The sequence below is a fragment of the Shinella sp. S4-D37 genome (genome assembly GCF_040812195.1).
In the GTDB taxonomy this organism is placed as follows: domain Bacteria; phylum Pseudomonadota; class Alphaproteobacteria; order Rhizobiales; family Rhizobiaceae; genus Shinella.
The window spans coordinates 2,598,405-2,654,661 of the sequence record NZ_JBFNXL010000005.1 but is presented as its reverse complement, the minus strand read 5'-3'; the positions used below and the strand labels follow the sequence as shown (position 1 = coordinate 2,654,661).

Genomic DNA, 56,257 nt, shown 5'->3' with positions numbered 1-56,257 from the left:
GACCGTCCCGCGCTGCCCGAAGAGGGTGAGGTCCGGGCCGAGGCTCGCGGTTCCCGCCACGCCGCGCAGGCCATGGCAGCCCGCGCAGCCGTGGCGGGTGAAAAGCCGTTCGCCTTCGCTCTCCGTTGCCGGCGTCCCGCGCGCCTGCGCCCGGCGCCATTCAGCATAGGCTTCCGGCTCCATCACCACGACGGAAAAGGCCATCAGCGTGTGGGAGGCGCCGCAGAATTCCGCGCAGGGCGCGCGGAAGACGCCGGTCCGTGTGGGCAGCAGCGAGAGCGTGTTGGTGCGGCCGGGGATCATGTCCATCTTGCCGCCGAGCGCCGGTATCCAGAAGGAATGGATGACGTCCCGCGCCGTGAGCGTGAAGACGGCGCGCGCGCCGACGGGAAGGCGCAGTTCATTGGCGGTCTCGAAGGCGGGCATGTCCTTTTCGGCGGGATAGCGGATGCGCCACCAGAATTGCTCGCCCGTCACCGCGATCGGCCCGGCCCCCGGCGCCGAATGCGCCATCCAAGGCCTGATCGCCGGCATCAGCCAGACCGCGTAGGAGAGCAGCGCCAGCAGCACGGCGACGGGAAAGGCGACCCCGCCCCAGACGATCAGCCGCCCGGCGGCCGCCTCGCTCCAGGGCGCCTCCCGCCGCCGCGCGGCGTAAAGGAGAAGGCCGACGACGGCAAGCCAGACGAGCGCGCCGCCGGCGACCATGACGAGGAAGAGCGCGTAGATGTCCGCCGCCTCCGCGCCCGCAGGGTCGAGCGCCGACTGTATGCCGGAACAGCCGCTCAGCGGGATCGGCAGGAAGGGCAGGGCGCGTCGAAGAATGGCGGTGCTCCAGACGAGGTTTCCTCAGGGGCGATATGGCTCGCCGCGCGGGGTCGGCAAGGGTCAATCAAGCGTCAATGCAGGGTGATGGCGATATTCGCGTCGTGCGCGGCCGCCAGAAACGCGTCGCGCACGTCCGCGTCGGCCACCTCGCCGTCGAGCGCGTCCGCGCAAAGACGAATGGCCTGGTAGAAGGCGGAGCCGTGCTGCTTGGGCCAGAAATCCAAAAGATAGGCGGCCGCCTCGAGAGAGTTGCGCACCACCACGAACGCTTCCGCCTCCGGATTGGCCAGAACGACGGGCATCGGCCAGTCATGAGCGCTTTCCATGTCGAAACCCCGCGCGATTGCCTTCCTCCCTCCCACAATCAGGAATGGCGAAAATTGTTCCATCCGCTTTGGGGAGCCGGCTGGACAGGCGGACACCGCCGACGGGATCGGCGGTGCCTGTCGCGCGCAGGATCGGGGCTTTCGAGCAGGGCCGCGCCAGAGGTGGTCCGCTACGCAACCCTCTCACACGATCGAACGACCTGCTTGCGGGGCAGAGGCTGGCTTTTGCAGTGGCGCTGCAGGTTCAGGCCGGGGACAAGAAGAACTTGTCTAAGCGTGTCAATTTCTTCGTTTAAGCCGATGGTTTCCGCGGGCATGCTCCAAGGTGCCTCATGGGGATCGTGTAATGACGAAAGCACTTGTCACGGGGGCGACGCGGGCTCCCGGGCGTGCGGTCGCCACGATGCTTGCAAAAGAAGGCTGGGAAGTGCACGCGCTAGGTCGTGACCGCATCGCGCTCGACGAGATGCGCGGTGAACACGGGATCGTGCCTCTGGCGATGGACCTGACGGATCGCGAATATGTGCGCGCCGTCGCGGAGGGGCTGGAACCCGATGTCCTCATCCATGCGGCGCTTCGCTGGCCAGAGGAGACCAGATTTCTGGGCCTGGCCGAGGCCGATATCGATATGGCTCTCGAAGTGAACCTGTCGGCCACGCTGCATGTCACCCGTGCCATCCTGCCTTCGATGATCGAACGGGGCCGCGGGACGCTCGTGATGCTATCCCTTGACGATGCGGACGCGAAAAGCGCGATCGAGCGGGCCGCTGCAGGAGCGATCGACGGCTTTGCGCGCGCTCTTGCCGAGGAGATCCGTGGCAGCGGGGTTTTCGTCCACCGTCTCTCTTCGGGAAAGCCGCCATTCCGGCATATGGGTTTGCAGGTCCTCTCGTTGCTATCGGCATCCGGTTTTCAATCTCACATCATCGAACGACAGGAACATGGATATGGAACGTAATGGGGGGCAGTTGCTCGTCGAGTGCCTTTTGGCGCTCGGGGCGACGAAAAGCTTCGGCGTGCCAGGGGAAAGCTATCTCGCGGTCCTCGATGCGCTGCACGATACCGGCGGACGCCTCGACTATGTCCTGTGCCGCAATGAAGGCGGTGCCGCGTTCATGGCGGCGGCCTACGGCAAGCTGACCCGCCAGCCGGGTATCTGCTTCGTGACCCGCGGCCCCGGCGCCACCAATGCCTCGATCGGCGTACACACCGCCATGCAGGATTCCGCGCCGATGATCCTGTTCGTCGGGCAGGTCGGAACCGATATGAAGGGCCGGGAAGCGTTTCAGGAGGTGGACTACAAGGCCGTTTTCGGCACCATGGCCAAATGGGCGGTCGAGATCGATCACGTCGCGCGCATCCCGGAAATCCTTTCCCGTGCCTGGACGCTTGCGGTTTCGGGCCGTCCCGGCCCGATCGTGATCGCGCTGCCCGAGGACATGCTGACGTCGCTCACCGGGGCTGCGCCGCTTTCCGGCCCTGTCGAGATCGCCGAGCCCGCGCCGTCGGCTGCAGCCATGCAGCGCCTGCGCGGGATTCTGGAGGGTGCGAGACGTCCCGTTGTTCTCTATGGCGGCTGCAACTGGGCCGAGGGTTCGATGGACGCCGTCCGGCATTTCGCCGAGGCGTCCGACATTCCGGTCGTCTCCGTCTTCCGCTACCAGGACCAGTATGACAACGCGTCGCCGACCTTTTGCGGCGAGGCCGGCGTCGGCATGGTCGCCTCCGTCAAGGAATTGTTGCGCGAGGCCGATGTCATCCTTGCGGTCAACAACCGCTTCGGGGAGAATTCCACGGACGGTTACACGCTGTTCGACGTGCCGCAGCCCCGCCAGCAGATCGTTCATGTCCATGGTTCGGATCTGGAGATCGGCAAGGTCTACCGGCCGGCGCTCGGCATCCATGCCGGCCCGAATGCGTTTGCGCAGGCGCTGGGCGCGCTCGAACCGGTCAGGGGAGAGTGGGGACAGTGGCGGGCCAAGGGGCGCGCGGCTTACGAAAAGGGCTTCGATCTCCCGGACCTGCCGTCCCCGGTGGACATGGGCAAGGTCACGGCGCTCCTGAACGACGTGTTGCCTGACGATGTGATCCTGACCAATGGCGCAGGCAATTTCACGGTCTGGCCCAACAAGTTCTTCAAATTCGGGCCGAAGGCCCGGCTTCTCGCCCCGCAATCGGGCGCGATGGGCTATGGGGTTCCGGCGGCCGTGGCCGCCAAGGTGGCCCATCCCGAGCGCACCGTCGTCTGCTTTGCCGGCGACGGCGACTTCCAGATGAACTGCCAGGAGCTGGCGACCGCCCTCCAGCATGGGGCGCAGCCGATTATCCTGCTCGTCAACAACGGCATCTACGGCACGATCCGCGCCCATCAGGAGCGGTATTACCCGCAACGCGTTTCCGCCACGACGATGGTCAATCCGGATTTCGTGGCGCTGGCGAAGTCCTACGGCTTCCATGCCGAGCGCGTGGAAGCCACAGTGGACTTCGCGGCCGCCTTCGAGCGCGCGCGCGCATCGAAGACCGGCGCCCTTCTCGACCTTGATATTTCTCCCGAGGCGTTGACCCCGCGCCAAACGCTGAGCCAGATGCGCAAGGCCGCTCTTTCTGCAAAGGAAACCGCATGACACAGCGTCACGACATCCGCCTCGGCGCCGATATCGGCGGCACCTTTACCGACATCGCGCTCGATGTGCGGGGCAAACTCTTCTCGACGAAGGTGCTGACCAGTTATTCGGCACCCGAGCAGGCGATTCTCGACGGTATCGAGATCGTCGTCCGGGATGCGGGCATTTCGCCCGGCGATATCGACATCGTCATCCACGGCACGACGCTCGCCACCAACGCGCTCATCGAGCGCCGCGGCGCGCGGACCGCGCTCGTCACGACAGAAGGTTTTCGTGATGTCATCGAGATGCGTACGGAAAACCGTTTCGAGCAATACGATCTCGGCCTCGTGCTGCCGAAGCCGCTGATCCCGCGCGAGGATCGTTTCCCGGTCAAGGGCCGCATCGATGCGCAGGGCAGGGAGCTGCAGCCGCTCGATGAAGCCGCGCTGGAGGCTTTGGCGGATGTCATCGCGGAGCGCGGCTTCGCGGCCGTCGCCATCGGCTTCATCCATTCCTACATGAACCCGGCGCATGAGGAGCGCGCCCGCGAGATCCTGTCGAGGAAACTCTCGATCCCGATCTCGATCTCGGCGGAAGTCTCGCCGCAGATGCGCGAGTTCGAACGGTTCAACACGGTCTCAGCCAATGCCTATGTGCGCCCGCAGATGGCGGACTACCTGTCGCGCCTGCAGGTGCGGCTGAAGGCGATGGGCGCGGAGTGCCCGGTCTTCATGATCCATTCCGGCGGCGGCCTCATCTCGGTGGAGACGGCGTCCGAATTCCCGGTGCGTCTCGTGGAGTCCGGTCCGGCCGGCGGGGCGATCTTCGCCGCCGACATCGCCCGCCGTTTCGGCCTCGACCGCGTCGTCTCCTATGACATGGGCGGCACGACGGCGAAGATCTGCCTCATCGAGGACTACCAGCCGCACACGGCGCGCACCTTCGAGGTCGCCCGCACCTATCGCTTTTGCAAGGGTTCGGGCATGCCGATCTCCATTCCGGTGATCGAGATGATCGAGATCGGCGCGGGCGGCGGGTCCATCGCCTGGGTCGATGCCATGGGCCGTATCCAGGCAGGCCCCGAATCTGCCGCCTCGGAGCCGGGTCCCGCCTGCTACCAGCGCGGCGGAGAGCGCCCGGCGATCACCGATGCGGATCTGGTGCTCGGCAAGCTCGATCCCGGCAATTTCGCGGGCGGCAAGATCAGGCTTTCGCTCGACAATGCCAGCGCGGCGATCGCACGCGATGTCGGCGAAAAGCTGAAGCTCGCCACCGAGGCCGCCGCCTTCGGCATCGTCGAGGTGGTGGATGAGAACATGGCCAATGCGGCGCGCGTCCATGCGGTCGAGAACGGCAAGAATATTTCCGAGAACATCATGATCGCCTTTGGCGGCGCCGCGCCCCTGCATGCCGCCCGCCTTTGCGAAAAACTCGGCGTTGACCAGTGCCTCATTCCGCAGGGCGCGGGTGTGGGCTCGGCCATCGGTTTCCTCAGGGCGCCGTTCGGCTACGAGGCGCTGGCCTCCAAGATCATGGGCTTGTCGAAGTTCGACGCCGGCGCGATCAACGCCATGCTCGACGAGCTGAAGGCGACCGCCGAGAGGTTCGTGCGTGCCGGAACGGACGGGGCGATCGTGCGCGAGATTACCGCCTTCATGCGCTATGCGGGGCAGGGCTGGGAAATTCCCGTGGCTCTGCCCGACCGCGCCTTCACCGCGGCGGATACCGTCATGATCGAGGCGGCCTTCAAGGAGCGCTACGCCCAGTTCTTCGGCCGTGCCGTCGAAGGCCCGGAAATCGAGTTCGTCACCTGGTCGGTCAAGGCGCAGGACGTTCGCCCGGAAGGTGAACGCTTCGTGCTTGAAACCGATGGTGCTGCAACCTCCGCGCCCGTGACGAGGGCCGTGTTCGATCCCGCCTCCGGCAAGACGCTGGAAACGGCGATCGTGCCGCGCGATGCGCTGTCGCCCGGCGCGCGGGTGACAGGCCCCGCCGTCATCGTCGAGCGCGAAACGTCCACCATCGTCACCTCGCCGTTCGATGCCGTCATCCAGGTCGACGGCACCATCCTTCTCGTGCGCAAGGGTCACTGATCATGAGCGATATCAATGAAATCCGCATGCAGGTCATGTGGAACCGCCTGATCTCGGTGGTCGAGGAACAGGCGCTGACGCTGCTGCGCACCGCGTTTTCCACCTCCGTCCGCGAGGCGGGCGACCTTTCGGCCGGCGTCTACAACGCCAGGGGCGAGATGCTGGCGCAGGCCGTCACCGGCACGCCCGGCCACGTCAACACCATGGCCGAGGCGGTGCTGCACTTCATCGCCGAAATCCCGCGCGAAGAGATGTATCCGGGCGACACCTACGTCACCAACGATCCGTGGAAGGGCACCGGCCACCTGCACGACATCACCATGGTCTCGCCTTCCTTCAAGGGCGACGAGCTGATCGGCTTCTTTGCCTGCACGGCCCATGTGGTCGATATCGGCGGGCGCGGCTTCGGGGCGGACGGCAAGTCGGTGTATGAGGAAGGCATCCAGATCCCGATCATGAAGTTCGCCGAGCGCGGCACGGTGAACAAGGACCTGCTGAAGATCCTGCGCCTCAACGTGCGCGAGCCGAACCAGGTGATCGGCGACTTCTATTCGCTCGCCGCCTGCAACGACGTCGGCCACAAGCGGCTGATCGAGATGCTGGAGGAGGTCGGCTACGACAATCTCGAAACGATCGGCGATTTCATCCTGTCGCGCACCCACACGGCCACGATGGAGCGCATCGCCGGACTGCCGAAGGGCGTGTGGTCGAACGACATGCTGACGGACGGCTATGACGAGCCGATCCGGCTCGTGGCCGAGGTGTCCATCACTGATACGGGCGTCACTGTCGATTTCTCCGGCACGGATGCAATGAGCCGCTGGGGCATCAACGTGCCGCTGATCTACACCAAGGCCTATGCCTGCTACGCGCTGAAATGTGTGGTTGCTCCGGATATCCCGAACAACGCCGCCTCGCTCGCCGTCTTCAACGTCTCCTCGCCGGTCAATATCCTCAATGCCGAGCGGCCAGCTCCCGTCTCGGTGCGCCACGTCATCGGCCATATGGTGCCGGACCTGGTTCTCGGTGCGCTCGCCAAGGCGATGCCCGGCCAGATCCTTGCCGAAGGCGCGGCCGCGCTGTGGAACATCCATATTTCCGTCCGCCCGGTCGCAGGCTTCGCCGGCCGGCGCGCGGAGGTGCTGATGTTCAACTCCGGCGGCATGGGTGCGCGTCCGGGCATTGACGGCTTGTCCTCGACGGCCTTCCCCTCCGGGGTTCATACCATGCCGATCGAGGCGACGGAGCAGACCGGCCCCATCGTCGTCTGGCGCAAGGAGCTGCGCCCCGATTCCGGCGGCGCTGGCAGGTATCGCGGCGGCCTCGGCCAGATCATCGAGATCGCGCCGGCCGAAGGTCATGAATTCGACTTTTCGGCGATGTTCGACCGCATCGCGACACCGCCACGCGGTCGCGATGGCGGCGGGGACGGTGCGCCCGGTTCTGTGACGCTCGATGACGGGACCAAGCTGCGCCCGAAGGGCTGGCAGCATGTGCCGGCCGGCCGCCGGCTGGTGCTGGAGCTGCCGGGCGGCGGCGGGTTCGGCAACCCGGCCGAGCGCTCGGCCGAAGCCACGGGAGAGGATGTCTCCAAGGGCTACGTGACGGAGAAGAAACGATGAGCCATATTGCCAGCCGGCTTTCCGCCGTCAAACCCTCGGCCTCCATGGCCGTCTCGCAGGCCGCCAAGGATCTGGCGGCGACCGGGATCGACGTGATCGACCTCGGCCTCGGCGAGCCGGACTTTCCGGCGCCCGCCCACATCACCGAGGCCGCCTTTGCGGCGGCGCGCAAGGAGCGCATGCTCTACACCGCCTCGCTCGGCACCCCCGATCTGCGTAACGCCATCGCCGCCAAATTCAAACGGGAGAACGGCCTCGACTACGCCATCGACGAGATTGCGGTCGCCAATGGCGCCAAACAGATCATCTTCAACGCCCTGATGGCGACGGTGGAGGAGGGCGACGAAGCGATCCTGCCGGCGCCTTACTTCGTCTCCTATCCGGAAATGGTCAAACTCTTCGGCGGCGTTCCGGTCACCCCGGCCTGCCCGGCCGAGAACGGCTTTCGTCTGACGCCCGAAGTGCTGGAAGCGGCGCTGACGGAAAAGACCCGCTGGCTGTTCCTCAATATGCCGGGCAATCCGTCGGGCACGGTCTATACCGAGGCGCAGCTGAAGGCGCTCGGCGCGGTGCTTGCCCGGTATCCCAGGGTCATGATCCTGTCGGACGAGATCTACGAGCACATCATCTTCGACGGGCGCAAATTCGTCTCCTTCGGCGCGGCCTGCCCGGAACTGCGTGATCGTTCGCTGATCGTCAACGGCATGTCCAAGGCCTATGCCATGACCGGCTGGCGCGTCGGCTATGCCGCCGGCCCGAAGGACCTGATCAAGGCGATGGCGACGATCCAGAGCCAGTCCTGCACCTCCGTTTCCGCCCCGGCGCAGATCGCGGCCAAGGCGGCGCTGGAAGGACCGCAGGATTGCGTCGCCGAATTCCGCGCGGCGTTCGAGCGGCGCCGCGACCTCGTGGTCGCCGGCATCGCGAAGATCGAGGCGCTCAGCCTCGACCCGCCGGAGGGCGCTTTCTACGCCTATATCGGCTGCGCAGCGTTGATCGATGCGAAGACGCCGGACGGAAAGACGCTGGGGGACGATGTCGCGGTCGCAAAATACCTTCTCGACGAGGGGCATGTCGCGGCCGTTCCGGGCGCGGCCTACGGCCTGTCGCCCTTCTTCCGCATCTCCACCGCGACGTCCGACGCGGTCCTGGCCGAGGCGGTGAAGCGCATCGGCGCAGCCGTTTCCAAACTCGAATTCTGATTGGGCATGTGATGGCAAAAGATTACGATACGATCCTGATAACCGGCGCCGCAGGACGCCTTGGCTCGGAACTGCGCAAGGGGCTTGCTCCGCTTGCAAACAAGATCCGGCTGGCCGACCGCACCGGGATCGCCGACCTTGCGGATCATGAGGAAGCGTTTGCCTTCGACCTCTCGGACGCTGAAGCGGTCGAGAACGCCGTGAAAGGCGTAGACGCCATCGTGCATTTCGGCGGTGCGCCCTTGGAAACGGCATGGAAAACTATCCTCGCCTCCAATATCGAAGGCTCCTACAATATCTATGAGGCGGCCCGTCGCAACGGCGTCAGACGTGTCGTATACGCATCCTCCGTTCACGCGATCGGCTACCATGATCTGGGGGGCCGCATCGATGAGGCCGCCCCCGTTCGTCCCGACAGTCTCTACGGCGTGTCGAAATGCTTCGTGGAAGCGCTGGCCAACCTTTACTGGGATAAGTTCGGTATGGAGAGCGTGTGTCTGCGCATCTTCTCGTCCTTCCCCGAGCCCCCGGAACGGCGCATGTTGTGGTCGTGGCTGTCTTTCGACGATTGCGTGAGGCTAGTTTCCGCGTCGCTGACCGCGCCGTATGTCGGCTGCACCATTGCCTATGGCATTTCGAAGAATAAGGTCTGCCCGGTCGACACGGGCAATTGGGGCCTGCTCGGCTACCAGCCGCAGGACGACACCGAATTCGTCCGCGAGAAGGTCGAGGCGGCGGTGCCGCCGCTCGACCCGCACGCACAGGCAACCCGGTACCTCGGCGGCTGGTTCGTCGATCTTCCCCATCCCGATGACGAGGCAAGGCGATGAAGGATACATATGACGTCGTCATCGTCGGCGGCGCGGTGATCGGTTCCGCCGTCGCCTATTATCTCGCGGCCAATCCCGATTTCGGCGGGTCCGTGCTCGTCGTCGAGCGCGATCCGACCTATCTGAAGGCGGCGACCTCGCTGTCGTCGTCCTCGATCCGCACGCAGTTTTCCAATCCGATCAACGTGAAGATCAGCCAGTACGGCTCGGAGGTCATCCGCAATTTCGGCGAGACGATGCAGGTCGGCGATGACAAGCCGGATCTTGCCTTCCACTCGGGCGGCTATCTGTTCCTCGCCAACATGCCGGAGCAGGTGCAGGTTCTCAAGGAGAACCATGAAGCGCAGATCTCCTGTGGCGCCGACGTCGTGCTCTGGAACCGCGACGAACTGGCAAGCGCCTTCCCGCATCTCAACGTGGCGGATATCGAGCTGGCTTCCTACGGCCGTTCGGGCGAGGGCTGGTTCAACAATACGGGCCTGATGTACGGCTTCAGGAACAAGGCCCGCTCGCTGGGCGTCGATTATGTCACGGATGAAGCCGTGGCCATCGGCCGGGACGGCGATGCCGTGACGTCGGTGACGTTGAAATCGGGCGCGGTCGTCAAGGCCGGCACGATCGTCAACGCCTCCGGTCCCCGCGCGGCGCTGACGGCCCGCATGGCCGGCCTCGATATTCCGGTCGAGCCGCGCAAGCGCACCCTGTTCGTCTTCGATTGCGCCCGCACGCCGGAGGGAACCGCCACCGTCAACCAGGGGCGGCTCCCGCTGATGATCGATCCGTCCGGCGTGTTCTGCCGGCCCGAGGGCCGCTTCTTCCTGACGGGCTGCCCGCCGGTGGAGGACCCGGCCACGGATTGGGACGATTTCGAGCCGCGCTACGAGGAGTTCGAGGAGATCATCTGGCCGGCGCTGGCCGAACGGTCGCCTCAGTTCGAAGCGATCAAGGTGGTGAACCAGTGGGCGGGACATTACGACTTCAACACGCTCGATCACAACCTGGTCGTCGGCCGCCATCCGGTGGTGCGCAATTTCGTGTTCGCCAACGGCTTTTCCGGCCATGGCCTGCAGCAGGGTCCGGCGACGGGACGGGGCGTGTCCGAGTTGATCACCTACGGCGAATATCGCACACTGGACCTGACGGAGGTCGGCTACGAGCGGATCGTGGAGAATCGCCCGTTCCTCGAAAAAGCCGTGATATAACCGCGACCGGCTCCGTCGACGGGCGGAGCCGGCCGCAACGTGAATCGACGACCGGAGGGTGAATTGGCTGGACAACATACGCGGCTTCCCCCTCTCAATGCGTTGCGCGCCTTCTGGGCGGTCATGCGCCAGGGAACGTTCCGCAGCGCAGCGGACGAGCTTCTCGTCACCCCGCAGGCCATCAGCCAGCAGATCAAGCTGCTGGAAGATACCCTGCACGTCCCCCTGTTCGAGCGGAAGGCGCGGGTCATCGAGCCGACGGAGCATGCGATCATCCTCTCGCATTTCGTCCAGGCGGGCTTCGACGAGTTTACAGAAGGCATCCGCCGGGTCACCAATTCGACCTACCGCAACCGCATCAACATCAATGTCAGCCCGTACTTCGCCACGCGCTACCTGATGGAGCGGCTGGAGCGCTTTCGCCAGCGCCTGCCCGGTGCCGATATCCGCCTGACGACGATGGTGAACGTCCGCGATTTCGCGGCCGACGACGTGGACGTTTCCATCCAGTGGGGTTTCGGCAACTGGAAGGAATATGACGTCAAGCTCTTGATGCACGACCCGAAGATCATCTGCTGCTCGCCGGAACTGGCCGGGCAGATCTCTTCGCCCGCCGATCTCGGCCGCATGACGCTTCTCCATCCCGTCATGGCGCGCGATCTCTGGCGCAAGGTGCTGGCGCATCTCGGCCTGCCTTCGCTGGAAATGGCCGGTGAGATCGAATTCCAGGATGCCGCGACGATGCGCAGGGGCGCGATTTCCGGCATCGGCGTCGGGCTCGTGTCGAAGCTCGATGCCCTTGCCGATATCAAGGCCGGCACGCTCGTCGCGCCGCTGGGGGTCGATATACTCGATACGATGGAAAAGAAGGACGTTCCCGGCTTCTATCTCGTCGTTCCGAGAGCCCACAAGCGCGTCAAGATCATCTCCGCCTTTTGCGACTGGATCACCGCGGAGCAATGGTGAAGGGGAGATGCGGAAGGTGAGGCAGGCAGGCATAGGCCGCCGGCATCCTGCCGAGACTGGATCCATGTGACGGGTTCTCGTGGCGATACAGGCCTTGCCAGCTGGTGTTCCCGCCAGTTGGTGAAGAGGCTAGCGCCCATCACGATGAGCGCGCCGGCGATCATGTCGAGCGCCTTATGGCATGGCGTTCGAGGACGCCGGAACGCGACCAGGCCGGCAGGGCGGTCTTGGCGGCCTTCGTATCCCCGGCGCTGGCGCGGGCATTGTCGCCGACGACGTCGCTGGTGTTGGAGGGGTTGATGTTCGCCGAAGCGTCGCCGCAGACCCATTCGCCGGCAATCAGGTTCTTGTGCAGCATTGTCTTTTCCGTTCAGTGCAGGCCGAGATAGGCTTTGCGGACGTCTTCGTTGTCGAGAAGGGCGGCGCTGTCTCCGGAGAGGTGGATACGCCCATTGACCATGACATAGGCGCGTCTCGACAGTTTCAGCGCGTGGTTGGCGTTCTGCTCGACGAGGAAGATCGTCTTGCCCATGGCGGCGATCTCGCGCAGCACCTCGAAGACGCGCTTGACGACGAGCGGCGCAAGCCCGAGCGAGGGTTCGTCGAACAGGATCAGCTCGGGCCGGGCCATCATGGCGCGGGCGATGGCCAGCATCTGCTGCTCGCCGCCCGACATGGTGCCGGCGGTCTGGTTGCGCCGTTCCTTCAGGCGGGGAAAGAGGTCGAACATGGTGGTCCGGTCCTCCTCGAAATGCCCCATGCCGATGGGCGTCGTACCCATCATCATGTTCTCCTCGACGCTCATGTCCTGATAGATCTGCCGGCCCTCCGGCACGAGCGCGATGCCGCGCCGCGAAATCCGGTTGGTGGGAAACCCGGAAATGTCCTCGCCCTTGTGCAGGACCTTCCCGGCCGTGGCGCGCGGCGCGCCAAAAATCGAGGAGAGCAGCGTCGTCTTGCCGGCGCCGTTTGCGCCGATCAGGCTGACGATCTCGCCCTTGAAGATATGGACGTTCACATTCTTCAGCGCCTCGATGGGCCCGTAGTGGGCGTGAACGCCGGAAAACTCCAGCAGGGGGGCCTCGCTCATGCCTCAACCTCTTCTTCGCTGACGCCGAGATAGGCGGCGATAACGGCGGGATCGTTCGCCACATGCTCCGGCGCGCCGTCGGAAATCACCTCGCCGTGGTCGAGCACGACGACGTGGTCGGAAATGCGCATCACCAGCCCCATGTCGTGCTCGATGACGAGCACGGTCTGGCCATGCTCCTTGCAGAGCCGCTGGATGACCTCGGAGAGCTCGCGCGTTTCCGACGGATTGAGGCCGGCGGCCGGTTCGTCGAGGCAGATGAGTTTCGGTCCGGTGCACATGGCGCGGGCGATCTCAAGGCGGCGCTGGCGGCCATAGGGCAGTTCGCCCGCCAGCCGGTTGGCGTCGTCGATGAGGTTCATCTCGCCCAGCCAGTGATAGGCGCGGTCGACGGCCTCGCGCTCGGCCCGGCGGAATGCGGGTGTGCGCAGCACGCCGCTGACGAGATTGTTGGCCGTCACCAGATGCTGGGCGACCAGCAGATTTTCGACGACAGACATTTCCTTGAACAGGCGGATGTTCTGGAAGGTCCGGGCGATGCCGGCGCGGGTGACGAGATGCGAACCGCCGGTGACCGGCCTGGTGATCAGCACGCCGATATCCTGCGGCCCATCGGGACCGTTGAGCAGGATCTGGCCCTCGCTGGCGCGATAGAAGCCGGTGATGCAGTTGAACATCGTCGTCTTGCCGGCGCCGTTCGGGCCGATCAGGGCCGTGACGCGGCCGGGCTCGACGGCGAAGCTCACATTGCGGTTCGCAACGATGCCGCCGAAGCGCATGGTCACATTTCGGACCTTGAGGAGGGGCGCGGTCATCGGGCGGCCTCCGGGCTTGCTGAAAGCGGCGCCGGATCGCTGCCCTTGGGCGCAGCGCTCGGGAAGAAGGCCGGGCGCTGGATGCGCACGAGACCACGGGGCTTCCAGATCATCATGACAACCATCAGGATGCCGAAGATCAGCACGCGGTATTCGGCGAAATCGCGCAGCAGCTCCGGCAGGATCGTCAGGATGAGGGCGGCGGCGATGACGCCGACGGTGGAGCCGAGGCCGCCGAGCACGACGATGGCGAGGATCAGGGCGGATTCGAAGAAGGTGAAGGAGGTGGGGTTCACGAAGCCCTGGTGGACGGCGAAGAACACGCCGGCAAGGCCCCCGGTCGAGGCGCCGAGCATGAAGGCGGTGAGCTTGGTGAAGACGTGGTTCACGCCGAGCGAGCGGCAGGCGATCTCGTCCTCGCGCAGCGCTTCCCACATGCGGCCGAGCGGCATGACGCGCAGGCGCTCGACGGCGTAGATGACGAGGCAGACGACGATGAACAGCACGAAATAGATGAACCAGAACTTGTAGTCGGCGCTGTAGGCTATGCCGAGATAGTCGTGCAGCGGCACGCCGCCCTGCTTGGCCGTGCGGGTGAATTCGAGGCCGAGAAGGGTCGGTGGCGGCACGGGAGCGCCGTTCGGCCCGCCGGTGAAACCCAGCCAGTTGTTGAGCACGAGGCGGATGATCTCGCCGAAGCCGAGCGTGACGATGGCAAGGTAATCGCCGTGCATCTTGAGGACCGGGAAGGCCAGGATCATGCCACAGAGGCCGGCGAAGAAGGGGGCGATGATCAGCGCGCTCCAGAAGCCGAGGCCGAGATATTGCGCGCCGAGTGCCAGGAGATAAGCGCCGACCGCATAGAAGGCGACGAAGCCGAGATCGAGCAGGCCGGCAAGGCCGACGACGATGTTGAGGCCGAGGCCGAGCAGACAGTAGATCAGCGCGAGAATGGCGATGCCGAGGAAGTATTTGTCGGCGAAGAAAGGGAGGGTGAGACCGGCGAGGAAGATCAGCACGAGGACGACAACGGGTGACTTTTCCTTGCCGGTCATGACGGTCACGCCGCTGCCGTTGCCGGCCGCTTTGCCGGCGATCTTTCGACCGATGGCCGTCATGCCGACCAGCGACAAGGCAATCCGTCCGGCAGCGACGATCGCGGCGAGCAGCACGGCGCGCGTCAGTTCGTTGCGGAACGAAAACCCTTCCAGCACAAGGCCGGAGATCGGGCCGAAGAGGATCAGAGAAACGGTGAAGGTGAGGAGCGCCTGCTTGGCGAGTGTGAGAACGCGGTTCTGTTCCATGGTCCCGTCCTCACACTTTCTGGATTTCCGGCCGGCCGAGCAGGCCATAGGGACGGAAGAACAAGAGGGTGATAAGCAGTGTGAAGGCGAAGACGTCCTTGTAGTCGGTGCTGACATAGCCGGCGAACAGCGCCTCCGTCAGGCCGAGCAGCATGCCGCCGAGAACGGCGCCGGGCAGCGAACCGATGCCGCCGAGAACGGCCGCGGTGAAGGCCTTGATGCCCATGACGAAGCCGATGAAGAAATTGAACGAGCCGTAGTTGAAGGTGACGAGCACGCCGCCGACGGCGGCCGTCGCGGCGCCGATCACGAAGACGGTGGAGATGATGCGGTCGGTGTTGACGCCGAGCACGGCCGAGATGCGAATGTTCTGCTGCACTGCGCGGCATTCGCGGCCGATGCGCGTGTGATTGATGACATAGGTGAGGATACCCATGGCGATCAGGGAGGCGAAGAGGATCACCGTCTGCATATAGGTGATCTGGGCGAAATGCACGCCGTCGCCGAAGCGGAACGCGCCGCTGATGAGGGTGGGGACACCCTGGTCGCGGGCGCCCTGGGCGATCTGCACATAGCTCTGCAGCATCAGCGAAATGCCGATGGCCGAGATCAGGGGGGCGAGTTTGGTGGAGCCGCGCAGGGGCCGATAGGCGACGCGCTCGATGGCCCAGCCGTAGACGGCGGTGATGGCGCAGGTGACGACCAGCACCGAGATCAGTGCGAAGGGTACGGACTGGATGCCGAAGAAGGTGAGCACGGCAAGGGTGATGGCGGCGATGTAGGCCGAGACCATGTAGACGTCGCCATGGGCGAAGTTGATCATGCGGATGACGCCGTAGACCATGGTGTAGCCGACCGCGATCAGGCCGTAGATCGTGCCGAGCGTGATGCCGTTGAACAATTGCTGGATGAGGATGTAGACATCCATACGCGGACCCCCTGAGATTTGGGTACGGAGAGCCGGTCGGACAGCGGTCCGACCGGCATGGACGGATCGTCCCTACTTGACGAGAACGGGGGTTCCCTTGTCGTCGAAGTTATAGAAGACGAACTTGAAGTCCTTGATGTCGCCCTTCTCGTCCCAGGTGATCTTGCCGATGGCGGAATCGACCGTGTTGCCGCGCAGCCAGGCGGCCTGGGCATCGAGGTCCTCGCCGGCCTTCAGCGCCGCGACGACGGCCTGCGCATTGGCGTAGCCGTAGAGGACGTAGTTCGCCGGCGTGATGTTGGCCTTGGTCAGCGCGTCCTGCACGTCCTTGGTCGAGGGATCGGCAAGCGGATCCGGTGTCGCGGAATAGTAGACGTCCTTCAGGTTGACCGGGCCGCCGGCAGCGGCGACCAGTTCAGCCTGGGCGAAGGCGTCGCCCGTGACGAAGACGACGTCGACACCCTGTTCCTTCAACTGGCGCACCAGCGGGCCGCCTTCCGGAATGAGGCCGCCGAAATAGACGGCGTTGGCGCCGGTGCTCTTGATCTTGGTGACGAGGGCGTTGAAGTCACGTTCGCCGCGCGTCAGGCCTTCATAGAGAACGGGCTGCACGCCGCGCTCTTCCATGGTCTTCTTGACGGCATCGACGAGGCCCTGGCCATAGGTGTCCTTGTCGTGGATGAGGGCGACCTTGTCCCGCTTCAGCGTGTCGAGGATGAAGCCGGCGGCGACAACGGCCTGCTGGTCGTCACGGCCGCAGCCGCGGAAGAGATTGTCGAAGCCGCGGTCGGTCACGGTCGGGTTGGTGGAGGACGGCGTCATTTCGAGGATGCCGGCGTCGTTGTAGATTTCCGAGGCCGGGATCGTGCTCGACGAGCAGAAGTGGCCAATCACGGCCTGCACCTTGTCCTGGTCGACGAAACGGTTGGCGACGGCCACGGCCTGCTTGGGTTCGCAGGCGTCGTCGCCCTTCACCAGCTCGACCTGCTTGCCGTTGATGCCGCCGGCCGCATTCACTTCGTTCACATAGGCGAAGACGCCGTTATAGACCTGCTCGCCAAAGGTGGCATTGGCGCCGGTATAAGGGCCAGCGACACCGATCTTGATGGTGTCGGCGGCAAAGGCCGGCGCGAGAAGCAGGGCGGAGGCGATGGCAGTCGCCGCCAGGAATTTCGAAATCTGGGTCATGTGCGGGGCTTCCCTCTGGTTAAGCCATGAAACTCTTCAGTGGGATGCGGTTCGGTCCACATCTCTTGTCGTTGCAGGGGCGAGTGCCGGTCTTGTGCTCCGCGCTCATCCCTGGAACGGCGGGAAAACAGGAGATCATGGTGTTTCCACCCTGATCTGCGCCCCACACGCTCGCCGTATGGAGATCGCCTGCAAGTTTCGTCGCCACTGAAAAGAGTATATGGCTGCCCCAGCCACGGGCCTGCGTAAGAAATTCCGTCGATCGGCAAGCTATCCTTGACGAATGGATGCCATCGAGAGCATCGAACGGCGGGCAAAAACGCGGGAAGTCCCGCGGCGGATGATCGCGCGCGAGTGCGGTCCGTCAAAGGATGCCTTTTCCTTCAACCGGCAGGGTAGGGGTCAGGTCTTCGCCTTGGTGCCCGCAGGTTCGGCCAGCATGGCGCGATAGCGGCTGAGGCTTTCCTCCAGATGTGCGGCCAGCGCCTGTTTCGCGGCCTTGGCGTCGCCCTGCGTGATGGCGGCGAGAATGGCGGCGTGCTCCTTGTTGATCTTCTTCAAGTAGGCGTTGTAGGAGCGGCCGGACTGGCTGTGCTTCAGCACGAGATCGAAGTTGATCTCGCCCATGACGGCTTCCAGAAAACGCGAGAAATGCGGGTTGCGCGTCGCCTTGGCGATGGCGAGGTGGAACTCGAAATCGGCGCGCGCTTCGATCTCGGCATCGCTGGTGTCCAGGTTTTCGATGTGGTCGAAGGCCCGGGCGATTTCGGCAAGCGCTTCCGGCGTTCGCCGCTGGGCGGCAAGCGCCACCGATTGCAATTCCACGCCGAGGCGCAGTTCGAGGATCTGCATCGCCGAGCGAATGTCGTCGATCCGGCTGATCTCGAAGTTCAGCGTTCTTGCGTCCTTCTCCGTCACGTAGACGCCGGCTCCCTGCCGGGCGATCACGCGGCCGGCAACCTTGAGCGAGGCCAGCGCCTCGCGGATGACGGTGCGGGAAACGCCGAACTCCTCGCAGAGCTGCGCACTCGACGGAATCTTCTCGCCCGGAGCGTAAAGCCCGGAATCGATGCGCTCGCTAAGCTTGGCGACGACGATCTCGCCGAGATTGCCGCGTTGCGTGATAACCGACATTCCCATACAGCCTTTGCGTTAATTCTTCTGAATTGTCACATATCATACGTCGCATCTCCACCCAAGGAAAGTGTGGGGTTCTCCTGGAGGGCGGCTCGGATGGCCTGAATCGGATGGGGAAGTCTTACGCCGTCCATGAGCTTGACCTGCGATCGGCAGGAATAACCCGTCGCCATCACCAGCTCCGCCCGGTCCGGCGTGGCCAGGGCGGGCTGCCAGCTCATCGCGTAGAGCGTTTCGGAAAGTGCACGGTTGCGCACCTCATGACCGAAGGTGCCTGCCATGCCGCAGCACCCGACTTCGCCGACGACGAGCTCCATGCCCAGTTTCGCGAACACAGCCTTCCACTGGGCGGTCGCCACCGGCGCATTGGTGCGCTCGGTGCAGTGGGCCATGAGTTGGACGCGCTTGCGCTCTCCGCCGGCCGGCGAGGGGAGGCGGTCGAGGACGGTGGCCAGCCATTCCTGCGGCAGGAGGACACGCGCTCTCATCCCGGTGCCGGAATATTCGCTGCGGAAGGCAAGGGTCATGGACGGATCGATGCCGACCAGCGGCACGCCGGCCTCCGCCATCCTGTCGATGGTTGCCGCGGTGCGGCGGGCGGTTTTCTCGAAGGCGCCGAGATAGCCGTGCACATGCAGCGCCTTGCCGTTGACCAGCGGCGGCGCGATGAAGGGTGTCAGCCCGAGCAGCCGCGCCAATTCCACCGCATCGAGGAGCACGTACGGATCGAAATGCTCGGTAAAGGCATCCGGCAGGAAAACGACGGCCCGGGCGCGCGCCGCCGCATCGAGGCGTGCCAGCCGCGCCGGGGTGGCGACGGATACGTTCTGACGGGCGAGCGTTCGGCGCACCGATATCGACGGGAGCGCGGGCAGCGCCGTGAGGCCGGCGCGCCGCATCGCGGCCTGTCCTGCCGAGGAACCGGCAACGAGATTGTAGAGCGGCCGCACTCGCGCCATCAGCGGCAAGGTGGTTTCGATGGCGGCGACCAAAGGATCCTTCAACGGCCGCAGATAGCGTTTGTAGTAGAGCGCGAGGAACTTGGAGCGGAAGGCGGGTACGCTCACCTTGACGGGACATTGCCCGGCGCAGGCCTTGCAGGCAAGGCAGGTATCCATCGCCGCGCGCACCTCATGGGAAAAGTCGTCACGATTGGCGGGATTGAGGCTGTTCCATAGACGGTTCACGAAGCCAAGCGGTTGCGGGCGCGTGGCTTCGCGGCGCGGGTCGATACCCTTCTCGGCAAGGCGCCGCAACCATTCGCGCATCAGCGAGGCGCGGCCTTTTGGCGAGAAGCGCCGGTCGCGCGTCGCCTTGTAGGAGGGACACATCAGCCCGTCCGCATCGAAATCGAAACAGGCGCCGTTGCCGTTGCAATAGGCGGCCTTGTCGAAGGCGGCGCGGATGTCGTTGCCGATGTCACGGTCGAGCGTGCCGCGCAGCGGGATGGCGTCGATCTTAGGCAAGGTGCGGCCGGCCGGCGCGACGATCTTGCCGGGATTGAGCTGGCCGAGCGGATCGAAAGCGGCCTTGATCTCCTGCAGGCGCGGGTAGAGCGGCCCGAAAAACGCCGGCACATATTCCGAGCGCACGCCCTTGCCGTGCTCGCCCCAGAGAACGCCGCCGTGTTTGCGCGTCAATGCCACGACGGCATCGCTGATCCGGCGCACCAGCGCCGCATGTTCGGGGCGGGTGAGGTCGAGCGCCGGGCGCACATGCAGCACGCCGGCATCGACATGGCCGAACATGCCGTATGTGAGGCCTTCGCTGTCGAGCAACGCCCGGAACTCCCGGATATAGGCGGCGAGGTTTTCCGGCGGAACGGCAGTATCCTCGACGAAAGGCACCGGCCGGACCGGACCCTCGACATTGCCGAGCAGGCCGACCGCGCGCTTGCGCATCGTCCAGACGGCCTCGATCTCGGCCTTGCCATGGGTCGTCGTGAAACCCTTGCGGCCGGGAAATGGATTGTTTTCCAGCGCCGTCGTGACCGCCGAAAGCTTTTCCGCCAGCTCCTGCGGCGTATCCGCCAGGATTTCGGCGATGTTGATGCCGTTTGACGGACCGCCGGCATCGTCGGGGAAAAAGGCGGCGATACGGGGCCAGACGATATCGCCCTTGGCAAGCCGCAGCACCGTTTCATCGATCGTCTCGACCGAGGCGACATCGAGCGCCACGAGATTGCGCGCATCCTCGAGCGCGGCGTTGAAATTGTCGTAGCGGATGTTGACCAGTGCCGCGCAAGCCGGGATCGGCAGCAGGTTCAACTCCGCCTCGGCAATCATCGCCAGCGTGCCTTCCGACCCGCAGAGCACCGCGTTGAGGTCGAAAAAACCATCGCCGCGTTGCACATGGGCGAGGTTGTAACCCGTCATGAAGCGGTTGAGCTTCGGGAAGATTCGTTCGATCTCGGCGCGATCGTTGCTGGTGATGCGGGCGAGGGTGCGGTGGATATCGCCGATCCGGTCGCGCCGCGCCTGGAGCGCGCGCAATTCCTCCGCGCGCACGGGGCGGGAGAGGAAGTCGGTGCCGTCGGTCAGCACGACGCGCAAGGCCAGCACATGGTTGCTCGTCTTTCCATAAAGGCAGGAGCCCTGGCCGCAAGCGTCGGTCGAGATCATGCCGCCGATCGTTGCCCGGTTTGAGGTCGAGAGTTCGGGGGCAAAAAACAGGCCGTGCGGTGCCAGCGCCTTGTTCAACTGGTCCTTGACGACGCCTGCCTCCACCCGCGCGACGCGGCGTACGGGATCGATCTCGAGAATGCGGTTCATATGGCGCGAGCAATCGATGACGATGCCCGATGTCAGCGACTGGCCGTTGGTCCCCGTGCCGCCGCCGCGCGGAGCGACGCTGATCCCGGCGAATTCCTTTCGGGCCAAGGCCTTGGCTATGCGCTTGAGGTCGTCAGCGTTTCTGGGGAACAGAATGGCCGCCGGTTCGACCTGATAGATGGAATTGTCAGTGGCAAAGACATTGCGCTCTGCCGCGGATCGGCCGATCTCTCCTTCGAAGCCCGCGCTTGCGAGATACGACAGGAACGCCTCGGTCGGTGACGCGGTGCGGTGTTCTGCGACAAGGCGAGGGATCATTTCGAAGTCCAAAAAGGGGCTTGTGCTTCATATAAGTTGGCATATAAGTGATAACATGCCAATATGGCGGTGCAACCCGAAATCGCGAGGTCGGAACATGAAGAGCCAGTCTGTTGTCATCGTCGGCGGCGCTTCGGGGCTGGGGCTGGTGACCGCCCGGCTGATGGTCGCCCACGGCGCGACGAAGATCGGCCTTGTCGATCGCAATGAGGCGCTGCTGGCCTCTTCCGCCGCGGAACTCGAAGCGCTCGGCGCCGAAGTGGCGACGGCCGTTGCCGATATTTCCCGCGCCGAGACGGCCCATGGCGGCTTTGCGGCCGTGGCCGCGAAGCTCGGCCGCATCCACGCGCTGGTCAACAGCGCCGCGATCTACCCGCGCAAGCCCATCCTTGAAATCTCCGACGAGGACTGGGACCTCGAAAACGCCATCAACGTGAAGGGTACCTATCACATGATGGTCGCGGCGGTGCGCCATATGCGCCAGTTCGTCAACGCGCCCGAGGTGACCGGCCGCATTGTCAACGTCACCTCCGTGGATGCGTTCAAGGCGCATCCGCAGAATGCCCACTATGCCGCCACCAAGGCCGCCGTCGTCAGCCTCACCAAGTCTTTCGCGCAGGAATGCGCCGCAGACCAGATTCTGGTGAACTCGGTCGCGCCCGCCGGCTTTGCCACCGACCGGGCCAAGGAACTCGGCTTCCTGCCGGAGCTTGCCAAGGCAAGCGCGCTCGGCCGCGCCGCCGAGCCCGTCGAAATGGCCGAATGGATCGTGATGATGGCATCCAGCCGCAACACCTATGCCACCGGCGAGAATGTCGTGATCAGCGGAGGCTACATCTATGTCTGACGCCTATCGCGTTGCCGTCGTCACCGGCGCCACCAGCGGCATCGGCAAGGCTATCGTGCCGGTGCTGCGCGCCCGCGGCCTCGCCGTCTATGCGGTCGGCCGCAACGCGGCGCAGCTTGCCGAACTTGCCGACGCGACCGGTGCGATCCCGGTGCAGGCGGATGTGCGCGATACGGCCCGCATCGCCGCCGCGCTCGACGGCGTCGAGGTCGACGTCCTCGTCAACAATGCAGGCATCCTCTCGACCCGCGCGGCGTTCCAGGACATCGATCCGGCCGAGATCGACGCGATGATCGACGTCAACCTCAAGGCGCCGCTGCACCTGACGCGCGTCATGCTCCCGGGCATGGTGGCGCGCAAGCGCGGCCACCTCATCTATATCGGCTCCAGCGGTGGTCAGGCGCCTTACCCGAGCATGGGTGCCTACGGCGCTTCGAAGGCGGGCCTCAGCCTGTTCTGCGACAACCTGCGCTGCGACCTGCTCGGCACGTCCGTCCGCGTCAGCGAGATCGTCCCCGGCCGTGTGCAGACGGAGCTCTACCGTACCTCCATCGCCGACAACCAGGCGCAGGCAGCGCTGTATGACGGCTACCGGCCGATCCAGCCGGAACACATCGCCCGGATCGTCGACGATGTTATCGCGTTGCCGGTCTATGTGGACGTCGCCCGCGTCGAGGTCTTCCCGACCGATCAGGCGACCGGCGGCGGAACGATGGTGAAATTCGAGGCACAGTGACCTCAAGCGGGAGGAGAGGCCATGAACGACAAGACGTCCGGGGAGGAGCGCCGGCCGGACCTCGTCCGCAACTATCGTCCCGTTGCGATCCGCTCCGTCATCGCGGCGCATGCGATGATCGCGAAGCCGCGGCCGGACGCCAACGTGGAACCGCTGGCACCCGCAGCGGGCTTCACCCTTCCGGCCGGTTTCCACAATCCCGCAGGGGATTGACGTTTCATGGCGCCACCAAAATCCCGGCTTGGCTTCATAGGCACCGGTACGATCACGGAAGCAATCGTCACGGGTATCGTCTCCCGGGCGGAGCCGTCCGGCCGAATGTCGCCGAAGAGGTCGTGCGCCCTCCGGTTCCGGCCCGGCGGGTCGGGCTGGAAGTCCTCAACTGTCTTGTAACCGATGTGCGGACGCAACGAATGTTGCGCCCGTTTTCTGCTCGAAGATGCCGTCCTTGCCGTTGCGGACGATCACGCTGACCGCGGTGATCGTCTGTCCGGCGAACTCTTCTCGCAGCCTCCCGAAAGGAGGAGCTGGCGAAGATGCATCGCAAGCTGCCGTCGTGTAGGTAAGGGTCAGGAACTGCGTGTGCAGTTTCCATTTTATTCGGCCGCCTTCGAAATCGGCGATACCGTGTCTGCCATCACCGGTTTTGGACGCGGCCGCCAGTTGCTGAAGGCGCTCCGGAACGGCTGGAGCGGTATCGCCATCCACGATCGCGAGATGCCACACATCGATATCGCCGTCGAAATAAAGGGATGGCCGAGCGTGGAACTCGTTGTGGAGCTTGCGCCTGAGGGAATGTTCCGGACCGATGAGGTGCGTATCCATGTCCATCATGCCGGAACATTCCGCGGTGTTAGTGGGCTGACACCATTGCGGATGCCACCCTTGCAAGATTCACCTCGCCGACAGGGTTGCCTCGTGGGTCGACGACGACGATGTCCTGAACATCGCCGCGGGCGAAGATTTTCAGCACGTCTTCGATCTTGGTTTCCCCGCGCACCGTCGCGCCGTTCGCAATTCGCCCGGGTCTCACCGGGGTCATGACCGCATCGACCTGGATCACGCGGCCGCGGTTCACTTCCTTCACGAAATTCGCGATGTAGTCGTCGGCGGGTCGCATGACGATATCCTGGCTGGAGCCCTGCTGGATGACCTCGCCGTCGCGCAGGATGGCAATCTGGTCACCGAGACGCAGCGCCTCGTCGAGATCGTGGGTGATGAAGACGACGGTTTTCTTGATCTCCTTCTGGAGGTCGAGCAGAACCGTCTGCATGTCCATGCGGATCAACGGGTCGAGGGCAGAATAGGCTTCATCCATCAAGAGGACCGGCGCGTCGTTGGAGAGCGCGCGGGCAAGGCCGACACGCTGCTGCATGCCACCCGAGAGCTGGTTGGGATACTTTTCCTCGAAACCCTTCAGGCCAACGCGCTCGATCCACCGCATGGCGATGTCGACGCTCTTCGGCCGATCGAGGCCTTGTACCTCAAGGCCGTAAAGCGTGTTGTCGAGCACATTGCGATGCGGGAGCAGGGCGAACTTCTGGAATACCATTGCGGTCTGATGACGCCGAAACTCGCGCAGGTCCGCTTCTGCCATTTTGACGACATCGACGCCGTCGACGAGAACCTCGCCGGCCGTCGGGTCGATCAGCCGGTTTATGTGACGGATAAGCGTCGACTTGCCGGAGCCGGACAGGCCCATGATGACCTGGATCGAGCCGGAGGGCATTTCGATGTTGATGTCCTTCAGGCCGAGGACATGGCCGAACCTATCGTTCAGCTCCGCCTTCGACAGACCGTTCTTGACAGCGTCGACGTGAGCCGCCTCGCTGGAGCCGAAAATCTTGTAGAGGTTGCGGATCTTGATGCCGGCAAAAGCGTGATCAGCCATGGACGATCTCCCGGTGCTTCTGGAGGCGCTGGCCGTAGGCCTGGCTGACGCGGTCGAAGATGACGGCGATGCCGACGATGGCGAGGCCGTTGAATATGCCCAGCGTGAAATACTGGTTGGCGATGGCCTTCAGCACCGGCTGGCCGAGGCCCTGCACGCCGATCATGGATGCAATGACGACCATGGCGAGCGCCATCATGATCGTCTGGTTGATGCCGGCCATGATGGTGGGGAGGGCGAGCGGCAACTGCACCTTCGTGAGTTTCTGCCACGGTGACGAGCCGAAGGCGTCGGCGGCTTCGAGTACATCCTTGTCAACGAGGCGCACCCCGAGGTCCGTCAGGCGGATCATCGGCGGAATGGCATAGATGACGACGGCGATCAGCCCCGGCACCTTGCCGATGCCGAGCAGCATGACGACAGGGATGAGATAGACGAAGCTCGGCATGGTCTGCATCACGTCGAGGATCGGGTTCATAACGCTCCGCAGCCCATCGGAGCGGGACATGGCAATGCCGATCGGGATGCCGATGGTAATGGAGAGAATGGTCGAAACGAAGATCATCGACACGGTGCGCATCGTGTCTTCCCACATGTCGAAGTATCCAATGACGAGAAGGGTCACAAGACAGCCCACGACGATACGCCAGCTTCGGCTCGCGCCCCAGGCAAGTGCGAGTACAAGAAGAACCATGATCGGCCATGGCGTCTTGAGCATGAACCGTTCCGCATAGATGAGAAACTGCTGAAGTGGATAGAAAAAGGTTTCGAGCGCGTCGCCATAAGCGCGCGTGAAGGCGCGAAACGCGTCGTCGATGCCCTTCTTGAGGTCGCGCAGGGCGTTGTCGTCCATATGTGGAAACGTGTAAAACCAGTCCATACTGTTCCCCGCCTTTCCGGCCGATTGGTCTTGTTGCCAACGCAACAAGGCGGCACGCGAGAACGCGCCGCCGGAGTTGCCTCAGAGCGAAGCCTTGATCTTCTCGGCAGCTTCCGCAGAAACCCATTTCGTCCAGAGATCGGGATTTTCTGACAGGAAGTGCTTGGCGCCTTCTTCACCGGAGGCCTGGTTGTCGGTCATCCAGGCCATGAGCTTGCCGACGGTGTCGTTGCTCCAGGCACGCTTGTTGAGATAGTCCATAATGTCGGCGCCGGCGCGGCCCGAAAATTCGGTCGAGACGAGCGTGTAGACGTGGTCGACCGGCCAGGCGCTGAGCTTCGGGTTCGGGCAGTCCGCCGTGGTGATGCACTTCCAGGCTTCCGCATCGTAGGGAGCGTCGAAGTCGAGTTTGACCATCTCGTACTTGCCGAGGAGCGCCGTTGGCGCCCAGTAGAAGCCGAGCCAGCCCTTCTTCTGCTCATAGGCCTTGATCAGCGAGGCGTCGTGGCCTGCCGCCGAACCGGTGTCGAGCAGCGTGAAGCCCTTCTTTTCGGCTTCGTAGGCCTTGTAGAGCTGCGCGGAGATCACAGTGGCGCCCCAGCCCTGCGGACCGCCGGCGATGGTCCCCTTGCTCGGATCTTCCGCGTCCGGGAAGAGTTCGGGATGCTTCAACGCGTCGCTGATCGTCTTGATATCGGGATGGGCGTCGGCCAGGTATTTCGGGATCCACCAGCCGTTCACACCGCCTTCGGGAAGCGCATTCGCCGCCTGGACGAGTTTCTTCTCCTCGACGCCCTTCTTGACGACCTCGGGAAGCATGTCCACCCAGGCTTCCGGAGCGATGTCGGGCTGGCCCTTTTCGGCCATCGAGGTGATCGTCGGCACGGTATCGCCGATCGTGATCTCGGCGTCGCAACCGTATCCCTCGGAGAGGATGATCTTGTCGATGTTGGAAAGGACTTCGGCACTCTGCCAGTTCATGCTGGCGATCGTGACGGAGCCGCAATCGGCGGCGCTGGCGATCGACGGGCCGACGAGCAGGCCGTAAGCGAGACAAGATGATGCGAGCAGTTTCTTCATTCTCGTTCCCTCAATATTGGCGGCAGGACGATGCGAAGCTGGACGCCGCGAGATCCAGCTTCGAAGCTCTAGGAGGTGTTCTGGAGGCTGCGCGCCCGCTCCAGCGCCGCGTCGATGCCGCGGCCGACGACGGCAGACAGCGGTGCATCGCGCATGGACTGGAGCGCTGCCGCTGTCATGCCCGCATAGTCGATGAATTCGGCAACGACGTCGGAAACCGGGCGGCCATCGTGCTCCATGAGTTTCGCCGATCCGAGCAGGAGCGTCGTCGTTGCGCGCGCTGCGACATCGGGGGCGATCCCCCTTGCGATCGCATCACGCCGCAAGGTGTCGGCGAGAAGCGCGTGGTAAGCGGGTCCTGTGCCCGTCAGCGCCGCGAAGTAATCGAGCTGGCCTTCACTTCCGACCTCATCCGCGACGCCGCACACTCTGAAAAGGGTGGAGACAAGCGCCCGGTCATCGGCGGTGCATGCCTCGCCCGGATACCAGGGCGTATAGGAGGCGCGAACGGATGCCGCGGCATTGGGCATCGATCGCACCACCCGCGCCGCACCGAGGTGCGATTCGAGCTGATCGAGCGGCACGCCGGCCATCACGGAGATGACGAGCTTGCCCTCGGCCGAGAGGCGAAGCGCCGGAAAGTCCTCTGGCCTGACCGAGACGATGACCACGTCCGATCGATCGACAAGCTCCTGGTTGTCCGTCGTCCAGTGCGCGCCGGCGGGGCCTTCGGGCTGCCGGTTGCGATAGGAGAGGGTAAGGTCTTCCGGCCGCCGGTAGCCGGCATCGAGGATGGCTGCGACGATTGCGCCGCCAAGCCATCCCCGCGCCCCGATGACACCCATACGCGCGAGTTCACTCATGGGCGGCCTCCATCTGCTCCCTGGTGATGCCGTGGCGGGCAAAGAAGCGATCGAGGTCCTTCTGCTTGGGAGGTTTTCCGGTGAAACCCTTCAGGTACTCGGGCATGCGCTTCATGCGCAGCGCGATATCCTCCTTCATCTGCATCGAGATGTAGCCGATCTGAAGAAGGTAGATGTTGCGGGCGCGTACGTCGGCCGCAAAGGGTTCTTCGCCGAAACGCGCGAACATCTCCGCGATCGCACCGATCCGGGCGCGGTCCGCAGCGTGGACCTCGGCCAGGATTTCGGGAGATTGCATTGCCCAGCTTCGCACGGCGAATTCGAACCTCGAGTCAAAGATGTCGTTGTTGAACCAGCAGTCGCTGACGTTCAGGATCGCTTCGACCAGCGTGTCCGCGTAGGCGCTTGCCTGCTTGAGGACGTTGCCGGTGTTCTTCTCCCGCCATCTGGCAAGGAGGGCGGCCAGCAGTTCCTCCCGATCCTCGAAGGATCGATAGAAACTCGTGCGCGCCAGGTTGAGCTTCTTCGATAGCGTCTGGATGCGAACCGCATCGACCCCGGATTCCAGGAGGGTTTCGTATGCGGCGGCAAGCCAGACATCCGGTGAACCTCGCCATCCGCTATCGGCCAAAGTCTGTTCCATGGTTTTCTCCTAACAGAGCAAAAACGCGGGCGCAACTAAAAAGGTACACCCTTGTCACAAATTTGAGACGTGCATGAACTGTTATGTTGACATTTATGTACCTTTCCCATTATCGATTGATGCACAATTCCTACATTGGAGCTTCGCTGATGTCGAACGATCCCCTGCTGCAGCCCTTCAAGCTCAAGCACTTAACGCTCCGCAACCGCCTGATGACGACATCCCACGAGCCGGCCTATCCCGAGGATGGCATGCCGAAGGGCCGGTATCGCGCCTATCATGTCGAAAGGGCGAAGGCCGGTCTTGCGCTGACCATGACCGCGGGATCGGCGGCCGTATCGCGTGACAGTCCGCCCGTGTTCAACAACGTCCTCGCCTACAAGGACGAGGTTGTGAAATGGATGCGCGAGCTCACCGACGAATGTCACGAGCACGGTGCAGCCGTGATGATCCAGCTGACCCATCTCGGGCGCCGCACCCGCTGGGACAAGGCGGACTGGCTGCCCGTCGCCGCGCCGACCCAGGAGCGCGAACCATCTCACCGCGCGTTTCCGAAGCTTATCGAAAAGTGGGACATCGAGCGGATCAAGAAGGACTTCGCCGATGCGAGCGAACGCATGAAGGCAGCCGGCGTCGACGGCGTGGAATTCGAATCCTTCGGCCATCTCCTGTCGCAATTCTGGTCGCCGATGAGCAACCACCTGAACAACGAATATGGCGGTTCGCTGGAAAACCGGATGCGGTTCTCCCTCGAAGTGCTGGCGGCGGTGCGCGAACGCGTCGGACCCGACTTCATCCTGGGCGTCCGCTATGTCGCGGACGAAGACACGCCGGTCGGCTACGGCAAGGAAGAGGGGCTGGAAATCTCCCGGCGCCTGAAGAACAGCGGACTTATCGACTTCCTCAACGTCACGAAGGGCCATATCGAGACGGATGCCGGCTTGACCGACCAGATTCCGATCATGGGCATGGCCAGCGCGCCTCACCTCGAACTCGCCGGCGAGGTCCGGGCGACCACCAAGTTTCCGGTCTTCCATGCAACGCGCATCCAGGATGTCGCAACGGCGCGCTTCGCGATCGCGGAAGGCAAGGTCGACATGATCGGCATGACGCGCGCGCATCTCGCCGACCCCCATATCGTGCGCAAGATCCTCGAAAAGCGCGAGCACGACATCCGGCCGTGCGTCGGCGCCAACTACTGTCTCGACAGAATTTACCAGGGCGGCATGGCGCTCTGCATCCATAATCCCGCGACCGGCCGCGAAGAGACGATGCCGCACGTCGTTCCGAAGGCGCCCGCGAAGAAGAAGGTCGTGGTCGTCGGTGCAGGCCCCGGCGGTCTCGAAGCGGCGCGTGTCGCCGGCGAGCGCGGGCATGAGGTCGTTGTCCTCGAGGCGGCGGCGAAAGCCGGCGGCCAGATTCTCCTGACCGCGCAGAGCCCGCGGCGGCGCGAGATGTTGGGTATCACCGACTGGAGGCTCGCTCAGTGCGAGGCGCTGGGCGTGGAAGTCCGCTACAACGCATGGGCGGATGCGGATATGGTTCTCGTCGAAAACCCTGATGTCGTTATTGTCGCGACCGGCGGCTTGCCGCACACCGAGGTGCTCAGCCAGGGTAACGAGCTGGTGTGCTCGGCCTGGGACGTCATTGCCGGCGACGTGAAGCCGGGGACCGACGTCCTGATCTACGATGACGCCGGCGACCATGCCGCGCTGCAGGCCGCCGAAATTATTGCCACGACCGGCGCGAAGGTCGAGATCATGACGCGCGACCGTGCATTCTCTCCCGAGGTCATGGCCATGAACCTCGTTCCTTATATGCGCGCGCTGCAGAACAAGGACGTGAAGTTCACGGTGACCTATCTTCTCGAAGAGGTTCGCAAGGACGGCAACCAGCTCATCGCGACGATCGGCAGCGACTATGGCGGTATCCGCAAGGAGCAGCGCCACGACCAGATCATCGTCAACCATGGGACGCGATCCAACGACGACCTCTACTTCGAACTGCAGCCGCATTCCGCCAATGGGGGGGCCGTCGACTATGCCGACCTCATCGACGGCCGGCCGCAGCAACGGGAGGACAATCCGGAAGGTAAGTTCAAGCTGTTCCGGATCGGCGATGCGGTCGCTGCTCGCAACACGCATGCGGCTATCTATGACGCATTGCGGCTCGTAAAAGACATCTGAGGGTAATGCTGCCTCGGCGGCCGGAGAGGGAACGATGACGGAAAGACCTGCTGCGCTCGGCGCATTGATTGATGCGGCCCGGGATGCCTATTCGGAGTTTGCCACCGATCCGCGGTCGCGGGCATCGATTACCAGGATTTTCGATGCCCTCCATCGATCGACCGGCGCGATCGAGGCGGAGAGGATGAGGCTTCCCGTCTGCTCGTATCTTCCCAGTGTGGCCGCCAATCAGCCGAAGCAGGCTACGCTCCGTACTTTGGTCGATGCCTTTGTGTCTCTGGAACCGCAATTGAGCTGGCGGCGGCGCTCGACCTGGGATGCGGCAACCGCCAGTGACAACTTCCATGACGGTCATGGGAACTGCATGATCATCGGACCTGGTGGTTTCGAAAATCGTTCGGACCTTGGGCTGGGGGTTTCGCTTCTGGCGCCCAACGTTCGCTATCCTGACCACGACCATGCGCCCGAGGAGACCTATCTCGTGCTTTCCGAAGGGCTCTTTCGGCAAGGGGATGGGAACTGGTTTTCCCCTGGTGTCGGGGGGTCGTTTCACAATGTGCCGATGATCCGTCATGCCATGCGCTCGGGAGGCAAGCCGCTCCTTGCATTTTGGGCGCTGTGGATGGGCTAATCGCCGCCGTCCTCCCTTCAAGACCGAGGTCAAGGACGACCACTTCCTGCTGCTCGGCCGGCCGGCTCCGTGCGCCTGCCGAATGCCTTCATGCCGCCGCTGATGAACAACCACGGCAACTACATCGTCTCGCTCGGCAATGTCTGTCGGTGGCTCGCGACCAAGGCAGCTCGGCGTCGAGATCTATCCCGGCTTTGCCGCGACCGAAGTGCTCTACAACGACGAGGGCGTCGCCACCGGCGACATGGGCATCGAGCGCAATGGCGAGCCCGGTGCCGACATCCGCGGCATTGTGGTATACTGAAGCCGGTTCAAGACCGCCTGCACCTCGCAATCCGTTCATTGCACCGCCGCGTCAGCGCTGGCGGCGCCTGTTATCGGCCGCGCATACCGCGCCGGCCATGAAGGAGGAGAAGCCCATGCCAAGCATCGCGATACATCCATCCATCGACAACGGGTTCAAAGCGACCGATGCCGCCTTTTCCGGCGGCGTGCTCGTCTGTAACTGCGCGAGCAATCCGGTCAAAGTCCGCATCAAGGGCGACATCGCCCACAACCATGCGTGCGGCTGCACCAAGTGCTGGAAGCCGGAAGGTGCCGTCTTCTCGGTTGTCGCCGTCGCGCCGACGGACACTGTCGAGGTCGTCGAAAACGGCGACAAGCTCGCAGTCGTCGACGCGGCTGCCCTCATCCAGCGTCATGCCTGCAAGGAGTGCGGCGTGCATCTCTACGGCCCGGTCGAGCGCGATCATCCGTTCAAGGGCCTGTCCTTCGTGCATCCGGAACGCTTCCAGGAGCAGGGCTGGGCGAAACCGGGCTTTGCCGCCTTCGTCTCCTCGATCATCGAGAGTGGCTGCGACCCGGCGAAGATGGACGGCGTGCGTGCGCGCCTGCGCGAACTCGATCTTGAACCCTATGACTGCCTCAACCCCGGCCTGATGGATTATATCGCCACCTGGACGGCCAAGAAGAGCGGCGCGCTGCCAGCGTAGTCAACGCACACAGCGCTAAAGATCGGCCGGCGGCAAATTGCCGGCCGTTTCGCGCTTGCTTCAATTCGGAGGTTTTTCAGAAGATACCTGCACGCGATGCAATCGCGGACGTATTCGATCCTCATTCGTCGTGGCTTCTTCAGTCCCAGTTCCCGTCGGTCGATCGCGAAAGCGCCCGCCACTGGTTGATCGAGTTGCCGAGCCGAAGAAGCTTCGCGGAGACCGCCTCCTCGATGGTCCCTTCATGGCCGGATGAACCGCGGGCAGCGCCATCCCGAGCGATGCCGCGCTGGTCTTGGATCGTCCCGTGCCGAGAACCTTATGGTTTGCCGCCGACGCGGCTTTCGCGATCGCGAAAACCAGTCCCGAGTTCGCGCTTGTCACAAAGAAGGTCTTGGACATCTCAATTTCCCAAGCGTTTCACCGAGGCGTGGCAGCGGACGATATGGGCGCCATCCGGCACGCGTCATTGCCTCGCTGCGCTCGCGCACATGCGAGGGAAAGGTGTTCAGGCAGAGGCGTCTTTTTGCTTTTCCGAGAGCAACTGCCCACCAAATGCCCAGTTTTCCGCAGTGACGTCGTTGAACACGATGCTAACGGATTCCGGTGTGCAGCCACAGAACTCGACAATGGCGTCGGTGACGGCCCTTGCCGTCTTGCTCTTCTGCTCTTCGCTTCGCCCGGCGGAAAGATCGATACGAACCCACGGCATTGAAAACCTCTTCTCGTTTCGAATTGCGCATGACACTGGATCAAGCGGGGAGTTTCACGGATTTATACAAATCTATATGATTGTATAAATCCGTGAAACTCTAAATTCATTTCGCACAAATTGGCAAGAGTGACCGCATCGGAATTTTCTGTTTCTGCGGTGGCCGATTGCAAGGGAGGTGGGTCGGGGAAAAGCAGCCAGGACCTCTGAGACACGCTTTGTCGGTCAAAGAGCTGTGGTTGTGCGCGAGGCCTTGTTGACAAATTTATACAAAGCACGGCGATCTTAATCCAACGGTTGAGTGAGGAGATGGCAGAATGGCCCCCAGGACAGGCGAAGTGCGCAAATCGGCGCCCGATCTCGTCCGCGACGGTTTGCGCGAGGCGATACTTGCCGGACAATACGGCGAAGGTCAGCAACTTCGCCAGGACGAGTTGGCTGAACAGTTCGGGACCTCGCGAATCCCGGTTCGTGAAGCTTTGCGTCAGCTTGAAAGCGAAGGGCTCGTGGAGATCCAGACCAACAAGGGCGCAGTCGTCAAAGGCATATCGATCGACGATGTCTTTGAACTTCTTGATATCAGGATCGCGCTGGAATGCCGCGCGCTGAAGCTGGCGATCCCCAACATGGCGATCGAGGATCTCGATGTCGCCGAAGAGGTTCTGGCCGAATACGACCGGGCGCCTGATCCGGCGCTCTGGGGCGAGATGAACTGGCGCTTCCACTGGACGCTCTATAGCCCGTGCAATCGTCCCCGCTTGCTTGCCATGATCGAAGCGAATTACGGCCATGTCAGCCGGTTTATCCGCCGGCAGGTTTCCAGCGCGACCGGCAAGACGAAACCGCAGCAGGATCACGTCGAGCTCCTGCGCCTGTGCCGGGAAAATGAAGTCGATGCTGCGGTCGCCTTGCTCGAAAAACACATCGAGCAGACCCAGAAATCTCTGCGCGCGACGTTGCGACACCGCTGAGGACGCAAGAACGTGGCGGCTCGAGCCGCCCCGTCGTCATTCAAATGATGCCGCGTTCCGGCAAAGGCGTGCCATCCAACAGGCGCTGCCAGCCGAAGCGGGTCAGATCGATCGTCTCGTAGCGCCCCTTCAGCAGCAGTTCCGCCATCGCCAGACCGCAGCCCGGCGCATGCATCAGGCCGTGGCCCGAAAAGCCCGCCAGCATGTGAAAGTTCCCGAGGCCATCGGCGCCTGGGCCGATGATCACGTTGCCGTCGAAGTCATTCTGATCATACAGGCCGGGAAGCGTGTTCTTGCACTTCGTTTTCTCGAACTGCGGGAAGCGATGCGCAAGCGCCGGCCAGACCACGTTCTCGAAATAGTCGTGATCGACCTCGAAATTGTAGCCGCGGGGTTCGGCGAGCGTCGGCACGCCGCCGGAATAGCCTTTTCCTTCGGGCCGGAACGCGAGACGTTCTGGATCCTTGAGGTAGGGCAGGGGCTCGATCGGATCTTCGGACTCGAAATAGTGTTCGAAGCGCCGCAACGGTTCGATCGGCGCCTTGAAGCCGAGCATTTGGCAGATGTCTTTGGCCCAAGCGCCGGCGGCGTTGACGAAATGATCCGCCTCGATCGTCTCGCCGGACTTCAGCTTGACACGCTGTACCGTGCCGCTCTGGCGATCAAGGCCAACCACTTCGTCGGCGATGAATTCTGCCCCCATGGAACGGGCCTTCTTGCGGAAGCCCATCAATACGCTGTGTGGGTCGAGCCAGCCGTCATCGGGAGAATGGACTGCCGCTCCGAGGTCGGAGACATTCATCGACGGGAACGTGTGTTTCAGCTCATCCGGCTCGAGCCAGACGACGTTGCAGCCCATGTCGAGCTCGGTATCATAGTTGGCCTTGAGCATGTCTCGGCTCGTCGGCGGAACGATGAAGAGATAGCCGTTCTTCTTCAGGCCGATATCTGCGGGAACGCCGTCGAATGCCATCGTCTGCGCGAAGGTATCGAAGAACGGAATGCTGTAGTTCGATAGCGCAATGTTCTCCGGCAGCGAGAAGAGCCTGCGAACGCCGCCCGAGGCGCGCGGCGTGGAAGCGAGATTGTAGGTCGGATCGCGCTCGATTACGGCGACGGATACGCTTGGATCCATCTTGCGAAGGAAGTAGGCGACAGCAGCGCCGATTGCGCCTCCGCCAATGATGACGATGTCTTTCTTCACTTATTTCTCCATCATTCGTGGAGATCGGCAAGGTGCGGCCGCGCCGCCTTCCCGATCGATATTTAGAGATGTCCGCGGCTAGCCTGCGCTTTCAGTTCCGCCATGATGTTCGAATCGGCGTAACGCGAGGGGGCGAGCATGTGGGCGTAGGGCGCTTTCGGCTTGTCGACCATCCAGTCCGCGCAAAGTTCGCCGCTGATGCAGGCCGCCATTGTGCCGAAGCCCGACAGGGCACCGGCAACGAACATGCCGGGCGTCCGCATCGGACCAATCAGGGGCCAGTTTTCCTCAGTCATCGCATAGTAGCCACCATAGTGGTGGGCGCCGCGCGGAAGCTTGCCGATATAGGTGGCCAAGCCCGGCTGGAGGCGGCTCGCACCGCGCAGGACGATGTCGGGAAACTGGGTGTCGATCGGCTCCGGGCCATGCGGATCGGAGGGCTTGTGATTGAAGGCCCAGCCTAGTTTGATCCACTTCCCATCCTCGGCGCCATCGGGGCGGCAGTGGATGCCACCTTGCATCATCTGCGTCAGCCGGGCCGTCTCCGGGTCCTCTGACAGGATTTCACGCTCCTCGTCCGTCCAGGAAAGTGTCTGTTCGTCGAGATCGATGGTGAAGGGCAGGTCGCGCGGAACGATACCTTCCCGGTCCTCGAAGGCGATCTTCTGCTGATAGACGCAGGAGACTCCGAGATTCTCGCCCACCATATCGGCAACATCCTTCAGGAATGGTCCGGCCGCATTGACGACTTTTTCCGCCGAGAGTGTTTTGTGACCTTCCGGAGTCGCTATGCGCAGGGTCAACGGTGAGCCCGTTTCGATCGCGGTGACATCCCCCCGGATCAGCCGCCCGCCGTTGGCCTTGATGTATTCGAGCATGAACTGCCCGAGTTGCTGGCCGCTGATCGAACCGGCGCGCCGGACATGAAGGATCGTGGCGACGTCATCGGCATAAGCCGGAAAGGTCTGTCGAATAAGCGCCTTGTCCTGGAGGACGTCAATGCCGCCAGGCGCGCCTTCCCAGGCCGAAGATGCCGGCGGCTGATACATGGAATGTGAGCCGGCTCCGGTGTGGAACCGGACAAGCTGTTCCGCTTCCGACCCATAGCCGCGGAAAAGATCCTCGATGAGATCGTCCGGCTGCGAACGGCGCGTGATCAGTGCATAGCCGCGCCGTGTCATATTGATCCGATTTCCCGTCTCCGACGCGATGTCTTCCAACAGCGCGATGCTGTCGTCTGTGAACGCCGTCATGACCGGATGCGGCCACCAGTTGCGGTAGTTTTCCCCCGACTGGGCCGAGGTAAGGCTCATGGGATCGCGCGGGTCGATGATGACGATGTTCCGGCAGCCATGCTTGCGAGCCAGATAATAGGCCACGGCAATGCCGACACTTCCGGCCCCGATGACAGCCACTTCCGTTGATATATCTACAGTCGGCATTGGTGTGTTCTGCCCTATAATCTTATACAATGAAGAATAATTGCATACATGATGTTATTGGTTTATACAATGGCCTAAACGAACCCGTGTCGCAGCCGCGCCGAGAAAGAGGAACGATCATGTACGCCGAGAAACTTGAGATGCTCATCGATGGCGAGTGGGTGCAGGCAAGCAACGGGAAAACGGGTTCCCTCGTCAATCCCGCAGACGAGATGGAGATCGGCCGGGTTCCCCATGCGACGACGGACGACCTCGATCGCGCTCTCGCCGGAGCAGGCCGTGCTTTTCGCAGCTGGAAGACGATGACGGCTGCGTATCGCTGGGACATTCTCAGCAAGGCCGCGGATCTCATCGAAGCGAGAAAGGGTGATATCGCAAGAACACTGACGCTCGAAAACGGTAAGTCGCTCACCGAAGCTGCCGGCGAGGTCCAGTTCTGCGCCGATGCGACCCGCTGGTATGCCGAAGAGGCAAAGCGCGCCTATGGCCGTATCATTCCAGCGCGCGTGGCCGGCGTCCGCCAACTGGTCATGAAGGAGCCCGTCGGCCCCGCGCTCGGGTTTGCGGCATGGAATTTTCCGGCGGGCAACGTCACGCTGAAAATCGCCGGAGCCCTGGCCGCGGGTTGTAGCATAATCGTCAAGCCGAGCGACGAGACCCCGGGCACGGCGGTCGCGATCGGCCGATGCTTCCAGGATGCGGGCGTCCCGGCGGGCGCACTCAATATCGTGTTCGGGCCTTCGGCCGCGATCTCCGAGCATCTGATTGCCTCGCCAATCCCGCGCAAGGTCTCCTTGACCGGCTCGACGCCGGTCGGAAAGCTTCTGCAACGCTTGGCTTCGGAGAGCCTCAAGCGCTGTACGATGGAGCTTGGTGGCCATGCACCGGTGCTCGTTTTCAGCGATGCAAATCTCGACAAGGCGCTCGACGTCCTGATCGCCGCGAAGTTCCGCAATGCCGGCCAGGTCTGCACCTCGCCGACGCGCTTCTATGTCCAGAAGGACGTCTATGAGCGGTTCATCGCCGGTTTCGTGGAACGCAGTCGCAAGGTCGTCGTCGGCAATGGCGTCGATATGGGCACGGTTATGGGTCCGCTGATCACCGGCCGCCGGCTCGACCTCATGGACGAATATGTGAAAGACGCGGTGGCAAAGGGCGCCTCGATTTCGCTTGGTGGCGAACGACTCGATCGCAAGGGGTTCTTCTATGCGCCGACCGTGTTGCGCGATGTCACCGACGACGCTCTCGTGATGACGGAAGAGCCGTTCGGCCCGCTGGCGCAGATCGCGCCGTTCGACACGTTCGATGAGGTTGTCGAGCGGGCCAACTCGCTTGCCTTCGGTCTTGCCGCCTACGCTTTCACCAGCAGCATGTCGACGGCTGCGAATGTCGGCGAAGCCCTGGATGCCGGTGTCGTCGGCATAAATCACACGTCGGTGCACGAGGCGGAGACGCCTTTCGGGGGCGTAAACGAATCCGGCTATGGTGCTGAAAGCGGGGCTGAAGGTCTCGAAGCCTATCTCCGGACGAAGATGGTTTCGGAGAAGCGCGTTTAGCGCTGCAGATATCGGGACGAGGTTAGAGACACTCACCTCGTCCCGGTCTTTGGTGCGGTCGCTGCCCGTTTCCTGACTGTTCGGCATGGAGGTGAGTGCGCTCGCCAATTCGTCAGGCTACCCATGACGCGATGGCTTTATCCGGTCCGTCATAATTTTATACAATAAGTTGTTGATTTATAGAATTTTACGTGATTGTATGCATAGGCAATCGGTGGGGACATGCCTACCGCAAAGAAGCGACCATGGGACCTTACGGCCCTGACAACGGAAAAATGGGGAACAATCGAAATGAAGAGACGCGCATTTCTAGCTGCGGTCGTCGTCGCGGCCGCATTCGCAAACGCCGCCCACGCGCAGGAGAAGACGATCGTCGTCGGCACCAGCATCGACTCCAAGCCGTTCGATTTCGTGCAGGACGGCAAGTATGTCGGCTTCGACCAGGATCTTCTCGCCGAAATCGCGAAGGAAGCGGGCTTCAAGTACACCGTGAACCCGATGGACTTCGGCGCCCTTATCCCGGCGCTCCAGACGGCCAACATCGACCTGGCGATCTCCAGCATCTTCATGACCGACGCCCGAAAGCAGGTCGTCGATTTCTCCGACGTCTACTATACGAGCGCGCTCGGCATTCTCGTCGCGGCTGACAATTCGGCGATCAATACCGGTGAGGATCTCGCTGGCAAGAAGGTCGCGTCCGTGACGGGTGCTGCCTCGACGACATGGTTGAAGGGCAACGCGCCGACGGCGGAGGTGACGCTGTTCCCGCAGGTCACCAACATGTTCATGGAGCTGCAGGCCGGACGCGCCGACGCGGTTGTCTATGACTATCCCTTCCTCGCCTACTACGCCCAGGTCGAAGGCGACGGGAAGGTGAAGGTGGTCGAGAAGCCGGTCGGCGACGGCATTCCCGTCGGCATCGCCTTCCCCAAGGGCAGCGAACTGGTCGGTCAGGTCAACGAGGCCCTCAAGAAGGTGAAGGCCGACGGCCGCTACGACGCCATCTACAAGAAGTGGTTCGGCAAGGCCGCCGAGTAACTCGGCGCTCACGGCTAACCGGAACCAACAATCAAGGGGAGCTGTCATGACCTTCGAATGGTCGGCAATCATCGACGCTCTTCCCGCACTGCTGCGCGGCGCGGCCGTAACCGTCATGGTTGCTGCCGCGTCGCTTACGGCGGGAATGATCCTGGGAACGGTGATCGGCGTTGTCAGGACCTACGCGCCAAGACCCGTGTCACTCATAATGCAGGTCTATGTCGGACTGATCCGCGGCACCCCCATGGTGGTGCAGATCATGTTCATCTACTTCGCGCTGCCCTCGCTGCTCGGCATCAAGCTGACGGCGCTGACGGCAGGCATGATCGCGCTCACCGTTAACTCATCGGCATATCTCTCGGAGATCGTCCGCGGCGGATTTCTGGCGGTTCCGAACGGGCTTCGCGAAGCCGGCCTTGCCATGGGCCTGCCGCTCCATCGGGTGCTTCTCTACATCATCGGCCCCGTTGCCTTCAGGCGCATGGTGCCGGCATTGGGCAATCAGTTCATCATCGGCCTGAAAGATACGTCGCTGCTCATCGTCATCGGCGTGGCCGAACTGACGCGCACCGGCCAGGAAATTATGACGGAGAACTACCGTGCCGTCGAAATCTGGACGGCGGTCGGAGCCATCTATCTGGTGATCATCTCCATCATGGCGATCATTTTCCGCCTTGTCGAAAAGCGAGCGCACCTCACATGAGCATCGTCGAATTTCGCAAAGTCGTGAAAAGCTTCGGAACGCTCGACGTTCTGAAGGGTGTCGACCTTTTTATCGAGCCCGGCGAGATCGTTTTCCTGATCGGGCCTTCGGGCTCGGGCAAGTCGACGCTGCTGCGCTGTATCAACGCGCTTGAAACGATCCAGGGCGGCGACCTCATCGTCGACGGGATCAGCGCCAAGGGCACGGCCGGCGAAATCCGTCGGATCCGGCTCGAGGCCGGCATGGTCTTCCAGCAGTTCAACCTGTTCCCGCATATGACGGCATTGCAGAACGTCATGTTCGGCCCGCTGAAGGTCAGGCGATCGACGAAGGTCGAGGCTGAACGGATCGCCCGCGACCTGCTCGAAAAGGTCGGGCTGAAGGAGCGGGCCGATCACTATCCGAGCCAGCTTTCCGGCGGCCAGCAGCAGCGCGTCGCCATCGCGCGCGCGCTCGCCATCCGCCCCAAGCTGATGCTCTTCGACGAGCCGACATCGGCGCTCGATCCCGAACTTCGCCATGAGGTGCTGCAAGTCATGCGCCAGCTCGCGGACGAGGGCATGACGATGGTCGTGGTCACGCATGAGATCGGCTTTGCACGCGATGTCGGAAGCCGGCTTCTGTTCATCGACAAGGGCCACATCCTGCACGACGGTGATCCGAAGGCGCTTCTGGCAAATCCGCCGAGCGAGCGACTGGCTACCTTCCTCCAGCATATCCGATAGCACGTCGCGCCGTTCGGTGTCGGGAAACGAGGGACATGGCCGTTCGAGTGTTGTCCCCTCGCGTCGCGGGAATTCTCCTGAGTACGGCTCCCGCCATGTCCGCAGCCGTCGGTGCGCCCTGTCGTCGCGCGGCGGCAAGAAAGGTTAGACCATGGAGACCAAGCGATCTGCGCCTGAAATGGTGCGCGACGGACTGCGAGACGCCATTCTCGGCGGCGTCCTTGGCGAAGGCACGCAGCTTCGGCAGGACCAATTGGCCGAGCAGTACGGGACGAGCCGCATTCCGGTGCGGGAAGCATTGCGTCAACTCGAAGCAGAGGGTCTCGTGCGGATCGAGCCGAACAAGGGCGCGATCGTCACGTCGTTGTCTGTCGATGATGTTCTCGAAATGCTCGATATCCGCATCGCCCTTGAATGTCATGCTTTGCGGTTTGCCATACCGGAAATGGTCGACGAGGATTTCGAGCTCGCCGAGCGGATTCTGGACGACTATAATCGCGAACCTGATCCTGCCCATTGGGGCAAGATGAACTGGCAGTTCCACTGGACGATCTACGCGCCATGCCATAGGCCACGGCTTCTCGCGATGATCGAAGCCAACTACGGTCACGTAAACCGCTTTGTCAGGGCGCAAGTCTCGCTGGCCGCTGGCAAGGACAGGCCACAGCAAGAGCATGAGCAGCTTCTCGATCTATGCCGACGCGCCATGACCGATGAGGCGATCGCCCTCCTTGTCAGTCATATCGAGCAAACGAAGAAGTCCGTGCACGCGACCCGCAGGCATCGGATTTAGGCGAGGCTTTCGGAAGTTTCGGGGGCCGCCGGCGCGTCATTTCGCCCGACTCGGCAATTTCTATTTGACATTATTTTATACATTTTAATAAGATCGTATCCAAAGATGGTGTTGTGAATGCTGAAGCGCATTTCGAAGGTTCGCGGCGAACACTAAGGGGACGCAACGTGAAATATGACTATGTCGTCGTTGGCGCCGGATCTGCGGGCTGCATCGTCGCGGCGCGTTTGAGCGAGGATCCGGCAATCCGGGTGCTGCTTGTCGAGGCTGGCGGCTCGGACGGCGGTCTCATGCTTTCGATGCCTGCGGCGCTTCCTTTCGTCTATCAGAATTCGAAGATAGGCTGGGGCTACCAGTCTGGACCGGAGCCGCATCTCGACGGTCGGACGATTGACGAAAAGCGCGGTCGGCTCATCGGCGGCTCCTCGTCCATCAACGCCATGATCTACAATCGCGGCAACCCCATGGATTTTGACGGCTGGGCGGAGAGCGGCCTGACGGAATGGGATTTCGCGCATTGCCTTGCGTATTTCCGGAAGATGGAAAGCTTCGAGGGCGGCGCAGACGAATGGCGCGGGGGCGATGGCCCCATGCGGATCAGCAGATGCAAGGCCGAGCACAAGCTGTACGATGCGTTCCTTCGCGGTGGCGAGCAGGCCGGTTTTTCCGTTACGCCTGACCACAACGGCTACCGCCAGGAAGGGCTGCATGTCGCGCAGTCGTTTATCCACGACGGCAAGCGCTGGTCGAGCGCGCGCGGCTATCTGCATCCCGCCGAGCGTCGGGAAAACCTCCACATCCTGAAGAATGCGATGGTGAACCGCGTCGTAATCGAAAACGGCGCTGCCGTAGGCATCGAGGTGCTTGAGAACGGAATGAAACGGCAGGTCATATGCGAGCGGGAGGTCGTTCTATGCGCAGGCGCCTTCAACAGCCCGCAATTGCTCATGCTGTCCGGGGTCGGCGATCCGGACGAGCTTCGCCGGCACGGAATTCCTCTCAAGGCGGAGGCGCGGCAAGTCGGCAAGAACCTCGAAAACCATCCTGGCGTCAACCTGCAGTACGCCACGAAATATGAGGATTCTCTTGTTTCCGATCTCAACCTGTTTGGCCGCGCGAAATTGGGCGTTGAGTGGTTGCTGATGAAAAAGGGGCTCGGCGCGACCAATTTCTTCGAGACCGGTGCCTTTTTGCGCACCCGCGAGGACGTGTCGTTTCCCAACATGCAGTTCGAGTTTCTGCCCCTTACGCGGCATGTGAAGAACGGCAAGCTCGTCGCCATCCCGGGTTTTCAGTTCTGGATGGACCTGTCGCGCCCGGAAAGCCGCGGCGCGGTAACGCTCCGCTCGGCCAGGCCCGATGACGCTCCTTCGATCGTTTTCAATCACCTCCGGTCTCGTCAGGACATGCAGGATCTCGTCGACGGTGTGCGGCTCGCCCGTGAGCTCATCCGACAGCCGGCCTGGGACAAGTTCCGCGGCCAGGAGCTTGCACCTGGTGCCGACACACAAAGCGACGCGGATCTTGAAAGGTTCGTTCGCGCCAATCTCGGATCTTCCTACCATCCCGCCGGCACCTGCCGCATGGGTGTCGACGACGAGGCCGTGGTCGATAGCGATGGACGTGTGAAAGCCGTGCGGCGGATGCGTATCGTTGATGCCTCCATCATGCCCCGGATCGTTACGGCCAATCTCAGTGCGGCGATCATGATGATGGCCGAAAAGATCTCTGACCGCATTCTCAATAGACCGGCTCTGGCGCCATCGAATGCGGCCTACCACAAAGCGGCGTAACGCCGACCAGACCAACGCAACGAGGATCACTCGATGAAACTGCTTGTACCCATCAAACGCGTCGTCGACTACAACGTCAAAATTCGCGTGAAGTCCGACGGCTCGGGTGTCGAGCTTGCGAACGTCAAGATGTCGATGAACCCGTTCGACGAGATTTCCGTGGAAGAGGCGCTGCGGCTGAAGGAAGCCGGCAAGGCGTCGGAAGTGGTCGTCGTGTCGATCGGCCCGGCCAAGGCCGAGGAGACGCTGCGCACGGCCCTTGCCATGGGCGCCGACCGCGCCGTGCTGGTCGAGACGGACGACGCCGTCGAGCCGCTCGCCGTCGCCAAGATCCTCAAGGGCGTGGCCGAGGCCGAACAGCCGGGACTGATCATCGTCGGCAAGCAGGCGATCGACGACGACAGCAACCAGACCGGCCAGATGCTCTCGGCCCTGCTCGGCTGGGCGCAGGCGACGTTTGCCTCCAAGGTCGAGATCGGCGACGGTAGCGCACAGGTCACCCGCGAGGTCGACGGCGGTCTCCAGACCATTTCGGTGAAGCTGCCGGCCGTGGTGACCACCGACCTTCGCCTCAACGAGCCGCGCTATGCCTCGCTGCCGAACATCATGAAGGCGAAGAAGAAGCCGCTCGACAAGAAGACGCCCGGCGATTTCGGCGTCGACACCAGCCCGCGCCTGAAGGTGCTGAAGACCGAGGAGCCGTCGGGCCGCAAGGCGGGCGTCAAGGTCAAGTCGGTCGCGGAACTGGTCGACAAGCTGAAAAACGAAGCCGGCGTGCTCTGAGACCGGAAAGGGAGAACATAATCATGGCCATTCTTCTTCTGGCAGATCACGACAACGCACACCTTTCCGACCAGACGGCGAAAGCCCTGACGGCGGCAAGCAAGATCGGTTCGGACGTGCATGTGCTCGTCGCCGGCAGCAATGCGAAGGCCGCCGCCGAGCAGGCGGCGAAGCTGGCAGGCGTCTCGAAGGTGCTGCTCGCCGACGACCAAACCCTTGCCAACAACCTCGCCGAACCGCTGGCAGCGCTCATCGTCTCGCTGGCCGGCAGCTATGACGCCATCGTCTCGGCGGCAACCTCGGTGGGCAAGAACGTGCTGCCGCGCGTGGCCGCGCTGCTCGACGTCGCGCAGGTGTCGGAGATCGTCGAGGTGGTCTCTTCCGACACGTTCAAGCGTCCGATCTATGCGGGCAATGCCATCCAGACGGTTCAGTCCACCGATGCGAAGAAGGTGATCACCGTCCGCACGGCCTCCTTCGCTGCGGCAGGTGAGGGCGGCAAAGCCTCGGTCGAGACCATCGCGGCCGCAGCGAACCCGGGCCTGTCGACCCACGTCAAGGATGCGCTGTCCTCGTCGGACCGCCCGGAACTGACCTCTGCCAAGATCATCATCTCGGGTGGTCGTGCGCTTGGTTCGTCGGAGAAGTTCCAGGAAGTGATCCTCCCGGTCGCCGACAAGCTCGGTGCCGCCGTCGGCGCGTCCCGCGCTGCCGTCGATGCGGGTTACGCTCCGAACGACTGGCAGGTCGGGCAGACGGGCAAGGTGGTCGCGCCGCAGCTCTACATCGCCTGCGGCATCTCCGGTGCGATCCAGCACCTTGCCGGCATGAAGGACAGTAAGGTCATCGTCGCGATCAACAAGGACGAGGAAGCCCCGATCTTCCAGGTCGCCGACTACGGTCTCGTCGGCGATCTCTTCGAGGCCCTGCCGGAATTGCAGAAGGCCATCTAGATATACTGGGTTTCTTCGCGTCTGGAGGGTAGTTCGGCACTCCATCATCTGTTGTCATGGTGGCCAAGTAGCGCCTGGTCAGCGTGGCGCTTGGGGCTTGGGAAGAATCCCCGGCTTTGGCGGAGGGCACGGAAGACTTGCGAATCCTGGAAACCGTTATTTCAAACCAAGGATGACATGATGTCGAAGCTTGCACTGGTCGGTGCCGGGAATATGGGATTTGCGCTGCTCAGCAGATGGGTCGTCGCACTCGGGCATGAGGTCATCGTGATCGAGCCGAATGATGATCTTCGGGCGCGCGCTTTGGGGCTGGGTGTCGAAGCATATGCCTCGCCAGATGAATTGCCCTTCGGATACCGTATCGATATCCTTGTTATCGCTACCAAACCGCAGACGGTCGGGGATGTTGCGGCTCGATATGGTGCGCTGCTGTCCACGGAGGCGCTGATCATTTCCGTTGCTGCTGGCGTTTGCCTGGATGAAATCAGCAATCGTGTCGGACGCTCCGTCGCAGTCATCCGCGCCATGCCGAACACTCCGGCTTCGATAGGGGAAGGCATGATCGTCTGTTGCCCCAACGAACTTGCTCGGCTGCCAGACTTCGTCTTAACAACAGAGCGCCTGTTATCGACGGTCGGGCGCGTGGCGTTTGTCGACGATGAGGGGTTGATGGATACCGTTACTGCGGTCTCTGGATCCGGACCCGCTTATGTCTTCTATTTTATCGAAGCTCTTGCAGCAGCCGGCACCAGCGCCGGGCTGAACGCCGAGTTGGCGCTGGTTCTGGCAAAACAGACAGTGTTCGGTGCGGCGAAGCTCGCGTTGGACAGTGAAATGGCGCCCTCGGCCCTGCGCGAACAAGTAACAAGTCCAAACGGCACCACGGCAGCAGCGCTCAGCGTATTGATGGCCGAAGATGGTGGGCTGGCATCACGAGTGAGTGTGGCTGTAGAGGCTGCGCGCAAAAGATCGATTGAGTTAGGTGCTCTTAGTCGTTCCAGGCGGGCCGATTAGTCAGGAAAGGCTCTCCTTGGAGGGCCTTTTCGATTCGATCGCCACGGGCTTGTGAGGGGGGTTCTGTCAGCCCTCGGGATGGCTGAAAGTCCTTACGTTAGACGGACTTAGCTGGTCGGAGTGGAGTGATTCGAACACTCGACCCCCACGTCCCGAACGTGGTGCGCTACCAGACTGCGCTACACTCCGTGACCAGCGGCGCCTCTATAGAACAGGCTTTTCGTTTCGACAAGCGCAAAACATCAAAAAAAATCGTGTGGTTGGGGAAAGTGCCGGAAGGCCGGGGAAAAATTGTTTTCGGGGGGGGCGGGGGAACTGGGGCGGGGTTTGCGCGTTTGGCGAGCCATGGACCAGATCATCGCCGACCTCTTTCCCCGCACCGCCGTGCCCTATCCCGTGCTCCTCGCCCGCCTGACGGGGGCGATCGTGCTCGGGGCGGTGATCGGCGCGGAGCGGGAATACCGCGCCCATGCCGCGGGGCTGCGCACCCATATCCTCGTGGCGCTGGCGGCCTGCGTCTTCGCCATCCTCTCCATCGAGAGCGTGCACATGGCGGGCTTTGCCGAAGAGCAGGTGCGCATCGATCCGCTGCGCGTCATCGAGGCCGTCACCTCGGGCGTCGCCTTCCTCGCCGCCGGCATGATCGTCTTCTCGCGCGGCGAGGTGAAGGGGCTGACGACGGGGGCGGGCATGTGGCTGGCCGGCGCCGTCGGGCTTTCCGTCGGCCTCGGCCACTGGTTCGTCGCGGTCGTGGCGACGCTCGCCTGCTTCATCGTGCTCTTCATCCTCGCCAAGATCGATATCAAGAGCGACGAGGCGGAAAAGGCAAAGTCCGACACAAAAACATGACTTTAACGGTTATGTTTCGAGTATTTCGGCGGAATTCTGTTGATTTGCGAATAAACCGGGCCCTATACCGTCTTCTAACGAGGACGCGTGCCTGGATGCGCGCGGCCCCCGCATCCGGCCGGTCGCGGCGGGGCGGTCGAGTGGCCCTTCGCCGCTCGGAGGCGACCGGTCCGCCGGCCGGGCTCCGGCGGCGATCTTTGAAGAGACAGTTTCATGCGTCCATCGGGCAAGGCCGGTACAGAGGAACTCAGAGCCGTGCTGTCGTCGAGCGCCGCGGGCTTCCTCGCCATCGGCCTCTTCAGCTTCTTCGTGAACCTGCTGGTGCTGACCGGGCCGCTCTTCATGCTGCAGATTTACGACCGGGTGCTCTCTTCGCGCTCGGAGGCGACGCTGGTGGCGCTGACGGGGCTGATCATCGGCCTCTATCTCGTCATGGGCGTGCTCGACCATATCCGCAGCCGCGTCGCCGCGCGCATCGGCGCCCGCTTCCAGGCCCGCTTCGACAAGCGCGTCTTCAACGCCGTGCTCGACCGCACGCACCTGCATGCCCAGGGCATCTCCACCGTCACCGGCATGCGCGATCTCGACGCGATCCAGAAGGTGCTGTCCTCGCCCGCGCTGTTCACCGTCTTCGACATTCCCTGGACGCCCTTCTTCCTCTTCATCATCTTCACCTTCCATCCCTGGATGGGCGTGCTCGGCATCGTCGGCGGCCTCATCCTCGTCGGCCTCACCTGGCTCAACCAGAACGGCACGAAGGACGACCAGGAGCGGGCGATGATCGCCGGCCGGCTCAGCGACGAGATGACCCAGACGCTGCAGAAGGAGAGCGACACGGTGCGGGCGCTCGGCATGCGCCGCGCGGTCGCCGGCCGCTGGCAGATGCTGCGCGACAAGGCGCTCGAGGCCAATATCCGCTATTCCGACAGCAACGGCTTCTATTCCATCACCTCCAAGACCTTCCGCGTCTTCCTGCAATCGGCGATCCTGGCGCTCGGCGCCTACCTGGTGCTGCAGAACGAGATCACCGCCGGCGCGATGATCGCCAGTTCCATCATCATCGGCCGGGCGCTGGCGCCCATCGAGGGGGCGATCGGCCAGTGGTCGCTCATCCAGCGCGCCGGGCAGGGCTGGCACAACCTTTCCCAGCTTCTCGCGCGCGTTCCGGAGGAGGACCCGCGCACCGCGCTGCCCAAGCCCCGCGCCATCCTGGAGGTGGAGCAGGTCACGGTCGTGCCTCCCGGCGAGCAGGTCGCCACGGTGCGCATGCTGAACCTGGAGCTGCATCCGGGCCAGGCGCTCGGCGTCATCGGCCAGAGCGCGTCGGGCAAGTCGACGCTCGCCCGCGTGCTGACGGGCATCTGGCCGCCGGCCGCCGGCAAGGTGCGCCTCGACGGCGCCTCGCTGGAGCAGTACGGCACGGACGGCCTTGCCGAGCATGTCGGCTACCTGCCGCAGGATGTCGTGCTGTTCGAGGGCACGGTCGCGGAGAACATCGCCCGCATGGCGCTCGATCCCGATCCGGCCAAGGTGGTGGAGGCGGCAAGAAAGGCCGGCGCGCATGACATGATCCTGCGCCTGCCGGACGGCTACGACACGAAGCTGCCGGCCATGGGCGGGCGGCTGTCGGGCGGCCAGAAGCAGCGCGTCGGCCTTGCCCGCGCGCTCTACGGCGACCCGGTGCTGGTCGTGCTCGACGAGCCGAACTCCAACCTCGACGCCGAGGGCTCGATGGCGCTCAACCTCGCCATCCGCAACCTGAAGGCGGAGGGCAGGTCCGTCGTCATCATGGCGCACCGGCCGGCGGCGATCGAGGAATGCGAGCTCATCCTCATCATGGAAGGCGGCCAGCGCCTGGCCTTCGGCCCGCGCGACGACGTGTTGCGCGCGCATCTGCGCAACCACACCCAGGTCGTCGCCGGCAGCGGCGGCAGCAACAAGTAAGGGGTCGGCCATGGTTCGGGAAACGGGCGCAAGGGACAGGAAGTGGACGAGCCGCGGCTATGCGATCGCCGGCTACGCGACGGTCTTCGTGCTGCTCGGCGGCATGGGCGCCTGGGCCGCGCTGACGCGCATCAACGGTGCGGTCGTCGCCGGCGGCATCATCGAGGTCGCCAGCAACCGCCAGATCGTGCAGCACCTGACGGGCGGCGTCGTCGGCGATATCCGCGTCAAGGACGGCGACGTGGTGAAGGCGGGCGACGTGCTGATGCGGCTCGACGACATGTTCGACCGTTCCGAGCTCGCCGTCATCGAGGGCCAGCTCTTCAGCCTGCTCGGCACCGCCGCGCGTCTTCAGGCCGAGCAGGACGAGAAGGCCGAGATCACTTTCGACGCCGAACTCCTGACGGCCGCCGCGACCGATCCGGAAGCCGCCGAGATCGTCGCCGGACAGAAGCGGCTGATGGCGGCGCGCGCCGAGACGCGCGGCAAGCAGGCCGCCCAGCTCGACGAGAAGAAGGCGCAGATCGCCAAGCAGAACGAGGGCCTGGAAAGCCGCATCAAGGCGCTGGAGACCCAGCTCGCCCTGATCGGCCGGGAACTGGAGGCCCAGAACAAGCTGCTCGCCCAGTCGCTGACCAATGCCAGCCGCGTGCTGGCGCTGCAGCGCGAGGAGGCGGAGATCCTCGGCACGATCAGCCAGGCGCGCGCCAGCATCGCGGAGAATGCCGGCCGCGTCGCCGAGATCGAGATCGCCATCCTCAACATCCATTCGACGGTGCGGGAAGAGGCGACGACGGCGCTGCGCGAGATCGAGGCGAAGATCGCCGAGCTCAAGGAGAACCGCAACGCCAAGCTGGAGACGCTGAGCCGCATGGACATCACCGCGCCGATGGGCGGCGTCGTGCTCGGCATGCAGGTCCACGCGCTGCGCTCGGTCATCCGCCCGGCCGATCCGCTGCTCTACATCATCCCGCAGGAGCAGGACCTCGTCATCACCACGCAGATCTCGCCGACGCAGATCGACCAGGTCCATGTCGGCCAGATGGCGCATATCCGCTTCGCCGCCTTCGATCACCGCTCGACGCCGGAGATCTTCGGCCATGTGACGAAGGTCGCCGCGGACGTGCTGGCCGACCAGCGCACCGGCGCCACCTATTACAAGGCCGAGATCAAGCCGGACAGCGGCGAGATGGCCAAGCTCGGCGACAAGCACGTCATGCCCGGCATGCCCGTCGAGACCTTCATCCAGACCACCGAGCGCTCGCCGCTGGAATACCTGATCAAGCCGCTCGCCGACTATTTTTCCAAGGCGTTCCGCGAGCGGTGAGGGGGGTGTTTCACCAACCCCTGATGGAACAATTCGGCGTCCCGGCCATTTCCCGATCGACACAACGGTTTGGGAAAGGAAATTCCGATGGCTCGGGCTTTGATCCTCTGGTTGATGGGCGTTCCGCTCTTCGTCGTGCTCCTGCTCTGGTACTTCTTCTTCTGAGCGCACGACACAGGAAAAGGGGCCGTTCGGCCCCTTTTTTGTTCTCGAAGCTGACGGGCCTCTTACGCCAAACCCTACTCGTCCAGATCCGCCAAAATCTCCGCCGCCCGCCCGGCATTCGTGTGGCGCACGTCCACGTCCTGGCGGCGGCTTGCGAAGAGTTCGGTCGCCATGATCTTCTCGGCGAGGTCGGCCGGCAGCGAGAGGAGCACGCGCTGGTCGTCCTTGTGGATGCCGCCGATATCCGAGCGGCGGCCGGTGATCATGCCGCCGGCCACCGTGTTGTTGGTGTCGGGGTCGATCAGGATGAAGGCGCCCGTCGTGCGGTTCTGCTCGTAGCTGTCGAAGATCGCCTGCTCGTCGAAGGTGAGGTGCACCTTGCCGATGGCGTTCATGCCGAGCTTCTCGGCCGCGTTCCACTTCGAGGTCTTCAGGTCGAGCTGGCTCACCGGATCGATGCTGACGCGCTGGCGGCGCGCGCCGCTCTTCAGCCAGTAGCGCTTGCCCGGCTCGATGCCTTCGGGCTGGAGAGCGACGAGCTGCGCGTCGAAGCCGCGGCCGGTCATCGGCTGGCTGTCGATGGCGACGATCATGTCGCCGCGCGCGACGTCCACCTGGCGGTCGAGCACGAGCGTGATCGCGTCGCCCGCCACGGCCGCGTTGCGCACGAGGTCGAAGGTGACGATCTTGGTGACGTTCGCGACCATGCCGGAGGGCAGGACGACGACCGAGTCGCCCGGCTTGACCGAGCCGCCTGCGACCGTGCCCTGATAGCCGCGAAAACTTTCGCCGGGGCGCGAGACGCGCTGCACCGGCAGGCGGAAGCCGACCGTCTGGTTGGAGCGGGTGGTGGCCTTTTCCAGCGTCTCGACCAGCGTCGGGCCGTCATACCAGGGCATGGCCTTGCTGCCCTCATAGACGACGTTCTCGCCCTTCAGCGCCGACATGGGGATGGCGGTGATCTGCTTGACGCCGAGCGTCAGGGCGAATTCCCTGAAGTCGTGCGTGATCCCCTCGAAACGGGCGCGGTCGTAGTTCGTCAGGTCGATCTTGTTGACCGCGAGCACGAACTGGCGGATGCCCATCAGCGCGGCGATGGTGGCATGGCGGCGCGTCTGTTCCAGGATGCCGGCGCGGGCGTCGACCAGCAGCACGGCGAGGTCCGCCGTGGAGGCGCCGGTCGCCATGTTGCGGGTATACTGCTCGTGGCCGGGCGTGTCGGCGACGATGAAGGAGCGGCGGTCCGTCGAGAAGTAGCGGTAGGCGACGTCGATGGTGATGCCCTGCTCGCGCTCGGCCTGCAGGCCGTCGAGCAGCAGCGCGAAATCGGGCAGGCCGAGATCGTTCTGCCTGCCGGAACTGTCGCGCTCCAGCGTCGCGGCCTGGTCTTCCTTGACGGCCTTGGTGTCCCAGAGCAGGCGGCCGATCAGCGTCGACTTGCCGTCGTCGACCGAGCCGCAGGTGATGAGGCGAAGCGGGCGGGAATCGCGGATCGCCCGAACCTGATCAATGGCCGGCTCTTCGACGGGGACGAGAACCTCGGCGGTTGCGGTGGCGGAAACGGTCATCTCAGAAATACCCTTCGCGTTTCTTCTTTTCCATGGAGCCGGACTGGTCGCGGTCGATCGCGCGGCCCTGGCGTTCGGAGACGGTGGCCGTCTCCAGCTCGGCGATGATGTCGTCGAGCGTGGTGGCCTGCGAGCGGATGGCGCCGGTCAGCGGGAAGCAGCCGAGCGTGCGGAAGCGGATGACGCCTTCCTGCTTGACTTCGCCGGGCAGCAGTTCGAGGCGCGGGTCCTCGGCGAGGATCATCATGCCGTCGCGCTCCACATAGGGCCGCTTTTCCGCGAAGTAGAGCGGCACGATCGGGATGTCCTCGGCCTGGATGTAGCGCCAGATATCGACCTCGGTCCAGTTGGACAGCGGGAAGGCGCGCACGCTCTCGCCGTTGCGGATCATGCCGTTATAGATGTTCCACAGTTCCGGGCGCTGGTTGCGCGGGTCCCAGCGGTGGTCCGGCGTGCGGAAGGAATAGATGCGCTCCTTGGCGCGCGAGGCTTCCTCGTCGCGCCGCGCGCCGCCGAAGGCCGCGTCGAATTTGCCGGTGTCCAGCGCATGGCGCAGCGCCTCGGTCTTCATGATGTCGGTATAGAGCGCCGAGCCGTGCGTGAAGGGCGTGACGTTTTCCGCCGCGCCGCGCGGGTTAATGTGCTCGATCAGGTCGAGATCATAGTCCGCGACCACCTTGTCGCGGAAGGCGATCATCTCGGCGAACTTCCAGCCCGTATTGACGTGCAGGAGCGGGAAGGGCACGCGGCCGGGATAGAAGGCCTTGCGCGCCAGATGCAGCAGCACGGACGAATCCTTGCCGATCGAATAGAGCATGACCGGCCGCTCGAATTCGGCGGCGACCTCGCGGAAGATGTGGATCGCTTCGTTTTCCAGCGCCTTCAGATGCGGATCGAGCGGCGGCTTGTGCGTTGCGCTGGGCTTCGCTTCCGCTTCGTGACGGATATCGGACATGAAAGGGGGTACTCCGGATGACTGCGCCTCTTCGGGCGGATGATCTTTAAAGGGCGCTCGATTCGAGGGAGGGGATCGCCGATTCCGGCACATGCAGGCCGCATTCGCGCTTCTCGTCGTTCTCCCACCACCAGCGGCCGGCCCGTTCGGGCTCGCCCGGCTTGATGGCGCGCGTACAGGGCTCGCAGCCGATCGAGGGATAGCCGCGCCCGTGCATCGGGTTCACCGGAACCGCATTGTCGGCCACATAGGCCTTGATGCGCTCGATGTCCCAGTCGGCGAGCGGGTTGATCTTGATCAGGTTACGTTCCGCGTCGAACTCCGCGAAGGGCGTGTCGGCGCGGTTGCCGGACTGGCCGCGGCGCAGGCCGGTGATCCAGAAGGATGCCCCTTCGAGTGCGCGCGCAAGCGGCTTCAGCTTGCGCACGCCGCAACAGGCGTGGCGGGCCTCGACGCTCTCGTAGAAGCCGTTGAGGCCGTATTGCGCGGCATAGGCGTCGATATCCTCCTTGCGGGGACGATAACGCTCGATGGCGATGCCGTACTGGTCCTCGGTCTCGTCGATGAGGTCGACGGTCTCCTTGAAGAGCCGGCCGGTCTCCAGCGTCACGACGTCGATGCCGAGACGCTCGGTGCCGATGGCGGCCGTGATCACCTGGTCCTCGATGCCGAGGCTGGTGGTGAAGACGGAACGCCCGCCGAGCCCGGCCACCAGCGCGAGGCGCCCGGCAAGGTCGAGTTCGGCGAGTTTGTCGTTCAGGGCCTGCGCGGTCCCGTTTCCGGTGAGAGCAGTCATTCCAATCCATGCCTTTGCGAGAATTTGCCGGATTATCGCAGCCTTGTGCCGCGCGAGACAGCAAAACGGATTTCTGAAAGACCGGCGCAGGAGCAAATATCTCTCCAAGTCGCGCCAAGGGCAGAAATCCTGCCGCCTTCGCCGGGCGATCAAAAAACTTGACAGCAAAATTCAGATTTAATAGCTGAGCATGGTAGTCAAGTTTTATGCGCGGGCCCGGTGGCCCGCCGGGGGAAGGACGAAATCATGGCCATCACCATCACCGCCAGCGATGCGAACAAGGACGGCAAGGGCATCAACGTCGCCGCCTTTCTGGCGAATTACGACAAGAGCTTCACGCGTGCGGGATACGGCTCCTTCAACAGCACCGACCCGATGGCGATGAGCGGCACGCAATATTCGGTCAACGACGCCAAGACGTTCGGCATCGTGGCGTCGTCCGGCAAGTCGCCTTGGAAATACGACATGGTCACGCACAAGATCACGGGCTCGCTGAGCACGGTCGATTTCGGCAGCGGCATCGACCTGAACGAGAAGACGGGCAAGTTCGCCCTCAAGTCGGACCTCAAGATCTCCGGCCTGGGCGTGACGGATGCCAAGCTGGCCGGCGAGATCCTCGGCGACCTCATGGCCGGCAAGCTCACCACGGACGGCGCGACGAGCAGCCTTCTGGCCGTCCTGAAGAAGAACGCCATCGTCTTCAACGGCAGCACCGGTTCGGACAGCTTCACCGGCTTCGGCAAGGCTGACAAGCTTTCCGGCGGCAACGGCAACGACACGCTGAAGGGCGCCGGCGGCAACGACACGCTTTGGGGCGGCAAGGGCAATGACAAGCTCTACGGCGATGCCGGCAACGACAAGCTCGACGGCGGCGCGGGCAACGACAAGCTCTATGGCGGCAAGGGCAACGACAAGCTCGACGGCGGTGCCGGCAACGACACGCTGAGCGGCGGTTCGGGCAGCGACCAGTTCGTCTTCAAGAAGGGCCAGGGCAACGACACGATCACCGACTTCCAGGCCGGCAAGGCCAAGTCGGACGTCATCCACCTCGACAAGGCCGTGATCTACAACTTCTCCGACCTTCTCGCCCACGCCACCGACACGGCCGACGGCGCCGTCATCGAATACGGCGACAACACGATCAAGCTTGCCGGCGTCGACAAGGCGGATCTCAACTCGAACGACTTCTCGTTCTATTTCTTCTAACCCTCCGGTCGGAAGAGCATGCGGAAAGGCCGGACCCATGCCCGGCCTTTCTGTTTCTGGAACCTTTTATCGGTCGCTCAGCGCCGCGCGCGGGTTCGTCCAGGGCTCCTGGTTGGAGCGGGCGAGGGGCTGCCTGCCGAGGATGTGGTCGGCCGCCTTCTCGCCGGTCATGATCGAGGGGGCGTTGAGGTTGCCGTAGGTGACGTGGGGGAAGATCGAGGAGTCCGCGACGCGCAGGGCCTCCACGCCGATGACGCGGGTCTGAGGATCGACGACCGCCATCGGGTCGCTCGCCGCGCCCATGCGGCAGGTGCCGCAGGGATGGTAGGCGCTTTCCAGGTGCTGGCGCAGGAAGGCGTCGATCTGATCGTCGCTCTCGACCGCCTCGCCCGGCTGGATCTCCGGCCCGCGGAACTCGTCGAAGGCCTTCTGGCCGAAGATCTCGCGGGTGAGGCGCACGCAGTGGCGGAACTTCACCCAGTCCTCCTCGTGGCTCATGTAGTTGAAGCGGATGACCGGGTCCGCCGTCGGATCGGCCGAGCGCAGCGTCACGCTGCCGCGCGATTTCGACAGGTTGTAGCCGACATGCACCTGGAAGCCGTGGCTCTTGGCCGCCGCCTTGCCGTCATAGGAAATGGCGACGGGCAGGAAGTGGTACTGGATGTCCGGCTGCTTCAGCCCCGGCGCCGAGCGCAGGAACGCGCAGGCCTCGAACTGGTTGGAGGCGCCGAGCCCGCCCTTGGAGAACAGCCACTGCGCACCCGCCACCCCCTGCCAGAACCACGGCAGCCAGGAATAGAGCGAGACCGGCTTGGTCGAGATCTGCTGGAAGTAGAACTCCATGTGGTCCTGCAGGTTGGCGCCGACGCCCGGCCGGTCGACCTTCACCTCGATCCCCATGTCCTTCAGGTGCTGTGCGGGGCCGATGCCGGAGAGCATCAGCAGTTTCGGCGAATTGAACGAGGAGGCCGAGACGATGACCTCGCGGTTCGCCCGCACCACCTCGATCGCGCCGCCCCGCTCGATCTCCACGCCGACCGCCCGGCCGTTCTCGATGACGATCTTGCGCGCGAAGCAGCGCACGAGCGAGACGTTCGGCCGCTTCATCGCCGGGCGCAGATAGGCGTTGGCCGCCGACCAGCGCCGGCCGTTGTGGATCGTCTGCTCCATCAGGCCGAAGCCCTCCTGCTTGGAGCCGTTATAGTCGTCCGTCAGTTCGAACCCGGCCTGCTGCCCGGCCTGGATGAAGGCGTGGAAGAGCGGATTGGTCACCGGCCCGCGCCGCACATGCAGCGGCCCGTCGGTGCCGCGCCAGCCGGCTTCCCCGCCATGGGAGGTCTCCATGCGCTTGTAGTAGGGCAGCACGTCCGCATAGGCCCAGCCCTGCGCGCCGAGTTCCTCCCAGCGGTTGAAGTCCTCCGCATGGCCGCGCACATAGACGAGGCCGTTGATGGAGGACGACCCGCCGATCACCTTTCCCCGCGGCGCGGTGATGCGCCGGTTGTCGAGGTTCGGCTCGGGCTCGGAGAGATAGCCCCAGTTGTAGCGCTTCATGCTCATCGGCCAGGCGAGCGCCGCCGGCATCTGGATGAACGGCCCGATATCCGACCCGCCATATTCCAGCACCATGACCGTATGCTTGCCGTCCTCGGAAAGACGGTAGGCCAGCGCCGAGCCGGCGGAACCGGAGCCGATGACGATGTAGTCTGCGTTCTGCATGGTGGTGTTCTCTTTTCCCTGGATGCCCCTCATCCGGCTGCCGCCACCTTCTCCCCGCAAGCGGGG

General features: G+C 63.5%; 51 protein-coding genes, 1 tRNA gene and 2 pseudogenes (1 of these 54 running past the window's edge). 29 read left to right on the top strand and 25 right to left on the bottom strand.

Features of this window, described 5'->3' with window-relative positions; genetic code table 11:
• Nucleotides 1-771: the 5' portion of a cytochrome c oxidase subunit II gene (gene coxB, locus AB3G45_RS20520; RefSeq protein ID WP_367833632.1), read on the bottom strand. The gene continues 153 nt to the left of window position 1, outside the view; 771 of the gene's 924 nt are visible here — the first part of the coding sequence; it begins with the start codon at nt 769-771; the stop codon falls past the left edge of the window.
• Nucleotides 772-899: 128 nt separating this feature from the next.
• On the bottom strand, nt 900-1,154 hold the full coding sequence (locus AB3G45_RS20515) for a DUF982 domain-containing protein (protein WP_367832301.1): 255 nt from the start codon (nt 1,152-1,154) through the stop codon (nt 900-902).
• A 346-nt stretch (nt 1,155-1,500) separates the two neighbouring features.
• Between AB3G45_RS20515 and AB3G45_RS20510 the strand changes: the two genes are divergently transcribed.
• From AB3G45_RS20510 to AB3G45_RS20475, 8 genes are all read left to right on the top strand, one after another.
• The gene (locus AB3G45_RS20510) at nt 1,501-2,112 is read left to right on the top strand and encodes an SDR family oxidoreductase (RefSeq protein ID WP_367832300.1); all 612 of its coding nucleotides are present in this window, start codon (nt 1,501-1,503) and stop codon (nt 2,110-2,112) included.
• Nucleotides 2,102-3,778: a thiamine pyrophosphate-dependent enzyme gene (locus tag AB3G45_RS20505; protein WP_367832299.1), complete on the top strand. Its 1,677-nt coding sequence runs from the start codon at nt 2,102-2,104 to the stop codon at nt 3,776-3,778. Before AB3G45_RS20510 ends, AB3G45_RS20505 begins: the two co-directional genes overlap by 11 nt.
• On the top strand, nt 3,775-5,853 hold the full coding sequence (locus tag AB3G45_RS20500; protein ID WP_367832298.1) for a hydantoinase/oxoprolinase family protein: 2,079 nt from the start codon (nt 3,775-3,777) through the stop codon (nt 5,851-5,853). The genes AB3G45_RS20505 and AB3G45_RS20500 overlap by 4 nt, the downstream gene beginning before the upstream one ends.
• Nucleotides 5,854-5,855: 2 nt before the next feature.
• Nucleotides 5,856-7,475, top strand: coding sequence for a hydantoinase B/oxoprolinase family protein (locus AB3G45_RS20495; protein WP_367832297.1), 1,620 nt, complete (start codon nt 5,856-5,858; stop codon nt 7,473-7,475).
• A complete protein-coding gene (locus AB3G45_RS20490) occupies nt 7,472-8,677 on the top strand; it encodes a pyridoxal phosphate-dependent aminotransferase (RefSeq protein ID WP_367832296.1) in 1,206 nt (401 codons plus the stop codon). Before AB3G45_RS20495 ends, AB3G45_RS20490 begins: the two co-directional genes overlap by 4 nt.
• A gap of 11 nt (nt 8,678-8,688) precedes the next feature.
• The gene (locus AB3G45_RS20485; protein ID WP_367832295.1) at nt 8,689-9,507 is read left to right on the top strand and encodes an NAD-dependent epimerase/dehydratase family protein; all 819 of its coding nucleotides are present in this window, start codon (nt 8,689-8,691) and stop codon (nt 9,505-9,507) included.
• Complete coding sequence (locus AB3G45_RS20480; RefSeq protein ID WP_367832294.1) at nt 9,504-10,709, top strand: NAD(P)/FAD-dependent oxidoreductase; 1,206 nt, start codon at nt 9,504-9,506, stop codon at nt 10,707-10,709. Before AB3G45_RS20485 ends, AB3G45_RS20480 begins: the two co-directional genes overlap by 4 nt.
• 63 nt (nt 10,710-10,772) lie before the next feature.
• A complete protein-coding gene (locus AB3G45_RS20475) occupies nt 10,773-11,675 on the top strand; it encodes a LysR substrate-binding domain-containing protein (protein WP_367832293.1) in 903 nt (300 codons plus the stop codon).
• Nucleotides 11,676-11,838: 163 nt separating this feature from the next.
• Here the strand turns inward: AB3G45_RS20475 and AB3G45_RS20470 are convergent.
• The 8 genes and pseudogenes from AB3G45_RS20470 to AB3G45_RS20435 all read right to left on the bottom strand — a co-directional run.
• Nucleotides 11,839-12,033: pseudogene (locus tag AB3G45_RS20470) on the bottom strand (aldehyde dehydrogenase family protein); the annotation flags it as partial.
• Between the two features lie 12 nt (nt 12,034-12,045).
• A complete protein-coding gene (locus AB3G45_RS20465; RefSeq protein ID WP_367832292.1) occupies nt 12,046-12,765 on the bottom strand; it encodes an ABC transporter ATP-binding protein in 720 nt (239 codons plus the stop codon).
• The gene (locus AB3G45_RS20460; protein ID WP_367832291.1) at nt 12,762-13,580 is read right to left on the bottom strand and encodes an ABC transporter ATP-binding protein; all 819 of its coding nucleotides are present in this window, start codon (nt 13,578-13,580) and stop codon (nt 12,762-12,764) included. Before AB3G45_RS20460 ends, AB3G45_RS20465 begins: the two co-directional genes overlap by 4 nt.
• Complete coding sequence (gene livM, locus AB3G45_RS20455) at nt 13,577-14,884, bottom strand: high-affinity branched-chain amino acid ABC transporter permease LivM (protein ID WP_367832290.1); 1,308 nt, start codon at nt 14,882-14,884, stop codon at nt 13,577-13,579. The genes AB3G45_RS20460 and livM overlap by 4 nt, the downstream gene beginning before the upstream one ends.
• A 10-nt stretch (nt 14,885-14,894) precedes the next feature.
• The gene (locus AB3G45_RS20450) at nt 14,895-15,812 is read right to left on the bottom strand and encodes a branched-chain amino acid ABC transporter permease LivH (RefSeq protein ID WP_367832289.1); all 918 of its coding nucleotides are present in this window, start codon (nt 15,810-15,812) and stop codon (nt 14,895-14,897) included.
• Between the two features lie 72 nt (nt 15,813-15,884).
• Nucleotides 15,885-17,000: a branched-chain amino acid ABC transporter substrate-binding protein gene (locus tag AB3G45_RS20445; protein WP_367832288.1), complete on the bottom strand. Its 1,116-nt coding sequence runs from the start codon at nt 16,998-17,000 to the stop codon at nt 15,885-15,887.
• A 402-nt stretch (nt 17,001-17,402) separates the two neighbouring features.
• Nucleotides 17,403-18,134: a FadR/GntR family transcriptional regulator gene (locus AB3G45_RS20440; protein WP_367832287.1), complete on the bottom strand. Its 732-nt coding sequence runs from the start codon at nt 18,132-18,134 to the stop codon at nt 17,403-17,405.
• Between the two features lie 35 nt (nt 18,135-18,169).
• Entirely contained in the window at nt 18,170-21,226 is a 3,057-nt protein-coding gene (locus AB3G45_RS20435) for an FAD-binding and (Fe-S)-binding domain-containing protein (RefSeq protein ID WP_367832286.1), read from the bottom strand.
• Between the two features lie 97 nt (nt 21,227-21,323).
• Between AB3G45_RS20435 and AB3G45_RS20430 the strand changes: the two genes are divergently transcribed.
• Genes AB3G45_RS20430 through AB3G45_RS20420 form a run of 3 tightly spaced genes read left to right on the top strand, consistent with a single transcriptional unit; the run spans nt 21,324 to nt 23,022 of the window.
• Entirely contained in the window at nt 21,324-22,073 is a 750-nt protein-coding gene (locus AB3G45_RS20430; protein ID WP_367832285.1) for an SDR family NAD(P)-dependent oxidoreductase, read from the top strand.
• Entirely contained in the window at nt 22,066-22,809 is a 744-nt protein-coding gene (locus AB3G45_RS20425) for an SDR family oxidoreductase (RefSeq protein WP_367832284.1), read from the top strand. Before AB3G45_RS20430 ends, AB3G45_RS20425 begins: the two co-directional genes overlap by 8 nt.
• A 21-nt stretch (nt 22,810-22,830) precedes the next feature.
• Complete coding sequence (locus AB3G45_RS20420) at nt 22,831-23,022, top strand: hypothetical protein (protein ID WP_367832283.1); 192 nt, start codon at nt 22,831-22,833, stop codon at nt 23,020-23,022.
• A 165-nt stretch (nt 23,023-23,187) separates the two neighbouring features.
• Here AB3G45_RS20420 and AB3G45_RS20415 read toward each other — a convergent pair whose 3' ends face one another.
• The 6 genes from AB3G45_RS20415 to AB3G45_RS20390 all read right to left on the bottom strand — a co-directional run bounded on the left by AB3G45_RS20415 (nt 23,188) and on the right by AB3G45_RS20390 (nt 28,166).
• Nucleotides 23,188-23,643: a DUF3422 family protein gene (locus AB3G45_RS20415; RefSeq protein WP_367832282.1), complete on the bottom strand. Its 456-nt coding sequence runs from the start codon at nt 23,641-23,643 to the stop codon at nt 23,188-23,190.
• 19 nt (nt 23,644-23,662) lie between these two features.
• Complete coding sequence (locus tag AB3G45_RS20410; protein ID WP_367832281.1) at nt 23,663-24,700, bottom strand: glycine betaine/L-proline ABC transporter ATP-binding protein; 1,038 nt, start codon at nt 24,698-24,700, stop codon at nt 23,663-23,665.
• Nucleotides 24,693-25,580, bottom strand: a complete 888-nt coding sequence (locus AB3G45_RS20405) for an ABC transporter permease (RefSeq protein ID WP_367832280.1) — start codon at nt 25,578-25,580, stop codon at nt 24,693-24,695. Before AB3G45_RS20405 ends, AB3G45_RS20410 begins: the two co-directional genes overlap by 8 nt.
• Before the next feature lie 81 nt (nt 25,581-25,661).
• Nucleotides 25,662-26,660, bottom strand: coding sequence for an ABC transporter substrate-binding protein (locus AB3G45_RS20400; RefSeq protein ID WP_367832279.1), 999 nt, complete (start codon nt 26,658-26,660; stop codon nt 25,662-25,664).
• 68 nt (nt 26,661-26,728) lie between these two features.
• A complete protein-coding gene (locus tag AB3G45_RS20395) occupies nt 26,729-27,523 on the bottom strand; it encodes a pyrroline-5-carboxylate reductase family protein (protein WP_367832278.1) in 795 nt (264 codons plus the stop codon).
• Nucleotides 27,516-28,166, bottom strand: a complete 651-nt coding sequence (locus tag AB3G45_RS20390; RefSeq protein WP_367832277.1) for a TetR/AcrR family transcriptional regulator — start codon at nt 28,164-28,166, stop codon at nt 27,516-27,518. Before AB3G45_RS20390 ends, AB3G45_RS20395 begins: the two co-directional genes overlap by 8 nt.
• A 149-nt stretch (nt 28,167-28,315) precedes the next feature.
• On the opposite strand from AB3G45_RS20390, the gene AB3G45_RS20385 reads away from it, so the two are divergent.
• The 4 genes and pseudogenes from AB3G45_RS20385 (at nt 28,316) to gfa (ending at nt 31,975) form a co-directional block, all read left to right on the top strand.
• On the top strand, nt 28,316-30,352 hold the full coding sequence (locus tag AB3G45_RS20385) for an NAD(P)-binding protein (RefSeq protein ID WP_367832276.1): 2,037 nt from the start codon (nt 28,316-28,318) through the stop codon (nt 30,350-30,352).
• A 34-nt stretch (nt 30,353-30,386) separates the two neighbouring features.
• Entirely contained in the window at nt 30,387-30,983 is a 597-nt protein-coding gene (locus AB3G45_RS20380; RefSeq protein WP_367832275.1) for a dimethylsulfonioproprionate lyase family protein, read from the top strand.
• Between the two features lie 13 nt (nt 30,984-30,996).
• Nucleotides 30,997-31,275: pseudogene (locus tag AB3G45_RS20375) on the top strand (NAD(P)/FAD-dependent oxidoreductase); the annotation flags it as partial.
• Between the two features lie 127 nt (nt 31,276-31,402).
• Nucleotides 31,403-31,975 (top strand): S-(hydroxymethyl)glutathione synthase, encoded by a 573-nt coding sequence (gene gfa, locus AB3G45_RS20370; RefSeq protein ID WP_367832274.1) that lies wholly within the window; start codon nt 31,403-31,405, stop codon nt 31,973-31,975.
• Between the two features lie 60 nt (nt 31,976-32,035).
• Here the strand turns inward: gfa and AB3G45_RS20365 are convergent, their stop codons facing one another.
• Nucleotides 32,036-32,377: a hypothetical protein gene (locus AB3G45_RS20365; protein WP_367832273.1), complete on the bottom strand. Its 342-nt coding sequence runs from the start codon at nt 32,375-32,377 to the stop codon at nt 32,036-32,038.
• Between the two features lie 106 nt (nt 32,378-32,483).
• Nucleotides 32,484-32,687 carry a 2-hydroxymuconate tautomerase gene (locus AB3G45_RS20360; RefSeq protein WP_367832272.1) on the bottom strand — a complete coding sequence of 68 codons (204 nt, stop codon included), beginning with the start codon at nt 32,685-32,687 and terminating at the stop codon, nt 32,484-32,486.
• A gap of 317 nt (nt 32,688-33,004) precedes the next feature.
• On the opposite strand from AB3G45_RS20360, the gene AB3G45_RS20355 reads away from it, so the two are divergent.
• Nucleotides 33,005-33,658 (top strand): GntR family transcriptional regulator, encoded by a 654-nt coding sequence (locus AB3G45_RS20355; RefSeq protein WP_367832271.1) that lies wholly within the window; start codon nt 33,005-33,007, stop codon nt 33,656-33,658.
• Between the two features lie 40 nt (nt 33,659-33,698).
• On the opposite strand, the gene AB3G45_RS20350 is transcribed toward AB3G45_RS20355, so the two are convergent.
• Both AB3G45_RS20350 and AB3G45_RS20345 read right to left on the bottom strand, forming a co-directional pair.
• The gene (locus tag AB3G45_RS20350; protein ID WP_367832270.1) at nt 33,699-34,862 is read right to left on the bottom strand and encodes an NAD(P)/FAD-dependent oxidoreductase; all 1,164 of its coding nucleotides are present in this window, start codon (nt 34,860-34,862) and stop codon (nt 33,699-33,701) included.
• 62 nt (nt 34,863-34,924) lie between these two features.
• A complete protein-coding gene (locus AB3G45_RS20345) occupies nt 34,925-36,304 on the bottom strand; it encodes an NAD(P)/FAD-dependent oxidoreductase (protein ID WP_367832269.1) in 1,380 nt (459 codons plus the stop codon).
• A gap of 119 nt (nt 36,305-36,423) precedes the next feature.
• Between AB3G45_RS20345 and AB3G45_RS20340 the strand changes: the two genes are divergently transcribed.
• The 9 genes from AB3G45_RS20340 (at nt 36,424) to proC (ending at nt 45,662) form a co-directional block, all read left to right on the top strand.
• Complete coding sequence (locus tag AB3G45_RS20340; protein ID WP_367832268.1) at nt 36,424-37,860, top strand: NAD-dependent succinate-semialdehyde dehydrogenase; 1,437 nt, start codon at nt 36,424-36,426, stop codon at nt 37,858-37,860.
• 291 nt (nt 37,861-38,151) lie between these two features.
• A complete protein-coding gene (locus tag AB3G45_RS20335) occupies nt 38,152-38,898 on the top strand; it encodes a glutamine ABC transporter substrate-binding protein (RefSeq protein ID WP_367832267.1) in 747 nt (248 codons plus the stop codon).
• 46 nt (nt 38,899-38,944) lie between these two features.
• The gene (locus tag AB3G45_RS20330; RefSeq protein WP_367832266.1) at nt 38,945-39,601 is read left to right on the top strand and encodes an ABC transporter permease subunit; all 657 of its coding nucleotides are present in this window, start codon (nt 38,945-38,947) and stop codon (nt 39,599-39,601) included.
• Nucleotides 39,598-40,326: a glutamine ABC transporter ATP-binding protein GlnQ gene (glnQ, locus tag AB3G45_RS20325; protein ID WP_367832265.1), complete on the top strand. Its 729-nt coding sequence runs from the start codon at nt 39,598-39,600 to the stop codon at nt 40,324-40,326. Before AB3G45_RS20330 ends, glnQ begins: the two co-directional genes overlap by 4 nt.
• A gap of 151 nt (nt 40,327-40,477) precedes the next feature.
• Complete coding sequence (locus AB3G45_RS20320; RefSeq protein ID WP_367832264.1) at nt 40,478-41,119, top strand: GntR family transcriptional regulator; 642 nt, start codon at nt 40,478-40,480, stop codon at nt 41,117-41,119.
• 167 nt (nt 41,120-41,286) lie between these two features.
• Entirely contained in the window at nt 41,287-42,912 is a 1,626-nt protein-coding gene (locus AB3G45_RS20315; protein WP_367832263.1) for a choline dehydrogenase, read from the top strand.
• A gap of 33 nt (nt 42,913-42,945) precedes the next feature.
• A complete protein-coding gene (locus AB3G45_RS20310; protein ID WP_367832262.1) occupies nt 42,946-43,695 on the top strand; it encodes an electron transfer flavoprotein subunit beta/FixA family protein in 750 nt (249 codons plus the stop codon).
• 23 nt (nt 43,696-43,718) lie between these two features.
• A complete protein-coding gene (locus AB3G45_RS20305; protein ID WP_367832261.1) occupies nt 43,719-44,648 on the top strand; it encodes an electron transfer flavoprotein subunit alpha/FixB family protein in 930 nt (309 codons plus the stop codon).
• 180 nt (nt 44,649-44,828) lie between these two features.
• Complete coding sequence (gene proC, locus AB3G45_RS20300) at nt 44,829-45,662, top strand: pyrroline-5-carboxylate reductase (RefSeq protein ID WP_367832260.1); 834 nt, start codon at nt 44,829-44,831, stop codon at nt 45,660-45,662.
• A gap of 112 nt (nt 45,663-45,774) precedes the next feature.
• On the opposite strand, the gene AB3G45_RS20295 is transcribed toward proC, so the two are convergent.
• A tRNA-Pro gene (locus AB3G45_RS20295) sits at nt 45,775-45,851 on the bottom strand.
• Between the two features lie 156 nt (nt 45,852-46,007).
• Here AB3G45_RS20295 and AB3G45_RS20290 point away from each other — a divergent pair.
• From AB3G45_RS20290 to AB3G45_RS20280, 3 genes are all read left to right on the top strand, one after another.
• Complete coding sequence (locus AB3G45_RS20290; protein ID WP_367832259.1) at nt 46,008-46,511, top strand: MgtC/SapB family protein; 504 nt, start codon at nt 46,008-46,010, stop codon at nt 46,509-46,511.
• A 213-nt stretch (nt 46,512-46,724) separates the two neighbouring features.
• Nucleotides 46,725-48,455, top strand: a complete 1,731-nt coding sequence (locus AB3G45_RS20285; protein WP_367832258.1) for a type I secretion system permease/ATPase — start codon at nt 46,725-46,727, stop codon at nt 48,453-48,455.
• 10 nt (nt 48,456-48,465) lie between these two features.
• Nucleotides 48,466-49,782, top strand: coding sequence for an HlyD family type I secretion periplasmic adaptor subunit (locus AB3G45_RS20280; RefSeq protein WP_367832257.1), 1,317 nt, complete (start codon nt 48,466-48,468; stop codon nt 49,780-49,782).
• Nucleotides 49,783-50,021: 239 nt separating this feature from the next.
• On the opposite strand, the gene cysN is transcribed toward AB3G45_RS20280, so the two are convergent.
• Genes cysN through AB3G45_RS20265 form a run of 3 tightly spaced genes read right to left on the bottom strand, consistent with a single transcriptional unit; the run spans nt 50,022 to nt 53,266 of the window.
• Complete coding sequence (cysN, locus tag AB3G45_RS20275; protein WP_367832256.1) at nt 50,022-51,515, bottom strand: sulfate adenylyltransferase subunit CysN; 1,494 nt, start codon at nt 51,513-51,515, stop codon at nt 50,022-50,024.
• Nucleotide 51,516: 1 nt separating this feature from the next.
• Entirely contained in the window at nt 51,517-52,470 is a 954-nt protein-coding gene (gene cysD / locus AB3G45_RS20270; RefSeq protein ID WP_367832255.1) for a sulfate adenylyltransferase subunit CysD, read from the bottom strand.
• Nucleotides 52,471-52,516: 46 nt separating this feature from the next.
• Entirely contained in the window at nt 52,517-53,266 is a 750-nt protein-coding gene (locus tag AB3G45_RS20265; RefSeq protein ID WP_367832254.1) for a phosphoadenylyl-sulfate reductase, read from the bottom strand.
• A 246-nt stretch (nt 53,267-53,512) separates the two neighbouring features.
• Between AB3G45_RS20265 and AB3G45_RS20260 the strand changes: the two genes are divergently transcribed.
• Nucleotides 53,513-54,472, top strand: coding sequence for a calcium-binding protein (locus tag AB3G45_RS20260; RefSeq protein ID WP_367832253.1), 960 nt, complete (start codon nt 53,513-53,515; stop codon nt 54,470-54,472).
• A gap of 66 nt (nt 54,473-54,538) precedes the next feature.
• Here the strand turns inward: AB3G45_RS20260 and betA are convergent, their stop codons facing one another.
• Entirely contained in the window at nt 54,539-56,191 is a 1,653-nt protein-coding gene (gene betA / locus AB3G45_RS20255; protein ID WP_367832252.1) for a choline dehydrogenase, read from the bottom strand.
• Nucleotides 56,192-56,257: the final 66 nt, after the last annotated feature.

Coding starts and splice junctions, on each gene's coding strand:
- AB3G45_RS20345 (WP_367832269.1), bottom strand. CDS start 36,304: ATGCCGACTGTAGATATATCAACGGAAGTGGCTGTCATCGGGGCCGGA.
- AB3G45_RS20405 (WP_367832280.1), bottom strand. CDS start 25,580: ATGGACTGGTTTTACACGTTTCCACATATGGACGACAACGCCCTGCGC.
- AB3G45_RS20425 (WP_367832284.1), top strand. CDS start 22,066: ATGTCTGACGCCTATCGCGTTGCCGTCGTCACCGGCGCCACCAGCGGC.
- AB3G45_RS20395 (WP_367832278.1), bottom strand. CDS start 27,523: ATGAGTGAACTCGCGCGTATGGGTGTCATCGGGGCGCGGGGATGGCTT.
- AB3G45_RS20495 (WP_367832297.1), top strand. CDS start 5,856: ATGAGCGATATCAATGAAATCCGCATGCAGGTCATGTGGAACCGCCTG.
- AB3G45_RS20465 (WP_367832292.1), bottom strand. CDS start 12,765: ATGAGCGAGGCCCCCCTGCTGGAGTTTTCCGGCGTTCACGCCCACTAC.
- AB3G45_RS20260 (WP_367832253.1), top strand. CDS start 53,513: ATGGCCATCACCATCACCGCCAGCGATGCGAACAAGGACGGCAAGGGC.
- AB3G45_RS20355 (WP_367832271.1), top strand. CDS start 33,005: ATGGCCCCCAGGACAGGCGAAGTGCGCAAATCGGCGCCCGATCTCGTC.
- AB3G45_RS20385 (WP_367832276.1), top strand. CDS start 28,316: ATGTCGAACGATCCCCTGCTGCAGCCCTTCAAGCTCAAGCACTTAACG.
- AB3G45_RS20480 (WP_367832294.1), top strand. CDS start 9,504: ATGAAGGATACATATGACGTCGTCATCGTCGGCGGCGCGGTGATCGGT.
- AB3G45_RS20450 (WP_367832289.1), bottom strand. CDS start 15,812: ATGGATGTCTACATCCTCATCCAGCAATTGTTCAACGGCATCACGCTC.
- AB3G45_RS20390 (WP_367832277.1), bottom strand. CDS start 28,166: ATGGAACAGACTTTGGCCGATAGCGGATGGCGAGGTTCACCGGATGTC.
- AB3G45_RS20290 (WP_367832259.1), top strand. CDS start 46,008: ATGGACCAGATCATCGCCGACCTCTTTCCCCGCACCGCCGTGCCCTAT.
- AB3G45_RS20440 (WP_367832287.1), bottom strand. CDS start 18,134: ATGTCGGTTATCACGCAACGCGGCAATCTCGGCGAGATCGTCGTCGCC.
- AB3G45_RS20485 (WP_367832295.1), top strand. CDS start 8,689: ATGGCAAAAGATTACGATACGATCCTGATAACCGGCGCCGCAGGACGC.
- AB3G45_RS20410 (WP_367832281.1), bottom strand. CDS start 24,700: ATGGCTGATCACGCTTTTGCCGGCATCAAGATCCGCAACCTCTACAAG.
- AB3G45_RS20310 (WP_367832262.1), top strand. CDS start 42,946: ATGAAACTGCTTGTACCCATCAAACGCGTCGTCGACTACAACGTCAAA.
- AB3G45_RS20445 (WP_367832288.1), bottom strand. CDS start 17,000: ATGACCCAGATTTCGAAATTCCTGGCGGCGACTGCCATCGCCTCCGCC.
- AB3G45_RS20400 (WP_367832279.1), bottom strand. CDS start 26,660: ATGAAGAAACTGCTCGCATCATCTTGTCTCGCTTACGGCCTGCTCGTC.
- AB3G45_RS20380 (WP_367832275.1), top strand. CDS start 30,387: ATGACGGAAAGACCTGCTGCGCTCGGCGCATTGATTGATGCGGCCCGG.
- AB3G45_RS20320 (WP_367832264.1), top strand. CDS start 40,478: ATGGAGACCAAGCGATCTGCGCCTGAAATGGTGCGCGACGGACTGCGA.
- AB3G45_RS20330 (WP_367832266.1), top strand. CDS start 38,945: ATGACCTTCGAATGGTCGGCAATCATCGACGCTCTTCCCGCACTGCTG.
- AB3G45_RS20340 (WP_367832268.1), top strand. CDS start 36,424: ATGTACGCCGAGAAACTTGAGATGCTCATCGATGGCGAGTGGGTGCAG.
- AB3G45_RS20460 (WP_367832291.1), bottom strand. CDS start 13,580: ATGACCGCGCCCCTCCTCAAGGTCCGAAATGTGACCATGCGCTTCGGC.
- AB3G45_RS20515 (WP_367832301.1), bottom strand. CDS start 1,154: ATGGAAAGCGCTCATGACTGGCCGATGCCCGTCGTTCTGGCCAATCCG.
- AB3G45_RS20500 (WP_367832298.1), top strand. CDS start 3,775: ATGACACAGCGTCACGACATCCGCCTCGGCGCCGATATCGGCGGCACC.
- AB3G45_RS20420 (WP_367832283.1), top strand. CDS start 22,831: ATGAACGACAAGACGTCCGGGGAGGAGCGCCGGCCGGACCTCGTCCGC.
- gfa (WP_367832274.1), top strand. CDS start 31,403: ATGCCAAGCATCGCGATACATCCATCCATCGACAACGGGTTCAAAGCG.
- AB3G45_RS20505 (WP_367832299.1), top strand. CDS start 2,102: ATGGAACGTAATGGGGGGCAGTTGCTCGTCGAGTGCCTTTTGGCGCTC.
- cysD (WP_367832255.1), bottom strand. CDS start 52,470: ATGTCCGATATCCGTCACGAAGCGGAAGCGAAGCCCAGCGCAACGCAC.
- AB3G45_RS20280 (WP_367832257.1), top strand. CDS start 48,466: ATGGTTCGGGAAACGGGCGCAAGGGACAGGAAGTGGACGAGCCGCGGC.
- cysN (WP_367832256.1), bottom strand. CDS start 51,515: ATGACCGTTTCCGCCACCGCAACCGCCGAGGTTCTCGTCCCCGTCGAA.
- AB3G45_RS20510 (WP_367832300.1), top strand. CDS start 1,501: ATGACGAAAGCACTTGTCACGGGGGCGACGCGGGCTCCCGGGCGTGCG.
- AB3G45_RS20285 (WP_367832258.1), top strand. CDS start 46,725: ATGCGTCCATCGGGCAAGGCCGGTACAGAGGAACTCAGAGCCGTGCTG.
- AB3G45_RS20415 (WP_367832282.1), bottom strand. CDS start 23,643: ATGATGGACATGGATACGCACCTCATCGGTCCGGAACATTCCCTCAGG.
- betA (WP_367832252.1), bottom strand. CDS start 56,191: ATGCAGAACGCAGACTACATCGTCATCGGCTCCGGTTCCGCCGGCTCG.
- AB3G45_RS20365 (WP_367832273.1), bottom strand. CDS start 32,377: ATGTCCAAGACCTTCTTTGTGACAAGCGCGAACTCGGGACTGGTTTTC.
- proC (WP_367832260.1), top strand. CDS start 44,829: ATGTCGAAGCTTGCACTGGTCGGTGCCGGGAATATGGGATTTGCGCTG.
- AB3G45_RS20305 (WP_367832261.1), top strand. CDS start 43,719: ATGGCCATTCTTCTTCTGGCAGATCACGACAACGCACACCTTTCCGAC.
- AB3G45_RS20360 (WP_367832272.1), bottom strand. CDS start 32,687: ATGCCGTGGGTTCGTATCGATCTTTCCGCCGGGCGAAGCGAAGAGCAG.
- livM (WP_367832290.1), bottom strand. CDS start 14,884: ATGGAACAGAACCGCGTTCTCACACTCGCCAAGCAGGCGCTCCTCACC.
- glnQ (WP_367832265.1), top strand. CDS start 39,598: ATGAGCATCGTCGAATTTCGCAAAGTCGTGAAAAGCTTCGGAACGCTC.
- AB3G45_RS20265 (WP_367832254.1), bottom strand. CDS start 53,266: ATGACTGCTCTCACCGGAAACGGGACCGCGCAGGCCCTGAACGACAAA.
- AB3G45_RS20430 (WP_367832285.1), top strand. CDS start 21,324: ATGAAGAGCCAGTCTGTTGTCATCGTCGGCGGCGCTTCGGGGCTGGGG.
- AB3G45_RS20435 (WP_367832286.1), bottom strand. CDS start 21,226: ATGATCCCTCGCCTTGTCGCAGAACACCGCACCGCGTCACCGACCGAG.
- AB3G45_RS20335 (WP_367832267.1), top strand. CDS start 38,152: ATGAAGAGACGCGCATTTCTAGCTGCGGTCGTCGTCGCGGCCGCATTC.
- AB3G45_RS20490 (WP_367832296.1), top strand. CDS start 7,472: ATGAGCCATATTGCCAGCCGGCTTTCCGCCGTCAAACCCTCGGCCTCC.